Origin of the sequence: Rhodoferax ferrireducens, from assembly GCF_003347515.1 — a bacterium.
In the GTDB taxonomy this organism is placed as follows: domain Bacteria; phylum Pseudomonadota; class Gammaproteobacteria; order Burkholderiales; family Burkholderiaceae_C; genus Rhodoferax.
The window spans coordinates 1-55,220 of record NZ_QEII01000193.1 but is presented as its reverse complement, the minus strand read 5'-3'; the positions used below and the strand labels follow the sequence as shown (position 1 = coordinate 55,220).

At 56.4% G+C, this 55,220-nt stretch carries 58 protein-coding genes and 4 pseudogenes (1 of these 62 running past the window's edge); 29 read left to right on the top strand and 33 right to left on the bottom strand.

Translation table 11 applies throughout. The features are described from left to right. Positions 1–131, top strand: partial view of a hypothetical protein gene (locus tag C5P05_RS34290; RefSeq protein WP_232834312.1) — the 3' portion only. It extends 16 nt beyond the left edge of the window; the window shows 131 of its 147 coding nt (coding positions 17–147); its start codon lies off the left edge, out of view; the stop codon is at positions 129–131. Positions 132–389: 258 nt separating this feature from the next. Here the strand turns inward: C5P05_RS34290 and C5P05_RS33510 are convergent, their stop codons facing one another. From C5P05_RS33510 to C5P05_RS02410, 5 genes and pseudogenes are all read right to left on the bottom strand, one after another. Continuing rightward, positions 390–995, bottom strand: a complete 606-nt coding sequence (locus C5P05_RS33510; RefSeq protein WP_157979191.1) for an IS630 family transposase — start codon at positions 993–995, stop codon at positions 390–392. Further along, complete coding sequence (locus C5P05_RS33505) at positions 995–1,438, bottom strand: helix-turn-helix domain-containing protein (RefSeq protein ID WP_157979190.1); 444 nt, start codon at positions 1,436–1,438, stop codon at positions 995–997. The genes C5P05_RS33510 and C5P05_RS33505 overlap by 1 nt, the downstream gene beginning before the upstream one ends. A gap of 51 nt (positions 1,439–1,489) precedes the next feature. After that, a complete protein-coding gene (locus tag C5P05_RS35225; RefSeq protein WP_114968295.1) occupies positions 1,490–1,882 on the bottom strand; it encodes a helix-turn-helix transcriptional regulator in 393 nt (130 codons plus the stop codon). Between the two features lie 125 nt (positions 1,883–2,007). Continuing rightward, positions 2,008–2,454, bottom strand: a pseudogene (locus C5P05_RS35220) (cupin domain-containing protein); the annotation flags it as partial. A gap of 348 nt (positions 2,455–2,802) precedes the next feature. Then, entirely contained in the window at positions 2,803–3,795 is a 993-nt protein-coding gene (locus tag C5P05_RS02410; protein ID WP_332871323.1) for a LysR family transcriptional regulator, read from the bottom strand. On the opposite strand from C5P05_RS02410, the gene C5P05_RS02405 reads away from it, so the two are divergent. The 5 genes from C5P05_RS02405 to C5P05_RS02385 all read left to right on the top strand — a co-directional run bounded on the left by C5P05_RS02405 (position 3,713) and on the right by C5P05_RS02385 (position 7,453). Continuing rightward, positions 3,713–4,273, top strand: coding sequence for a DoxX family protein (locus tag C5P05_RS02405; RefSeq protein WP_332871322.1), 561 nt, complete (start codon positions 3,713–3,715; stop codon positions 4,271–4,273). The two genes, C5P05_RS02410 and C5P05_RS02405, sit on opposite strands and share 83 nt — an antisense overlap. A 135-nt stretch (positions 4,274–4,408) precedes the next feature. Further along, positions 4,409–5,287: an SDR family oxidoreductase gene (locus C5P05_RS02400; RefSeq protein ID WP_114968292.1), complete on the top strand. Its 879-nt coding sequence runs from the start codon at positions 4,409–4,411 to the stop codon at positions 5,285–5,287. A gap of 72 nt (positions 5,288–5,359) precedes the next feature. Further along, positions 5,360–6,031 (top strand): hydrolase, encoded by a 672-nt coding sequence (locus C5P05_RS02395; protein WP_114968302.1) that lies wholly within the window; start codon positions 5,360–5,362, stop codon positions 6,029–6,031. 59 nt (positions 6,032–6,090) lie between these two features. Then, positions 6,091–6,447, top strand: a complete 357-nt coding sequence (locus C5P05_RS02390) for a c-type cytochrome (RefSeq protein WP_114968291.1) — start codon at positions 6,091–6,093, stop codon at positions 6,445–6,447. 55 nt (positions 6,448–6,502) lie between these two features. Then, entirely contained in the window at positions 6,503–7,453 is a 951-nt protein-coding gene (locus C5P05_RS02385) for a glutathione S-transferase family protein (RefSeq protein ID WP_114968290.1), read from the top strand. A gap of 107 nt (positions 7,454–7,560) precedes the next feature. Here C5P05_RS02385 and C5P05_RS02380 read toward each other — a convergent pair whose 3' ends face one another. From C5P05_RS02380 to C5P05_RS02290, 19 genes and pseudogenes are all read right to left on the bottom strand, one after another. Next, positions 7,561–8,160, bottom strand: coding sequence for a hemerythrin domain-containing protein (locus C5P05_RS02380; protein WP_114968289.1), 600 nt, complete (start codon positions 8,158–8,160; stop codon positions 7,561–7,563). A gap of 20 nt (positions 8,161–8,180) precedes the next feature. Next, positions 8,181–8,543, bottom strand: a complete 363-nt coding sequence (locus C5P05_RS02375; RefSeq protein WP_114968288.1) for a Rieske (2Fe-2S) protein — start codon at positions 8,541–8,543, stop codon at positions 8,181–8,183. Positions 8,544–8,656: 113 nt separating this feature from the next. Beyond that, a complete protein-coding gene (locus tag C5P05_RS02370; RefSeq protein WP_114968287.1) occupies positions 8,657–9,646 on the bottom strand; it encodes a hydroxyquinol 1,2-dioxygenase in 990 nt (329 codons plus the stop codon). Positions 9,647–9,689: 43 nt separating this feature from the next. Next, complete coding sequence (locus C5P05_RS02365; protein WP_114968286.1) at positions 9,690–10,190, bottom strand: hydroxyquinol 1,2-dioxygenase; 501 nt, start codon at positions 10,188–10,190, stop codon at positions 9,690–9,692. A 139-nt stretch (positions 10,191–10,329) separates the two neighbouring features. Beyond that, positions 10,330–10,455: pseudogene (locus tag C5P05_RS34285) on the bottom strand (3-oxoadipyl-CoA thiolase); the annotation flags it as partial. A gap of 32 nt (positions 10,456–10,487) precedes the next feature. After that, on the bottom strand, positions 10,488–11,144 hold the full coding sequence (locus C5P05_RS02355; protein WP_114968284.1) for a 3-oxoacid CoA-transferase subunit B: 657 nt from the start codon (positions 11,142–11,144) through the stop codon (positions 10,488–10,490). A gap of 16 nt (positions 11,145–11,160) precedes the next feature. Further along, positions 11,161–11,877, bottom strand: coding sequence for a 3-oxoacid CoA-transferase subunit A (locus tag C5P05_RS02350; protein WP_114968283.1), 717 nt, complete (start codon positions 11,875–11,877; stop codon positions 11,161–11,163). Continuing rightward, the gene (locus C5P05_RS02345) at positions 11,874–12,212 is read right to left on the bottom strand and encodes a YciI family protein (RefSeq protein WP_114968282.1); all 339 of its coding nucleotides are present in this window, start codon (positions 12,210–12,212) and stop codon (positions 11,874–11,876) included. The genes C5P05_RS02350 and C5P05_RS02345 overlap by 4 nt, the downstream gene beginning before the upstream one ends. Positions 12,213–12,232: 20 nt before the next feature. Further along, positions 12,233–13,093, bottom strand: coding sequence for an intradiol ring-cleavage dioxygenase (locus C5P05_RS02340; RefSeq protein ID WP_114968281.1), 861 nt, complete (start codon positions 13,091–13,093; stop codon positions 12,233–12,235). Positions 13,094–13,194: 101 nt separating this feature from the next. Further along, positions 13,195–14,448 carry a methyl-accepting chemotaxis protein gene (locus C5P05_RS02335; RefSeq protein ID WP_114968280.1) on the bottom strand — a complete coding sequence of 418 codons (1,254 nt, stop codon included), beginning with the start codon at positions 14,446–14,448 and terminating at the stop codon, positions 13,195–13,197. A 3-nt stretch (positions 14,449–14,451) separates the two neighbouring features. After that, entirely contained in the window at positions 14,452–15,453 is a 1,002-nt protein-coding gene (locus C5P05_RS02330; RefSeq protein WP_114968279.1) for a branched-chain amino acid ABC transporter permease, read from the bottom strand. Between the two features lie 8 nt (positions 15,454–15,461). Then, a complete protein-coding gene (locus C5P05_RS02325) occupies positions 15,462–16,322 on the bottom strand; it encodes a branched-chain amino acid ABC transporter permease (RefSeq protein WP_114968278.1) in 861 nt (286 codons plus the stop codon). A gap of 8 nt (positions 16,323–16,330) precedes the next feature. Next, the gene (locus tag C5P05_RS02320) at positions 16,331–17,032 is read right to left on the bottom strand and encodes an ABC transporter ATP-binding protein (protein ID WP_114968277.1); all 702 of its coding nucleotides are present in this window, start codon (positions 17,030–17,032) and stop codon (positions 16,331–16,333) included. A gap of 1 nt (position 17,033) precedes the next feature. Next, positions 17,034–17,753 carry an ABC transporter ATP-binding protein gene (locus C5P05_RS02315; RefSeq protein ID WP_114968276.1) on the bottom strand — a complete coding sequence of 240 codons (720 nt, stop codon included), beginning with the start codon at positions 17,751–17,753 and terminating at the stop codon, positions 17,034–17,036. A 20-nt stretch (positions 17,754–17,773) separates the two neighbouring features. Further along, positions 17,774–18,667: a SphA family protein gene (locus C5P05_RS02310; protein ID WP_114968275.1), complete on the bottom strand. Its 894-nt coding sequence runs from the start codon at positions 18,665–18,667 to the stop codon at positions 17,774–17,776. 72 nt (positions 18,668–18,739) lie between these two features. Then, positions 18,740–19,993 (bottom strand): ABC transporter substrate-binding protein, encoded by a 1,254-nt coding sequence (locus C5P05_RS02305; protein ID WP_114968274.1) that lies wholly within the window; start codon positions 19,991–19,993, stop codon positions 18,740–18,742. Between the two features lie 31 nt (positions 19,994–20,024). Continuing rightward, a complete protein-coding gene (locus C5P05_RS02300; protein ID WP_114968273.1) occupies positions 20,025–21,092 on the bottom strand; it encodes a maleylacetate reductase in 1,068 nt (355 codons plus the stop codon). Positions 21,093–21,102: 10 nt separating this feature from the next. Further along, positions 21,103–22,566, bottom strand: coding sequence for an aldehyde dehydrogenase family protein (locus tag C5P05_RS02295; RefSeq protein WP_114968301.1), 1,464 nt, complete (start codon positions 22,564–22,566; stop codon positions 21,103–21,105). A gap of 230 nt (positions 22,567–22,796) precedes the next feature. Then, positions 22,797–23,747 carry a LysR family transcriptional regulator gene (locus tag C5P05_RS02290; protein ID WP_114968272.1) on the bottom strand — a complete coding sequence of 317 codons (951 nt, stop codon included), beginning with the start codon at positions 23,745–23,747 and terminating at the stop codon, positions 22,797–22,799. 336 nt (positions 23,748–24,083) lie between these two features. On the opposite strand from C5P05_RS02290, the pseudogene C5P05_RS02280 reads away from it, so the two are divergent. The 3 genes and pseudogenes from C5P05_RS02280 to C5P05_RS35215 all read left to right on the top strand — a co-directional run. Beyond that, positions 24,084–24,611, top strand: a pseudogene (locus tag C5P05_RS02280) (IS5 family transposase); the annotation flags it as partial. Positions 24,612–24,750: 139 nt separating this feature from the next. After that, complete coding sequence (locus tag C5P05_RS33975; RefSeq protein WP_198674591.1) at positions 24,751–25,038, top strand: hypothetical protein; 288 nt, start codon at positions 24,751–24,753, stop codon at positions 25,036–25,038. A gap of 15 nt (positions 25,039–25,053) precedes the next feature. Beyond that, positions 25,054–25,502: pseudogene (locus C5P05_RS35215) on the top strand (DUF3363 domain-containing protein); the annotation flags it as partial. Positions 25,503–25,960: 458 nt separating this feature from the next. Here C5P05_RS35215 and C5P05_RS02270 read toward each other — a convergent pair. Both C5P05_RS02270 and C5P05_RS02265 read right to left on the bottom strand, forming a co-directional pair. Next, positions 25,961–26,530: an antibiotic biosynthesis monooxygenase gene (locus C5P05_RS02270; RefSeq protein ID WP_157979189.1), complete on the bottom strand. Its 570-nt coding sequence runs from the start codon at positions 26,528–26,530 to the stop codon at positions 25,961–25,963. A 158-nt stretch (positions 26,531–26,688) separates the two neighbouring features. Further along, on the bottom strand, positions 26,689–27,645 hold the full coding sequence (locus C5P05_RS02265; RefSeq protein ID WP_114968269.1) for a LysR family transcriptional regulator: 957 nt from the start codon (positions 27,643–27,645) through the stop codon (positions 26,689–26,691). Positions 27,646–27,762: 117 nt separating this feature from the next. On the opposite strand from C5P05_RS02265, the gene C5P05_RS02260 reads away from it, so the two are divergent. The 18 genes from C5P05_RS02260 (at position 27,763) to C5P05_RS02175 (ending at position 45,650) form a co-directional block, all read left to right on the top strand. Beyond that, positions 27,763–28,749, top strand: coding sequence for a 2Fe-2S iron-sulfur cluster-binding protein (locus tag C5P05_RS02260; RefSeq protein WP_114968268.1), 987 nt, complete (start codon positions 27,763–27,765; stop codon positions 28,747–28,749). 46 nt (positions 28,750–28,795) lie between these two features. After that, on the top strand, positions 28,796–30,058 hold the full coding sequence (locus C5P05_RS02255) for an aromatic ring-hydroxylating dioxygenase subunit alpha (RefSeq protein WP_114968267.1): 1,263 nt from the start codon (positions 28,796–28,798) through the stop codon (positions 30,056–30,058). A gap of 2 nt (positions 30,059–30,060) precedes the next feature. Beyond that, positions 30,061–30,546 (top strand): dalicylate 5-hydroxylase small oxygenase NagH, encoded by a 486-nt coding sequence (gene nagH, locus C5P05_RS02250; protein WP_114968266.1) that lies wholly within the window; start codon positions 30,061–30,063, stop codon positions 30,544–30,546. 9 nt (positions 30,547–30,555) lie between these two features. Next, positions 30,556–30,870, top strand: coding sequence for a non-heme iron oxygenase ferredoxin subunit (locus C5P05_RS02245; RefSeq protein WP_114968265.1), 315 nt, complete (start codon positions 30,556–30,558; stop codon positions 30,868–30,870). A 69-nt stretch (positions 30,871–30,939) separates the two neighbouring features. Then, positions 30,940–32,112, top strand: coding sequence for an ABC transporter substrate-binding protein (locus C5P05_RS02240; RefSeq protein ID WP_114968264.1), 1,173 nt, complete (start codon positions 30,940–30,942; stop codon positions 32,110–32,112). Then, the gene (locus C5P05_RS02235; protein ID WP_114968263.1) at positions 32,112–33,038 is read left to right on the top strand and encodes a branched-chain amino acid ABC transporter permease; all 927 of its coding nucleotides are present in this window, start codon (positions 32,112–32,114) and stop codon (positions 33,036–33,038) included. Before C5P05_RS02240 ends, C5P05_RS02235 begins: the two co-directional genes overlap by 1 nt. Continuing rightward, positions 33,035–33,991: a branched-chain amino acid ABC transporter permease gene (locus C5P05_RS02230; protein WP_114968262.1), complete on the top strand. Its 957-nt coding sequence runs from the start codon at positions 33,035–33,037 to the stop codon at positions 33,989–33,991. Before C5P05_RS02235 ends, C5P05_RS02230 begins: the two co-directional genes overlap by 4 nt. Continuing rightward, positions 33,988–34,740: an ABC transporter ATP-binding protein gene (locus C5P05_RS02225; protein ID WP_114968261.1), complete on the top strand. Its 753-nt coding sequence runs from the start codon at positions 33,988–33,990 to the stop codon at positions 34,738–34,740. Before C5P05_RS02230 ends, C5P05_RS02225 begins: the two co-directional genes overlap by 4 nt. After that, positions 34,737–35,456, top strand: coding sequence for an ABC transporter ATP-binding protein (locus C5P05_RS02220; RefSeq protein WP_114968260.1), 720 nt, complete (start codon positions 34,737–34,739; stop codon positions 35,454–35,456). The genes C5P05_RS02225 and C5P05_RS02220 overlap by 4 nt, the downstream gene beginning before the upstream one ends. A gap of 36 nt (positions 35,457–35,492) precedes the next feature. After that, entirely contained in the window at positions 35,493–36,083 is a 591-nt protein-coding gene (locus tag C5P05_RS02215) for a hemerythrin domain-containing protein (RefSeq protein WP_114968259.1), read from the top strand. A 19-nt stretch (positions 36,084–36,102) separates the two neighbouring features. Then, positions 36,103–37,158: a cupin domain-containing protein gene (locus tag C5P05_RS02210; RefSeq protein WP_114968258.1), complete on the top strand. Its 1,056-nt coding sequence runs from the start codon at positions 36,103–36,105 to the stop codon at positions 37,156–37,158. A gap of 64 nt (positions 37,159–37,222) precedes the next feature. Continuing rightward, entirely contained in the window at positions 37,223–37,930 is a 708-nt protein-coding gene (locus C5P05_RS02205) for a fumarylacetoacetate hydrolase family protein (RefSeq protein WP_114968257.1), read from the top strand. Positions 37,931–37,939: 9 nt separating this feature from the next. Next, positions 37,940–38,578, top strand: a complete 639-nt coding sequence (maiA, locus tag C5P05_RS02200; protein WP_114968256.1) for a maleylacetoacetate isomerase — start codon at positions 37,940–37,942, stop codon at positions 38,576–38,578. 37 nt (positions 38,579–38,615) lie between these two features. Further along, positions 38,616–39,815 carry a helix-turn-helix domain-containing protein gene (locus tag C5P05_RS02195; RefSeq protein WP_157979188.1) on the top strand — a complete coding sequence of 400 codons (1,200 nt, stop codon included), beginning with the start codon at positions 38,616–38,618 and terminating at the stop codon, positions 39,813–39,815. A gap of 204 nt (positions 39,816–40,019) precedes the next feature. Beyond that, positions 40,020–41,768: a GMC family oxidoreductase gene (locus tag C5P05_RS02190; protein ID WP_232834310.1), complete on the top strand. Its 1,749-nt coding sequence runs from the start codon at positions 40,020–40,022 to the stop codon at positions 41,766–41,768. A 52-nt stretch (positions 41,769–41,820) separates the two neighbouring features. Beyond that, positions 41,821–43,272 carry an aldehyde dehydrogenase gene (locus tag C5P05_RS02185; RefSeq protein ID WP_114968253.1) on the top strand — a complete coding sequence of 484 codons (1,452 nt, stop codon included), beginning with the start codon at positions 41,821–41,823 and terminating at the stop codon, positions 43,270–43,272. Between the two features lie 126 nt (positions 43,273–43,398). Next, positions 43,399–44,301 carry a SphA family protein gene (locus tag C5P05_RS02180; protein ID WP_114968252.1) on the top strand — a complete coding sequence of 301 codons (903 nt, stop codon included), beginning with the start codon at positions 43,399–43,401 and terminating at the stop codon, positions 44,299–44,301. 155 nt (positions 44,302–44,456) lie between these two features. Beyond that, the gene (locus C5P05_RS02175; RefSeq protein WP_114968251.1) at positions 44,457–45,650 is read left to right on the top strand and encodes a methyl-accepting chemotaxis protein; all 1,194 of its coding nucleotides are present in this window, start codon (positions 44,457–44,459) and stop codon (positions 45,648–45,650) included. 288 nt (positions 45,651–45,938) lie between these two features. Here C5P05_RS02175 and C5P05_RS02170 read toward each other — a convergent pair whose 3' ends face one another. Next, positions 45,939–47,036 carry an LLM class flavin-dependent oxidoreductase gene (locus C5P05_RS02170; protein ID WP_114968250.1) on the bottom strand — a complete coding sequence of 366 codons (1,098 nt, stop codon included), beginning with the start codon at positions 47,034–47,036 and terminating at the stop codon, positions 45,939–45,941. 103 nt (positions 47,037–47,139) lie between these two features. Further along, positions 47,140–47,700, bottom strand: coding sequence for a flavin reductase family protein (locus tag C5P05_RS02165; RefSeq protein ID WP_157979187.1), 561 nt, complete (start codon positions 47,698–47,700; stop codon positions 47,140–47,142). 352 nt (positions 47,701–48,052) lie between these two features. On the opposite strand from C5P05_RS02165, the gene C5P05_RS02160 reads away from it, so the two are divergent. Then, positions 48,053–50,014: a sigma-54-dependent Fis family transcriptional regulator gene (locus C5P05_RS02160; protein WP_114968248.1), complete on the top strand. Its 1,962-nt coding sequence runs from the start codon at positions 48,053–48,055 to the stop codon at positions 50,012–50,014. Positions 50,015–50,041: 27 nt separating this feature from the next. Here the strand turns inward: C5P05_RS02160 and C5P05_RS02155 are convergent, their stop codons facing one another. Further along, positions 50,042–51,481: an NAD-dependent succinate-semialdehyde dehydrogenase gene (locus C5P05_RS02155; protein WP_114968247.1), complete on the bottom strand. Its 1,440-nt coding sequence runs from the start codon at positions 51,479–51,481 to the stop codon at positions 50,042–50,044. 291 nt (positions 51,482–51,772) lie between these two features. Between C5P05_RS02155 and C5P05_RS02150 the strand changes: the two genes are divergently transcribed. Beyond that, positions 51,773–52,993 carry a bifunctional 3,4-dihydroxy-2-butanone-4-phosphate synthase/GTP cyclohydrolase II gene (locus tag C5P05_RS02150; protein ID WP_114968246.1) on the top strand — a complete coding sequence of 407 codons (1,221 nt, stop codon included), beginning with the start codon at positions 51,773–51,775 and terminating at the stop codon, positions 52,991–52,993. A gap of 247 nt (positions 52,994–53,240) precedes the next feature. Here the strand turns inward: C5P05_RS02150 and C5P05_RS02145 are convergent, their stop codons facing one another. From C5P05_RS02145 to C5P05_RS02135, 4 genes are all read right to left on the bottom strand, one after another. Further along, complete coding sequence (locus C5P05_RS02145) at positions 53,241–53,936, bottom strand: DUF1214 domain-containing protein (RefSeq protein WP_114968245.1); 696 nt, start codon at positions 53,934–53,936, stop codon at positions 53,241–53,243. A gap of 72 nt (positions 53,937–54,008) precedes the next feature. Continuing rightward, positions 54,009–54,245, bottom strand: coding sequence for a hypothetical protein (locus C5P05_RS33500; RefSeq protein ID WP_157979186.1), 237 nt, complete (start codon positions 54,243–54,245; stop codon positions 54,009–54,011). A 46-nt stretch (positions 54,246–54,291) separates the two neighbouring features. Further along, on the bottom strand, positions 54,292–54,672 hold the full coding sequence (panD, locus tag C5P05_RS02140; RefSeq protein ID WP_114968244.1) for an aspartate 1-decarboxylase: 381 nt from the start codon (positions 54,670–54,672) through the stop codon (positions 54,292–54,294). 204 nt (positions 54,673–54,876) lie between these two features. Beyond that, the coding region (locus C5P05_RS02135) for an electron transfer flavoprotein subunit alpha/FixB family protein (protein ID WP_198674589.1) at positions 54,877–55,220 on the bottom strand (344 nt) is incomplete at its 5' end.

Sequence of the window (55,220 nt, the reverse complement as noted above, 5' to 3'; positions counted from 1 at the left end):
TAGGCCCGGTACGCGCCAAGCTCATCAAAAAAGGAATGATTTACAGCCCGGCACACGGAGATATGGCGTTTACTGTGCCACTTTTTGATGAATTCATGATCCGCGCGATTCCCGATTTTACACCCGGCTGATGGTGCAAGGCGTATGGATTTGCGTATCGCCGCACCTTCAGCAACTGCCCGGTTCGTCTTATCGGCGACAAGCAGAAGGCGGTCAAGACCACCGCGTTTGAGCTGCGGCGCAAGCCGACGTCGTCTGGCCTCAGGCGGCACGGCACCATGTGTGCAACCGGGCCGCCCGCCGGGCGCCAAAACCAAGTAAGTTAACACGCAAGTTTTAAAACATAATTACGACCATAGTTTATGGTCGGCGTCTTGTCGGGTAAAGTTTCACTCGATGGTCCACTTTTCCTCGTTGCGGGTTTGCTGCCAGGCAGCAACCTCGGACTCCAGCAATTCGAGATCGGCAATGCGCCGATCCAGGCATTGGCGACTCAGAATGCCAATCTCCATTTCCGCCATCTTCAGCCAGCTCGCGTGCTTTGGGGTGTAGTGAAACTCCACGCGACGCAGGATCTTGGCGGCCGCACGACTGCCCAGCACATCGTCAAAGCACTTTCTGAAGTGCGTGTCCAGGTTATCGAGCACCAAGTGAATTCGTCTTGCCTTGGCATACACGCTAGTGAGCAGTCCTTTGATGAAGGCGACGAAGTCAACCTTTTCTCGACGCTCGGTGACGGATACGATTCGCTGTCCCGCCTTGGGCTCGACAGCCACGAACAGATTGGTGGTGCCGTTGCGTACGTACTCGTAGTCATGCTTGCTTGGGCTGTTCGCCGCCATGGCCAATGGAGGTCGGCTATGGGCGATAAGTTGCAGGCCTTTCTCGTAGACGCATATGACCGGCTCGGTTTTGGATATTGGCCGCGCGCATAGTTCGAGCAGGGCATACATTCGGGCACGGTACTCCTCGGTCAGCGCCCCAATGCACCACATTACCCGGCGCCAGGGCTTGAGGTCGTTTTTTTGAGCATGCGGCGCACGGTTTCCCGGCTCACGGATTGCATGCCAGGCTCTTGACGAGCGGCGCGTTCGAGCTCGACCATGGTCCAGCGCTGGCGTCCCTTGGGCGGTGCTGAGCAGGCCAAGGCGATCACACGCGCCTCGGCGTTGCTGTCGTACTGGCGCGGGCGTCCTGAGCGCTGCACATCGAACACTGCCAACTCCACCCCGCCTTGCAAGTAGGCGGCGCGAGCACGCCACACGGAAGTGCGGCCAATGCCAAGCACTGCCTTGATCTGCGATTCTGGAATGTTGCGGTCCAGGCATGACAGCACATGGGCGCGATTGACCTCGCGCGCCTGATGCACCCCTTTGCTGCGAATTGCTTCGATAGTCGAGCGATCTTCCTCGCTCAAGTTCAGTTCTGTCTGACGCATGACTACTCCAAGGTATGCCGATAGCGACATTTGGAGTATATTCATGTTTCGTTAATTGCGTGCCGTTGTACTAGCACCGTGCGAGAGGTCGTGAGACTCGTCCGCGTATCGATGGAGCAGGCGCATCGCATTGGATTCATCGACGTCGGCGTAGCTCGGTACGGGTGTGTCTGAACACACCCAACGTGTTTGGTGCCAGGCGCTGGGGGTGTTGCCGAACGCCCGCTTGAAGGCAAGGTTGAGGGACTTCACGTTAGGGAACCCACAGTCCAACGCAATGTCGGTGATGGACTGAGGTTTTGGCCCGGACAGCAGGTCCAGCGAGCGGCGCAGGCGTACGTGCCCGATGAAGCTATCGAAGCTCGCCCCAGTCTCGGACTTGAACAGACGCGACAGGTAGCCGCTGGACAGGCCATGTGCCTGCGCGACGGTAGAGATCGACATAGGCTCGCTGGCATGGCGTCGGATGTACTCGGCAACGCGGGCCAGACGCGGATCGAGCAAGCGCGCGCCTCGTCGACGAGCACGCTGGGCACCTTGCGCAGCAGCATCGCGACGAGTCGCAGGACCAAGGACTCGACCTCCAACTCCCACGCCGAGCGTTTCACACGCGACTCGATCATGATGCGGGCGACCAAGCCGCGCAACTGCCGACGTACCGCGCTCTTCTCGGCATCGGCGCGCAGCTCGCCCAAGTCGAATCGCCGGCGCGAGAAATGCGCGTCATGCCGCGTGATCGCAGGGTCGATGTGTAGCGCAAGCACCGCGTTGGCTTCGCCCAGGTCGTGAGTGGCGTGCGGCTGGTTGCCATGAATGATCGCCAGGTCTCCCGCCTCCAACCGCTGCTCGCCCGCATCGGTGTAGAGCATGACGCGGCCGCAAAGCACCAGCAGCACCTCGAAAGCGGCATGCAGGTGAAAGTCGGCCGTCTGCACGGAGTGGAGGAACGCGTGCACGGGAAGTTGAGTCGGGAAGATGACCCGCTCGACGTAGCAAGCGGCACCGAGTGTGTTCATTCGACGTCAGCGCTCCTTGTCGACAACTGCCTGCGCATTCCGCCTATTGCGGACGCCCATTCTAAGCTGATCGCGGACCCCGTGGGTGGGGTGCCAGGGTGACGGGGGGTCATCGTGCAATTGCCCGCCGTCAGCTCGCAACGCTGTTCGCGATGAGCGTGGAACGGGCTGTGCCGGAGTGAAGAATCACTCCCATCAGCATGGAAGACATGCCTCCGTCAACGGACAATTCGGCGCCGTTAACGTAAGCCGCGCGAAGGGGCTGGCGAGAAACAACGCCACAACAGCCATGTCTGCGGCTGAGGCGGTTGAATTACTATCCGTCAAACGATATTTTGAGCGCGGTAGTTATGCCCCCTCTAACTTTTCGGCCAGCGTTTGTTGCAGCATGTCAATGAATGCACGCGTCTTGGTCGGCATAAGTCGACGCCCCGGAAACACGGCCCAGGCGGTGTCCGATGGCATGCACCAGTCCGACAATACACGCTGAAGTTCGCCAGAGCGAACATGCGCCGTGGCAAATAGATCGGGAACTGAGACTATGCCGGAGCCGGCGCAAGCCTGTCGAATTAACAAGCCCGGTGAGTTGGCAGAAAACCGCCCCGGTGGTATGCCCTCCCAATGCAACTCCCCATTCACCAGACTCCACTGCTCAACCTCGCCGTTGCGGCCTAGCCGGTGCACCGCCTGGTGCTGCTGCAGATCGGTTGGTGAAGCGAGTTCACCGTGCTCGGCAAGGTACGAAGGGGCGGCATAAAGACCATTTTTCATATCAGCAAGACGGCGTGCCGCAAGCAAGGCGTCGTCTGGCAACTTGCCGATTCGCAAAGCGACATCGAAACCTTCCGCCAGCAGGTCAACGCGTCGCGATGACAGATCGAGCTCCAGCGACACCGCCGGATACATGGCAACAAACGCGGCCAGCATGTCATGCAGGATCAGCTCAGCGATCTCACTGGGCATGGATACACGCAGACGCCCAGTTGGTTGAGCCTGGCGATGCTCGGTCAAAGCCGTTACCGCATCAACGTCAGCCGCAATTTGACGAGCGTGTTCAAGCAACTTCACGCCAAATTCAGTGAACGTCAAACGCCGTGTGGTGCGCAACATCAGCCGCTCCCCCAGACATTCCTCGAGCAGTGTGATGCGACGCGAGACGGTGGATTTGGGTAAGCCCATCCGGTCCGCCGCGCGACTGAAGCTGCCCAACTCGGCTACGCGGGCAAATATCAATAGATCGTTGGGATTCAATTGTTCCATGGGTGGGTTGATGTTATCCATTTCATGGCCTTCCGAAACGCTCGGAAGGTCAATAAAGTTCATCACATCGATGAGAGGCAATCAATTCAGTGCTTCTTGGAGACAGGCAACTTGGTTGAACCCTATTTACTTTGGACAAATTGAAATGAATGAATCCTACAAATCCTATGTTTCCGTTCTCGGACGCCTGCTGTTGGCCCTGATGTTTATCTTGTCTGGCTTTGGAAAGCTCACTGATATTCAAGGTACGGCTGGCTTTATCGCCAGTGGTGGATTGCCAGCCCCTGCTGTTTTGGCGGTAGTTGTCGGTTTGTTCGAGTTGCTAGGGGGTCTGACACTGGTCGTAGGCTTTCAAGTGCGATGGGCAGGACTGGCGCTGGCTCTGTTCACAGTGGCCGCCAGCGTGGTGTTCCATGCGTACTGGGGCGCTCCGGCGGAGCAGAAGTTTGTGACCCAGTTGCTGTTTATGAAAAACATGTCGGTGGCAGGTGGCATGTTGCTGGTGTCGGCGTTAGGTGCGGGGCCCTTGAGCGTGGATGCACGTCTGCAATCCCGCTAATCGCCGTTCGTGGCAACAAGCAGTTCTGGACTCGATCGTTTTCAGCCAAGGAGAGCCAATAACCAAACCTACTTTTTTAATCACCTGACAGGCATACACAACCCAACCCCTGCATTTATTACCCACGAGCATTCCATGACCAAACCAACCTTACTCATCATTGGCGCTGCCGGCAACAACGGCACCGCCACCCTCGATGCCCTGACGCGCAAACACAAGGACCACTTCACTATTCGCGCCGGCGTGCGTTCCGAAGCCAAAGCCAGCGATCTGCGGAACAAGTTCCCAGGCATCGAAACCGCCATCCTGGACCTCGACCAGCCGGCCACTCTGGCGGCTGCTTTCAAGGGAGTAGACAAACTGTTCCTGATCATCGGCAATGTGGAAAATCGTGAAGAGCAAGCCAAAAATGCCATTGACGCCGCCGTTGCCGCCGGCTCCGTCAAACATGTGCTGTTCTACTCCGTGTTCGGCGCCGAATACGAGTCCATCCTGTTTGGTCGCCAGTTCCGCTCCGGCGAAAAATACCTGGAAGCGTCGGGCCTTAAGTGGACGCACCTGCGTACCATCTTTTTCCAGGAAAACATGCCCGGCTGGGCTGACGGCATCAAACAAGGCGCCTTCTACTTCGGCATCCGCGAAGGTCGTTTTGCCCCCCTGAACGTGGGCGACATCGGCGAGATCGCGGCCAACATTCTGTGCAGTGACGGTCATGAAGGCAAGGCCTACGCCATCACTGGGCCGCAGTTGCTGTCTGGCCAGGATTTCGCCCGCACATTCACGGATGTTACCGGCAAGCCCGTTCAATACGTTTCGCCGGATGAAGCTACAACGCTTGGCTCCTTGCTTGGAGCTGGCTGGCCTGAATGGCAGGCCAAAGGCATGCTGGAGCTGTTCGACGTCTTTGCCACGAACCAGGCGGCTGTCGTTTCACCAGAGGGAGAACGCTTGCTGGGACGTCCACTGACCACGCTGCGCACCTACCTTGACGCCAACAAGGCGGCTTTCGTTTAACCCCCAACTTCAATATAGAGGATTCTTATCATGAACATCAAAGACATTGCCAAAGTAGCCCTGCCATTTCTGATGGCCCTCTCCGCACTGGCGCCGACCCACGCCGCTGAACCGTCGGCCAAGCTCCTGACGCCCCAAAATCACAGTCTGATCCTGATCGACCACCAGCCGCAGATGGCATTTGCGACCCGTTCGATCGACATTGCGGAGTTGCGCAACAATGTTACCGGTCTGGCCAAAGCGGCGAACGTCTTCAAGGTCCCGACGATCCTGACCACGGTGGCGGCCAAGTCCTTCAGCGGCCCGATCTTTCCCGAACTGCAGGCTGTTTTGCCGGATCAGAAACCGATTGACCGTACCACCATGAACACCTGGGAAGATCAGCGGGTAGTCGATCAAGTGAAGAAGTTCGGGCGCAAGAAAGTCGTCATGGCCGCTTTGTGGACCGAGGTCTGTCTCGTGGAGCCGGTTCTCTCGGCCATCGATGACGGCTACGATGCGTACATCGTGACCGACGCCTCTGGCGGTGTCAGCAAGGAGGCTCACGACATGGCGGTTCAGCGCATGGTCCAGGCCGGCGCTCATCCCATCACCTGGTTGCAATACATGCTGGAACTGCAACGTGACTGGGCACGCGGCGCGACCTATGCGCCGGTCATGAAGATTGCCACCGAACACGCGGGTGGCTACGGACTGGGAATTGTCTACGCCACGGACATGTTCCACGCCAAAGAAGGCAAGTAAGGCACGGAACTGAAAAGCCGGCCCCTGCGGGGTGCCGGCTTTTTCCAATAAGGATCATCATGACCCGTACACGTTTTGCCGCCATGGCCATGTTCGGCTTGCTGCCTTTTTTTTGTCATGCGGACGCGCTGGCGGTGGACGCAGGACAGACGCTTTACCAGTCGGTGTGCCGCGCCTGCCACGGGCCGGAGAATGTCATGGTCAGCGCGCCAAAAGCTGGCGACACGGCTGACTGGGGCCAACGCCTGTCCAGGGGATCCCGGGGGCTTGAAACGCTGGCGGACAATGCCGTCAACGGCTTTGGCGCCATGCCCGCCAAAGGAGGGCGCAGTGAGCTTTCCCGTGATCAGATCCTGCTGGCGATTAAGTTCATGATGCAGCCTCGCCCATCCGGTGACCCGTCCGCCCCGCGGTAGACACTTTGTATTCAGTTGCAGTGCGACGGACTCCTACAACGATAAAGGAATAACGATGAGCGGCTATCTGGAAAACGGCCAATGGCACGAAGGCTGGTACGACACCCGGCCGTCCCAGGGTGAGTTCGTCCGCACCGAGTCGGCCTTTCGCCACTGGGTCACGGCCGACGGGTCCAGTGGCTACGCGGCCGAGCCGGGCCGTTATCACCTTTACGTGTCCCTGGCCTGTCCGTGGGCGCACCGGACCCTGATCGTGCGGGCCTTGAAAAAGCTCGAACAGACCGTGTCGGTGTCGGTCGTGGAGCCGGTGATGTCGGCGCAGGGCTGGGCCTTCAGCGCGGCGCTGCCGGACCACGTCAACGGCTGTTCCCATCTGCATCAGCTTTACAGCGCCAGCAGGCCGGACTATGTCGGGCGCGTGTCGGTGCCGGTGTTGTGGGACAAGCAAACCCGCACCATCGTCAACAACGAGTCGGCCGACATCGTGCGCATGCTGAACCAGGCCTTCAATGCCTTCGGCGCCGCACGGCTTGACCTGTATCCGCCCGCGCTGCGCGGCGAGATCGACCGCGTCAACACTTTTGTTTACGACAACATCAACAACGGGGTCTATCGCTGCGGCTTTGCCTCCAGCCAGCTTGCTTACGAGCAGGCGTTCCAGCGCCTGTTCGACGCCCTGGACCGGGTCGAGGCGATGCTGGCGCAAGCCCCGTATCTGGTGGGGCCGGCGGCCACGGAAGCGGACTGGCGCCTGTTCACCACCCTGGCCCGTTTCGACGCGGTCTACCACGGCCATTTCAAGTGCAACCGCAACCGGATCGAAGACTTCCCGCAGCTCTCAGGCTACTTGCGCCAGCTCTATTGGGTGCCGGGCGTTGCCGCGACGCTCAACATCGACCACATCAAGCGCCATTACTACATAAGCCATCCGCACATCAACCCGTCAGGCATTGTGCCGCTCGGACCTCGGCTGGGTTTCTGCGCGACGGCCAGCCAGTCCAGATAGACATGCCCCGCCAACGCTTCAAACCGTAGTCCAGCGCTTTGGCGGTGGCCGAGCCGCTCTTAATCGTTTGGCGCGGTAAGCAATTTTTCGGTCCTGAATCAGGTTTCTCACTCAGTTCCGCCCAATCCAATAGGCGCAGGGGCGAGATAGACGATTCGCTTGAACAAGGCGTCGAATTCGTTCCCGGTATCGGGGCCGTACATGGGGTCATGATTTGCGGCAAAGCCCGCAGCCGCTGAATCCCAGTCACTGTCGCTCAGAACACGTTCAGCCAAAGGCAAAATCAATGTTTCCTCACGCATCATGTGGCTCCAGTAAAAGGTGGCGTAGTCATCCACTGTTTTACTGAAGTTGGCGATGGAGTCTGGCGTCCTGGCCGCCAGTTGGCCGAGCGCCAATGAAAGCATTGCAGCGCGGGCATCGCCTGCCGCATGTTCGGCTTCCAGCGCATCCAATACCTCTTTTGCTTCTTGTGTCTTTGCGCGCAAGGGGGCAAAAATGAACTTATCTTCGGCTGGATGATGAAGTTGTTCAGGAAACTGAAGTAGATAGTGCGCTATGGCACCCAGCAAAGTCTGACTAGGTGCTTTCCCCCGTTGCATCTGGTTTGACAAGAATTGCAACGCATGCACCACCGCTGCAAGTGATCGGTGCTCGTCCTTTATGAAATTCAGGGCCTTGCTTTTTGAACTTTCACTCGATCCCATTGCATTTCTCCAAGTCAATGTCAGCCATCAAAAACAATCTGACTTCCAATCAGCCGCGTTGGCAAAGCTGTGAGTCCAGTGCCTGAACACGGTCCATCAACACATTCACCGTCTTCAAATTTAAAAAACGCCGTGTGATGGGCACACATGATCAATCCATCAAGCGTCACAAACGTTTGCGGGTGGTAATTCAGAGGGAGTGAAAAGTGTGGGCAGTTGTTCAAGTAGCACCAAAACTCTTCGCCCTGGCGCAACAGCAAAATGCGAAAATTCTCTTTTCCTTCGCCGAAAGTGACTTCAAAGCCACCCTCATCTGGAATGTCGGTAAGACTACAAAGAATAGAACCTCTCCTCGGACAGTCCGGATGCTCACGCCAACTCATGCAAATTTCCCTTCAAATTTCCGGCAACAACATCTTTCGATTTCATCGGGCCCTGGTCTTCCTAATCGAGGGCGCCACGAGTCACGCGTATGGCTACTCGTGGCACCGACTCATCAGAAGCTTACCGGTGTGGGCGGAAGTTCACCCGATTCGTGCATCCGAACGATCTCCGGATTTCCGTTTTCCCAGACCAGCAGCATGGAGCGCTTCTTGGAAAAGCCCTGGTGGCCAATGTCCGCAGGCATGGCAGATAAGTCGCCTGCCTTCATCAGAACGCGGGCGCGGGGGCGACCCGTTTCCTTGTCCGTAATATTCCACATGATTTCATCAGAGAATTGCATGAACCATTCCACACGATCGTTCCCGTGGATGATGGGCAGTATGTATTCTTCCGTGGTGGGGCAGAACAGACTGTTTTTGCAAACAGAGGTAACGGAAGGGTTCCATGTCACATCAGAACGTGACAAGTAGGAAAACAAACTAAAGGCATGCAATTCGTCTTCGAAACCTGGTTCAGCTTTGATTTCAGGCTGATCTTGTGACACGTCGGCAAAGGCGCGGTTAATGGAATAGCCATTTTCTTCAGCGCGCAAAGGTGAGTCACCTTTGAGGCCAGGCATTCTCTTGGTCGCAACGCGAAAGCGGTCGATAGCCTTCAAATTGCTTCCGTTCTTTTCGCCGAACGCTGCGTCACCTGTTTCCATGGGGGCTGCAAAAGGATCAAAGCCCTCGTTCACCCAGTCCGCCATCATTTCTTTGATGAGCTTCATAGCGCGTGGTGTTTCAAAGACTTCCACATAGGACCGCCCAGCATTGTGATAGTGCTCGTTGAAGCGGCCACCGAAGAACTCGACCTTGCCATAGAGATTGCGGGTTCCGAACACGGGGTCAAAGTTCACAACGCCGTAGAAGAAACCCCAGGCGATATCGCGCATCAATGCGCGCAGAAACGCATCTGCGCTCATGGTGTGTGACTGGCGTCCGGTTTTCACGGGCCACGAAATCGTCACGAAATATTCGTCACGAATGAACGAAAAGCCACCCAGCTCAAAGGTACGATAACCGGCAACGGTGGTGGGAAATTTATCAACTGCTGAATTCATTCTGTTCTCCTGGTTTAATTGATTGAATGCCTCTTTTGAAGCATCAGCTAAGGCAGATGTCAGCCCATTTTTGAACGGTCAAATCACCCACAATGGTTTGCTGAATGAAGACGGAAGGCTTTGCACTCGTAAAACGGTATGCGGCGCCCTTTGGCAGCAAAGCCTGGTGACCTCGCCCCAGCCGGATCGTTCCCATGCGCTTGCCCTTGGGTTCGCCTTGAACGGCCACAGTGCCCTCTTTGGAAGCGGGCGCAACAGCTTCTGGCGCATCAAGCTTGACGTATTCAACCGTGACTTCGCCGTCCATCACGATACAGAACTCATCGTGTGACGCGGCCATCCAGCCGGACGTACCTTCAGCACGAACAGCTTCGATCACATACTCGAGGTTCTTGGCAACAGCCACTTTTTCGTATGGCTTGGATCCGTTTGCAACTTCAAAAACGTTTGAAAAAACATAATTTTTTGGGTTGTCATTGATGATTTCGATGTGTCCTTTTTCGTAATCCTTCAAGGACCCGAAACGGGTTATAAATTCAGTCATGCATGTCTCCTTGTGGTGGTTAAATAATAGTTACAAAGTCTCTGCTTGTGTGTCCGGAATGGACTGTATACGGAGGGTGAGAGTGAGAGAAGTCGATAGCGCTCGACTGATGTGTTCGTAAATATCGAATAATCCGGTCGGCAATACCTTGGCCTACGTCAATGAACATGATGCAAAGTGCGTATCTGCCAACCGTCTGATGGATGCGATTTATTGCAGTCGTAGCAAGTCGGGCTCCGCTTGCGCCAGATGGTGTGCGAATCGCACTACACGTCAACGCTTCAGACATTTGTTTCCTTATCTTTGAACTGTGGTGGGCAGGACTGGCAAGCCCAAGAGACGCTCCAGTTCCTTCAGTTCCAGACCCTCTATCAATTCGATGAGCTGCAGGCCTTGGGGTGTGCAAGCCAGTGTTGCCAGAGAGGAGTAAATTCGCTTCACGCAGGCGATTCCCGTGAGCGGGTAGTTGCACTGCTTGACCAGCTTGCTTTCCCCCTTCTTGGTCAGAAGATCCATCATTACCCAGGTCTGTTTGGCGCCTATGGCCAGATCCATGGCTCCGCCAACGGCAGGTATTGAGCCCGCCTCACCTGTGCTCCAGTTAGCCAAATCACCGGTGGCTGAGACCTGAAAGGCACCTAGGACGCAGATATCCAGATGGCCCCCACGCATCATCGCGAAGCTGTCGGCATGGTGGAAGTAACTTCCTCCGGCCAGCAAGGTGACGGGTTGCTTACCTGCATTGATGAGGTCAAAGTCTTCGTTTGCGCTACTGGGAGCTGGCCCCATGCCCAAGATTCCGTTTTCGCTGTGAAGTATTACTTCACGACCGGCAGGAATGTGATTGGCGACCATGGTTGGCATGCCAATGCCCAGATTGACGTAAGCACCATCGTGGATGTCCGAGGCAACGCGCTTTGCCAATTCGTCTTTGCTTCGTTTTGTATAGCTCATGGTGTATCCCACTGACTTAGGCAGCCGCTTTGAAACCGCCAGCCTGTGTGGCAACGCGGGAAATTTTCACGATGTGGCTCACGTGGATTCCTGGCGTGACCACACTTTCGGGATCCAGATCACCGAGTTCGCCGACCTCATGCACGCTAGCGATAGTCTTGGCTGCTGCAGTGGCCATAACCGGACCGAAATTGCGGGCGGCCTTTCGGAAAGTCAGGTTTCCCCAGCGATCACCGCGCTCGGCTTTAATCAACGCGACATCGCCGTAGATGGGGTACTCCAGGACATAGGATTTCCCGTTGATGACTCTGGTTTCCTTGGCACTGCCATCCGCATGAAGGGCCAGCTCAGTGCCAAAACCGGTTGGCGTGTAGAAGGCACCAATACCAGCGCCAGCCGCCCTGAGGCGTTCTGCCAAATTGCCTTGCGGGACCAATTCGAGTTCGAGACGGCCGCTGCGATACAGGTCGTCAAAGACATAGGAGTCGGCTTGTCTGGGAAAGCTGCAGATCACCTTGCGCACGCGACCCGTTTTAAGCAGCGCTGCCAAGCCAGTATCGCCATTGCCGGCATTGTTGTTGACGACAGTGAGGTCGCTTGCGCCTTGCGCAATTAGCCCATCAATGAGTTCATTTGGAATTCCAGCAGTTCCAAACCCGCCGATCAACACGGTTGACCCGTCCTTGATCCCCGACATGGCTTGCTCAATGCTGTCTGCTATCTTGTTAATCATGTTTTCTCCAAGTTCTCGCTTTGTGGTTGGCCCAAACTCCACTGCCAACGCTTGATCTCAATCTGTTCAAACATCTCGCTTTGACAATAGGGGTCATCGTTCATAAATTCCTGTACTGCCTGCATGCTTTGGGCTTCAACCACCAGAAGCGTTCCTGCCATGGCGCCTGCTGCATCGAGCAAGGGACCACCCAGTCGCACCACAACTTTGTGTGTGCCCGGATTTCGAAGCCAGGCGCGATGTTCTGGACGCAACCTGGCGCGGACCTCTTTCATACCAATGCGATCCTGCGCAAAGACTGCGAAATACTGTGGGCCTGTCAATTGATCAGCCATGTGAATCAGCCTGATGCCATCTATACAGGCTGCAATACAAAGTCAAAGTTCAACGTGTGAAATGGCACCGACTGCTGACTGCCATCTGGCGCGAGCCCTGGCGCATGCTGCTCAAACTGCCTAATCAAGGAAGAGCGGACGCCAAAGACAACGTCGCTGTCCATGTAGGGGTCGCCATCGCGAAACACATGCGTAATCAGGCGTTCAAATCCGGGAGCTACCACCATGAAGTGGATATGCGCCGGTCGCCAGGGATGACGCCCGGTTGCCACCAACATTTTCCCGACTGGACCGTCCGTGGGCACAGGATATGCAACCGGGAGAACAGTCTTGAAATTGAGATTGCCCTGTGCGTCCGTTCTGAGAACGGCGCGTGCCTGGTGATGCGCCAAGTCCGGGCGTTGCACGTCGTACAGACCTTCTTCATCCGCTTGCCACACGTCCACGTCGGCTCCCGCAACGGGCTTGCCATCTGGAGTAAGCACTTTGGCGGTCACGAAAAGAGGCTCTCCCGCCGCACCCGCACTGATATCCGCGCCGAGTGCGACATGGGGTGCGCCCGCCACGTGAAATGGTCCAAAAACAGTGGATTCGGTGACGCCCTCGGGCTTTGCGTTATTCATCGCAACCGTCAGCATGGACAAGCCCAGCGTGTCGGACAGCAAAATGAACTCCTGCCGTTTGTCGTCGCACATCTGACCAGTCGCGGTCAGGAACTCAATACCCGCCATCCACTCTGACTCTGTCAACTTCACTTCTCGCGCAAAGTCGTGCAAGTGGATGACCAGAGTACCCAATATCTCCTTTAGTCGTGGATTTTTGCAGCTCTCTAGGCGCTGCAGAACAGCCGTGGTTATGGAATTTTCATCAATGTATTTCATGTTCATAGTCCTATCTATTGCGCTTTGACAATTCCCAATCAATCTCTATTGGAACTGCGGCGAACTTAAGCCAATTAGTTGATTTATCTAGCCAACACGCGTTATCCCGACCACTCGTTTAGCAACTGCCGAATTTCCTGGTATTTGGGCCTGTTTCTTCGTGCGGTGAACTCAATAGCCTCGGTAGTCTTGCCTTGCTCGGCGAGAGCCAATGCCTGCTCACGAAGCTCAATGTATTCCTGCCACGTATGACCAAACTCGGCTTTCAGTTCTGACGAATTACCTTCAGCCAGGATCAATCCTAGAGTCTCATCTATACGTCGAATCCGCTCCCGCGCAGCCGCAACACCGGCTGAATTTGCGTTCAACGCCAGCACCGTCTCGCCGCGGGCAATTTCGGTCAGATTCATCATGCGTTGATTGAGCTGCGTGCCCTGATGATCATTAATACGCTGAACATGTCGCTTAAGCAAAATGGCGGCCTCAAGTACAGATCTAGCCGACTCCCTCGCTTGAGATGCAGTATCAGTAACTTGCCGGCTCCCATCGGCAAGCCGTAGCACCCGCTGATCCAAGCTTTGCGTAGATTCCGAAACCGCATCAATTTGGTTAACGATCACCGCTACCTCTGACTCAACTATCCCGGCTTGTGACCTAGCATCCATTGATTTTCCAGCCACGCCTTTAGCAAGGCTTTCACTGACAGATACCTCCTGCATTGCATGATTGATCAACACTCCTGCTCGTCGCACGTCACTTACCGTTGCACCGAGTAGCTTCTGTATTGTCAAAGTAGCGTCATTAGTTTGCACGGCAAGATGCTTCACGGCGTCGGCAACGACGGCAAATCCACGACCGCTTTTTCCGGCCCGCGCCGACTCTATCTTTGCATTGATTGCCAGGAGGGTTGTCTGACGTGCAATACTGTCTATTGATTGAACAATCTGTTCGATCTTTGCGGAGCGAGAAGAAAGGTCAGTCAACAATGACTGGGCCTCTCCAATAGATCTACTCACACCTTGAATATGGTGTTCCATTTGTCCGGCGTCGCGCTCCACTTGAACGCTGAATTCACATGCCAGATCTGATGCAGTTCGAGTTTCTTGAGATGCATTTAGCACATTCCCCATTGCAGTACGTAGACTACCCATTTGTTGCGCAGCCACGTCAGAGTCATTTGATTGTGCAGATGCAATTCGCTCAAAGTCTGCTTGAAGAAACGCCAATCTGGAGGAACTGTCCAAGCAGGTTCCGATGGCAGTGCTAGCTTGAATTTTGTCAAAACCAACTTCTGAGTCACTCAACCCAGGGAAGCGCTGGAGTGCCTGTTTCCATGTTGACGTCAGTGTTCCCATGGGTCAATCCTCCAAGGTATTAAGGATTCTTTGAACAGGAAACAGCGTCCATCCCCAGCGTGTCTGGGCAAAGCCCCATAGCCCTTGTTTAAAGAAAATGGTCACGACGATCGCCATCATCCCAAGTCCTAACAAGTACCATGTGCCATAGTCACTCAGGAATTTGTTCAACGCCCAGAAGATCAGCGCGCCAATCAAGGGGCCTTCAATTCGGCCGAGGCCGCCAATCACCACCATGAAGATGGCAAAGGCAGTCCAGTTCACACTGAAAGCTGCATCAGGGCTAATGCGCAAGTTTCCGACAAAGTACAAGGCACCAGCCAGGCCAGCGCCAAAGGCCGCCACTGCGTACACCGCCAACTTCATCTTTTGAACCGGAATTCCCTGTGATTCGGCAGCTACCTCGTTGTCTCTGATTGCCAGCAGGGCCAAGCCGCGCTTGCTGCGCAAGAACAGATAGACCAAGGCAATGGATGCCACAACACATGCCAGGGCCATCCAATAGGTGACACTTTCCCGGGTCGCCTTTTCAATGCCGCGCAGGGCGGTCAAGGTGGTTCCCGAACCTCCACCCACCACGGACATATTGGCAAAGCTCAAACGGAACACCTCTGAAATCACCCAGGTTCCGATGGCAAAGTAACCACCCTGCAGACGAAAAGCCACATAGGACACAGGCAGGGCAACCAATCCCGCGACCACAGCACCCAGTGGGATCGCAATGAATGGGTTGAAGCCGGCATAATTTCCCAGAATCAGCATGACGTAACCACCGATGCCAAAGAATGCCTGCTGCCCAATGCTCACCATGCCGCCGTAACCGGCCATCAGGTTCCACATCATGGCGAAGATAAAGTAACAGGCGATTTCCACAAATTCACGCATCCAGCTTGACTCCCCCCAGAAGGGCAGACTTATGGCAACGCATACCAGCGCTACACCAACGATCAGTGCAGCCGTGCTGTAACGACCGCCACGTTCAACTTGAAATTGGATGTTTTCCATGGTGTCGTTTAACCTCTTGTTTTGGGAAAAAGACCCTGGGGACGCATAACCAGTACGGCCAGAAAAATCAGGTGGCCGAACCAAATCCCCCATCCTGGATCCACTCTGAAGCCGATTTGCTGAGCAATTCCCAAGATCATTGCGCCGACAAATGTTCCCCAGAATGATCCCATCCCACCAATGATCACTGCCTCAAAGGCAAACAGAAGCAGTAGGGGCCCATCCGCCGGGGATACCGTGGTTCTCATGCCCTGCAGAATTCCGGCTACAGCGATCAGGACGAAAGCGATTGCCGTTGCAAGCGCATACACCTTGCCGGAATTCAGCCCCATGAGCTCAGCAATCTCCCGGTCATCGGAAACTGCGCGGAAGGATCGACCGATAGCAGTGCGCGTGAAAAGCCACTGAAGGGCCGCCGTTGCAGCAATGGCGATGAGCAATATCAAAAAGGGCAAGACACCAACTGAGAAAGATTCCGTAATCGCCCAACCTTCGGATGACAGTCCCCCGGTTTCAATGGAGCGTGGATCTGCCGAGAATAATTCGAGCAACAGGTTCTGGATCACGATGGACAGACCAAACGTCACCACCAAAGATGGCAGCGGGTCCCGTCCCAGTGTTCCGTTAAGGACATAGCGCTGCAAGGCATAGCCAAATGCAAACGCCATCGGCAGGACCATCAAGGTAGTGCCCAGCGCTGAAAGTCCGAAGACGGAGATTCCGGCAATGGCAGCAAAGGAACCCAGGATAATGAAGTCCCCTTGTGCGGTGTTGGTCAGGCGCATAACACCAAACATCAGTGACTGACCCAGTGCAAACAGGGTATAGAGCGCCCCCAGCAACAGACCTTGAGCAATGGTTTCAAACATGGCTATTCTCAAACTCCAAAGTAAGCTTGCGAGATCTGTTCGCGGCTTAGTTCATCGGAACGACCCTGCAAGGAGACCTTGCCCTCTTGCAGACAATAGATGCGCTGAGACACCTGCTGTGCCATGGACACGTCTTGTTCGACGATGACCACGGTCATGCCTTCTGAAGTGATGCTGGGCATTGACTTGTAAATCTCGCGAATCATGATGGGTGCCAACCCCAGTGACAGTTCGTCACAGAGCAGGATTTCAGGATTGGTCATAAGTGCCCTGCCCAAAGCCACCATTTGCTGCTGGCCACCAGACAAGGCCGTTCCAAGACTCAGACGTTTTTCATTGAGAATTGGGAAAAGCTCATACAAGCGTTTGAGGTTCCAGGGGCCGGGGCGCTTCACGGTTGCCCCCATTAACAGGTTTTCCTCCACCGTCAAGCTAGGAAACAGGCGTCGACCTTCTGGAACGAGGGCCAAACCGCGCCTGACTATTTCACCTGGCGGCAATCCGCCTATGTGTTCACCCTGGAAACGGATCGCGTCGCGCGGTGCTTTGACCAGACCCATCAGTGTCTTCAGAAATGTGGACTTTCCTGCGCCATTTGCGCCGATGATGGCGACCATCTCACCTTTTGCCAATTCGAAGTCGATGCCAAACAATGCCTGAGCATCACCGTAAAAGGCTTGCAAATTGTGCGCTGAGAGCAATGTGGTCATATCAAGCTTCCATGCCCATGTAGACGCGACGGACTTCGGGGTCATTCATGACGGAATGCGGCTCACCTTCGGCAAGCTTTTGCCCAAAGTTGATGACGAACAGCCGGTCAGCAATCGACAGCAGTGCGTGTACGACGTGTTCAATCCAGATCATCGTGACACCCTGTGCCTTGATGCGTTTGAGTTCATCAACCAGCTCATGAGCCTCATGTTCAGTGAGTCCACCGGCAATTTCGTCAAGCAACAACAGCTTGGGACGCGTGGCAAGCGCACGCGCCAGCTCCAGGCGCTTGCGATTCAGCAAAGTCAGACTCCCGGCAGGTTTGTTTGCAAAGACCTTCAAACCCGTTTGCAGCAGGACTTCATGTGCTGTATGCCAGGCCTGCTTTTCGGATTGCTGACCGCCGAAGCACGCGGCGGTAACAAGGTTCTCGAAGACGCTCATGTTTCCAAACGGCTGCGGCACCTGGTAGCTTCGGCCGATACCAGCGTGGCAGCGTTGGTGCGGAAGTAGACGGGTGACATCCTTGCCCTCGTACTCAACCCGCCCCTGATCACATCGTGCATCGCCTGATATCAGGTTGAACAGCGTCGTCTTGCCTGCGCCGTTAGGGCCCAAAATTCCAAGGGTTTCCCCTTCAGTCACCGATAACGAGATGTCGTCGGTCACCTTCAGGGCCCCATAGGCCTTGCTAACTGAGTGAAGTGCAAGCAGTGACATAAGGGTAGCGGGCTATTCGCTTAGAGCGGAATGACGGCCTTGAGCCAAAAGGCCTGACCTTCAGCCCGGTTGGCGACGTTTGACTCTTGCTGGAATTTGGCGGTCAAGAACCAACCTTTGCCACTGTCGTAACGGATCGATGGACCAATCGCGAACGCGCGGCCCTTGTTGTTGGCCACGGTAGCACCGTTCTGCTCGTCGTCCGTGGTCTGCTGGTAGATGTATCCGCCGACACCAACAACCCAGCCATTTCCCAGCCCCCATCCGAGGGCATAGTCAGCGATGAATTCCTGGCCATCCTTGTATCCCGTAGCGTCGTTCTTCATCTGAATCGTGTACATCAACTTCAAATCTGCATTCATGCCATTGGGATCAATGTAAGAAACGCCGTAGACCGGTTGGAAAGCCCAGTGGTTCTTACCAATATTTGCCAGGTCGCCCTTGGTGTATGCGCCTGTAGGAGCAATGATGTCCAATGCAACAACCGTGTGCAGATTGTGGCTGTGATGAAATCCGACTACAGGTCCAAACACAATATCACCAATCCCGCTTTTGGACTGGCCAAGACCAGGTGCAACATTCACGTCCAGATTCACAACAGGCAAAATTGCGTGGTAGCCGAGCGATCCACCCATGACGGTGTCTTTGGTGACGTACACAAGTCGGCTTGCCACTGCGTTTGCGGTAACCTTAAACGTTGGCGGCGTTACGGTGTTGCCGCTGTCATCCTTGACTTTTGTTGCCGTGTAGTTCTGATAGAACACCATGCCATACGTCCCAGGTGGCGGGAGTGCGCAACAGGTATAGTTTTCCGTTCCGACGGGATAAACAGATGTGCCGCCTTCGGTCGCGTTTGCAACCATGGCGGTGCCAGCCAAAAGCGCAAATGTAGCGCCTGCAATTTTGTTTTTCATGACATTTAATTACTTGAGTTGATTTAGAAGGTCCGACAAGCAATTCGGACTTTCGCGAGATATTTCCAGGGCTTAGAGCAGTTTCAATGCACCACCAGTGGGGATGTTTTTCGCGGTTTCGTTGTTGACGATGACCAATTCAACCTTGTTCTTGGTGCCCTTGACCCACTGACCCAACACCAAAGGCGTCTTGCTCACGTTCTTGAACGGCCCTTGACCGCCCCACTTGACTGGACCCACCACCGAGTCAATGGCGGTGGCTGCTATGGCATCGCGAACATCATTGGCCTTCAGCGACTTGGTTCGCGTCAACGCGTTTGATGCGACTTCAAATAGCGCGTGAGCAAATCCAATGGGCTGCGTCCATTGTTTCTTGGTACCCACTTCATAGGCCTCTGCCAGTGCCTTGGCACTTTGCTTGGTCAGGGAGGAGGTGAAGGGGTGAGACGGTGTCCACCAGACTTCCGTGCTCAGGCCGTATCCCAGGTCGCCCAGTGCTTCGATCGCGCCCGGGAACAACAATGCCTTGCCCAAGGTAATCACCTTTGGCTTGAAACCTTGTTGTTTGGCCTGTGTCAGGAATGTCTTTGCGTCAGGTGGAATGACCACGCCGGTAACTACTTCAACGCCATCCTTCTTGAAGGCAGAAATTTGCGCTGAAAAATCCTGCGTACCGTTCTGGAAACGACCAGGATCGTTCAAAGTGAAACCCATGCTTGCCAAGGGTTTGGGGAAGCCAAGTTCCTTATCTCCCCAAGCATTGCCGTCCCCATCGTTCGGGAACAGTCCACCGACTTTCTTGTTGGTGGCAACGCTTTTCCAACCGTTTGAGTAGTTGGCTATCACGTCTTCCAGGCCCCAGAACAGGTGATAGGTGTAGTTGAAACCCGTTGCCGGATTGCCCTTGCGGCCGAAGAACCACGGTTGCCATGGCACAACGCTGGAGATACACGGCACTTCATTGAGCTCGCATGCATCGCTCACAGGGTTCGCGGTCTCGGGCGTTCCTGCGGTCAGGATGAGGGCAACCTTGTCCTTCAGGATCAAGTCGTTGGCCACTTCACCCGCGCGGTTGGGATTGGACTGGCTGTCTTTCAGAATGATCTGAACAACGTGCTTTTTTCCACCAATCGTGATGCCATCCTTAAAGGCGGTCTTCATCTGATCGATGACCCATTTATCAGCCTCGCCGAAGGGCGCGAGAGGCCCGGTTTGTGGTGAAACGTAACCAATTTTTACGGTGTCCGCGGCCCACGCCATGGGAGCAGCGCCTGCCGCTGCAATGGCCGCAGCCATCTGGGTAAACTGTCTACGATTGATTGTCATTTTTGTCTCCTTATTAATTGCTTGTCAAAACCTAGTCCGGCCTAACGCCTTCGAATGCCCGTTGCAGCAGGTCGCGAATTTCTCCGCGTTGCTCTCGTCCAAAGGGACGCGGATTCCAATACGGGTTGGCAACGGCAATGTCTGCTGCCTTGTCGAGATCCTCTTCCTTCATCCCGATATCACGCAGCGCAACAGGTGCGCCATTGCGTGCAGCCAAGTCAAACAGTCCTTGTGCTGCGCTCTGGGTATTGAGCGCCCTTGCGATGCGCTTCATGGCCTCCGGTGCAGCTTTTTCGTTGAATGCCATCGCCTGTGGCAAGACCACGGTGTGGACTTCTGCGTGCGGCAGATTGAAGCTGCCACCCAAGGTATGACAGAGCTTGTGGTGCAGGGCCATTCCCACATTGCCAAGTACGGCTCCGCATAACCAAGCACCGTAAAGTGCATCGCTTCGGGCTTCCATATCGTGAGCGTCTTTTTGTATGGCGGGAATTGCGCGCGCAATAGCAGCAATGCCTTCTTCCGCCATTAGGTCCATGACAGGATTTCTGTCTTGCGCGTAAAGGCCTTCCGCCGCATGTGCGATGGCATTCAAGCCACTGGTGACACTCATGCCGACCGGTAATGTCACGCTGAGTTCGGGGTCATAGATGACGGTACGCGGCAAAACTCGCGGATCTCGTCCCGTCTTCTTCATCCCTGCTTCGGTGATTCCAAATATCGGCGTCATTTCACTGCCGGCATAAGTGGTTGGGATGGCCAGAATGGGAAGTCCAGAATCCAGCGCGATCGCCTTGCCAAGCCCTGTGGTTGACCCGCCGCCTACCGCAACAGCGCAGTCCGCACCCAGTTCGCGTGCCACTTCGCGTGCTTCACGCGCTGTTTCAATGGGCACATGCATGACCGCCCTGGGAAAGATTCCCGCAGCGCGATTACCCAGCATGTCCGCGATTGCCTGGGCTTGTTTTGCTTGCTCCGGCGTGGACAAGATAAGTGCACGGGTCGCGCCGAGCGCTTCAATTTCGCGCGGTAGGTGCTTCAATGCACCCACACCGAACACCACGCGTGAGGGCTGTCCGTTGAATATGAATTCATGCATGGCCAGGCTTTCAACGCTTGTAATGGGGGGGGATCTGGGCGTCGATGTTTACCCAGACACTCTTTACCTGGGTGTACTCGCGCATTGCATCAAAGCCCATTTCACGGCCATATCCACTTTGGCCAACTCCACCAAATGGGGATCCTGGGTTTACGCGCTTGTAGCAATTGATCCAAACCATTCCAGCATAGATGTCGCGCGCAAATGAGTGGGCGCGATGCACATTGCTGGTCCACAAACCACTACCCAGTCCATAGTCGGTGCCATTTGCAATCTGCATGGCTTCGGCGTCGTCTTTGAAGGTAAGAACTGTGACGAATGGGCCGAAAACTTCTTCTTGAGCCACCCGGTCTTTGAAGCTCTTCGCACGAACAATGGTGGGTTCCACATAGCAGCCACCGCTCAGCGCACCGCCTGGGGCTTTCCCGCCAGTCAGGATTTCGCCACCCTGCTGCCTGGCAACTTCGACATAGCTCAACACGCGGTCACGGTGTTGCAGGCTTGTCAAAGGCCCCATCTCAGTCGCGTCGTCCATTGGGTTGCCCAAACGAATGGATTGGGCTAGCGGTACAAACTTGTCGAGGAAAGCATCGGCAATCTTTTCGTGCAACACCAAGCGTGAGCCCGCGATGCAGGCTTGCCCCTGGTTATGAAAAATCGCCCATGCACTTCCATTGATTGCAGCCTGTAGGTTGGCGTCCTCAAACACGATATTCGGTCCCTTGCCGCCCAGTTCAAGCTGAACCTTCTTGAGGTTGCCGGCGCTTGCCTGAACAATGCGCTTCCCCGTTGCAGTGCTACCAGTGAATGCGACCTTTGCAATGCCGGGGTGCTCCGCGATATATTGACCAGCAACGCTCCCCAGTCCGGGAACCAGATTGACCACACCGGGAGGAATGCCTGCTTCAGCCATGAGCTCGGCAATCTTGAGGGAACTCAATGGAGTGATCTCTGCTGGCTTCATCACGATGCAATTCCCAGCCGCCAGCGCAGGTGCCATCTTCCAACTCGTAAACATCAGGGGAAAGTTCCAAGGCACCACCTGACCAACAACACCCACCGGCTCACGCAAGGTGTAATTCAAAAATCCGGCCTCAACAGGAATGGTTTCCCCCTGGAATTTGTCAGCCATCCCGCCAAAGTAGCGATAGCAGCCGGCTGTTCGGGGCACGTCCAGAAAGCGGGAGTCCTTCAGCGGATGACCTGTGTCCAGCGACTCCAGCCGCGCCAGCTCTTCTGCATTGGCCTCGATCAGGTCAGCTAGCTTCAACAGCAGGCGACCGCGCTCTGCTGCAGGCAAGCGGCTCCATTTGGGAAATGCCCTCTGAGCGGCAGCCACGGCAAGATCGATATCAGCCTTGCCAGCCATCGCCACATGGGTGATAACCGAGTTGTCGTGCGGGTTCAATGTGGCCAGGGTCTCGCCAGAGAGCGCATCAACAAACTTTCCATCAATGAAAAGTTGATTGCGAATGGGGGTGCGTAACCCTGCTGTTTTTTGAATGTCCGATAAGTCCATGGTGTCCCCTGCGATGAATCGCGTGAGTTGGTTTCTGCGATGGACTGGACTTTAAAAGCGTGGACCGTTTTGCGGTAGCCCTTAAAAGAGGACTGCATTGTTCTGTTATGCCGAACAATGTCTAGGGTTTACCCTGTTGTCATTGTGGAAGTCGGCAATATTTGTGTATCCCGGAAGCCGCTATCTCAGGCTTCGATCAGCGTTTTGCTCAACACGCCTTGTTCAATGAGCGCCTGGTCCCACGGGGGCTCTCCCCCAGCGAAACTGGAACTTAGTGCTTCAATAAAAAGGCGAAGCTTATATGCGCCCCGCAGCGTCCGCGGATAGACGACACTTAACCAAAAAGTGGAGAGCTGATAGTCACATAGAACCAACTTCAACCGACCATCCAAAACACCGTTTGCAGCAACCAGGGTGGGGACACAAACGATACCGGCATTCTCCAGCGCATACTCATTCAATAAATGCACACTGTTCGTAAGCATCGCTGCTTTCAACTCTAGAGTGGTTTTGTCCCCATCGCGGTAAAAAGTCCACTTATCTCGTGAGGGGTACTTCGAGTAGAGCCCAAGGCGGTGCCCGAAAAGATCATTTGGATGCCGTGGAATCCCATGTTTTTTGAGATAGCTCGGCGTGGCACAAAACACTCGGCGCACCGGAAACAGGCGGCGAGATACCAGTTCTTCTGAAGTGGTCGGGAAAATTTGAAGAACGCAATCCATCCCTTCTTTTACGGGGTCGATCATCGCATCGCTGACCGAAACATCGAGAGTGATTTCTGGATAGCGTTCCTGAAAATCACGCAGAACCTGCGCCAAATGCCCCAAGACAAAACCCGGCAAAGCATGCAATCGAAGATTTCCCGCGGGAGCACCTTTAACATCTCGCATCTGGTCGACAATGTCGTTTGCCCGTCCCACCAACTCGGTGCAATCGGCTAGAAAAGCTTGCCCAGTTTCACTCAAACGGACAACACGTGTACTGCGGTGAAATAGTGGTGCGCCAAGGTAGTCTTCGAGTTGCTGTATGCGCGTAGTGACCACAGATCTTGCCACCCGAAGCTGTCTTGCAGCTTCTGCAAAGCTCTGTGTCTGAGCTACTCGCACAAATGTTTCAATGTTTTGAAGACGGTCCATTTGGCAAATATCCTGTAATTAAATCCATCGGGATTCTGCTCCTGTTTGTGGCTCGCCAACTCAAAGGTGTCTGCTCTTGTGCGGACATTGCCTCCTAAGCTTCTGTCAATTCGAGGCTGAAACACCCGTCAGCTAGGTACCCGGCAAGCTAATCTACCGGCCCTTGCATTTGACTAAAGGTTGTTTGCTGGGATGTAGCTGATGGTTGACCGCCCGGCGCGTGGTCATCGAGTCCCGCTATGTGGTGCTGAAGAAGGCGGGCGGCAAATCTGTTTCAACGAACTTGCGCTGCATGGAACGTGATGGCGTGACGCGTGACTCGCGACGGGCAACGCGGCCACCATCATCAGCGCGCCCAGCTCCACCAAGAATACAGACAGGGCGCGTGACCCCGAGATGCATCAAACCCGCAAGGGCCAGCAGTATTTCGGTATGAAACTGCACATCGGCGTGGACAGCCAAAGTGGCCTGGCGCACAGCGCCGTGGTCACCGCCGCCAACGTGCATGACAAACACCCATTGCCCGATCTGCTGCATGGCAATGAGCAGCACGTGTACGGCGACTCAGCCTACGCCAGCCAGAAGGATCTGATCCACAGCAAGGCAGCCAAGGCCAAAGACTTCACCAACCAGCGCAGTCGACGCAATGGAATCATCAATGAAGAAACCCGCGGCAAGAACCGCAACAAGTCCCGCATTCGGGCGCGGGTGGAGCATGTGTTCAGCGTAGTCAAGCGCTTGTGGGGATTTGGCTAGGTGCGCTACCGCGGGCTGAAAAAGAATGCCACGCGGGCCTTCACTGCGCTGGCGCTGGCCAACATCTACCTCAGCCGAGAAAGGCTGATGGCACAGGTGCGTCCATGAGGACGCAATACGGGCCGAAAGGCCCTGACAACTGGCCCCTGGGGCCACAAAACGGGGTACTTGACGCTCCATTTTCAAGAAATCGCACTGTCATCAGCGGCGGCTGGCGTTTTGACGGTACTTTTTCAGCGTAGCCTTAGTGATTGCGCCGGACTACATGGTCCACGGCATGCGCATGCGCGCCAGCGAGCTGGCGACCGAATGGCTGGGACCACGCACCGAACTGGAGATCCGGCAGCACCTGCTGCGGGAGGTTGAGCAGGAACGGCTGACGAGCCTGGATCGGGCGCTGCTGCGCCAGGCCACCGTGGATATCGTGGACTTGACCCAGCAGCCCAATGATCGACAGCGCCAGAACTACCTTCGTGCCCGGCTGCAGCGGCTGGAGGCGATGGAGCTGGCCGGGCGCATCGACGGGAATCATTGACGGTTAACGCCGGACTTCTTGTCGGGCGCCCAGGCACATGACGCACAACGGGCCGCAGGCGTCATTGTGGAATTGCGTTCACACCTGTTTATCGAACAGCAAGTGCGCGTCCAGGGCGCAACATGGTTGGACCACCAAATGGTGGGCGATGCCAAGGATCTGTCACCTTTGGGCTTCGGCGTTCAGGTGCGTGGAGCGTTGCAGGACCGGATCAGCTTTCTCGTCGACCAGGGTTTGGCAGAGAGGCGCGGTTCATGTGCGGTTTTAGCGCACAACCTGCTATCCACCTTGCGGGACCGAGAACTGGCTGAGGCGGGCAAAGTGATTCAACAACAGACCGGGCTGAGCTATCGCCCGCTACGGGATGGCGCACGCATAAATGGCGTTTACCGCGCTCTGTCCAGCTTGCCAGCGGGCGCTTTGCGATGTTGGATGACGGTATGGGGTTCAGCCTTGTGCCATAGCGGCCAGCCGTGGAGCGGCGTTTGGGGTGCTCAGTTTCCGCCGTAGTTCAGGGCGCATTTGTTACCTGGGGCGTGGCTAGGGAGCGCGAGTTATCTCTATAGATGCGGCTCTTTCACTGGCTGTCAGCGCATGTCATTGGGGATGCATGTGAGAAATGGCAGCTTTTTAGTGCCTCAGAACAGTTGCAGGCTCAAATCGAGTAAAAGCCTCTTTTGTCAATGCAACCTAAGCAGCACGTGCAAGAACTGGGGACATCTAACGGTAAAAAATTTGCACTACAAGGCATTCATGTTTGGCCGAAGTGCTAGTCGTCAAAGGTGGTTTCTGGAATTCCAATCCTTGTCCAATCAGCGGGTGTTTGTGGGACAAGGATTTGTGCTCAATCCGGTCATTGAGCACGCAATTTTTAGCGCCACAAGGAAGTAATTCTATGCTCACTTCCTTCAAGGACAGGTGCCTACTCATTTGAGACGGAGTAGAGCCATGGCTTGAACATCCGAGTCAATTGCGGTGCTACAACCCAAGTCATCAATCCAACAACAAGCACAGTCAATAGCATGATACGTGTCAGTAGCGGCCAGGATGCGAGCAAATCGCCAAGTAGCAAAAATAGCATGTAAACAGTAGGGAAGATGCCTAGCCAGGTAACAACGGCAACCTTCCATCGCGGTGGGGGGACTTGCTTAGGTCCCGTTGGCTGGAACCAAAGCGCCAAACCTGAAACTTGCCTGACTAAAGCTTGGCCCTCGATAAATGGAGCTGCTGCTGCCAACCCGAGGGCCCGTGCCGGTGAGTTTTGCCAAATTTTGAGGTTGGAATCACTCTCAAATGCCAAGACGATGTGATACAGGCTGTCGTAAACACCCTGTTCATCGCCAGGGCGAACCAATTGAGCACCCAGATGTCCCTTAAACGTTGCCGCAACGGCAATAATTTGATCCATCACACGCTCAAACTCTGCCTCACAACCTTGCTTGACCTGTCGACTAATTAAAACGGTTACTGCGTGCTCGGAGGTGGATGTCATGGTGATCAAAGAATGGTTGCAACAGCTCTAGGGGTGCCATTTCAATGCGCACTTTCGGACTGGAGCTATTCTGTTGGCGTTCTACTTCGATGTAAACGCATTGCAAGTGATAAGCGCAATCAGGGTGGTGAATATCGGATGGGTGCATGCGTTTTCAGTCATCTTGAACTTGATGTGCTCCGTGCAGCCCGCGGCGGTGATTGCTTGCCATCGCTATCGGCGAAAAGCTCTACAAAGAGTTGTCGAATCCACATGTTGGCAGGATCCCTGTTGAACTTGGCATGCCAAAAAAGATTGATGGCAATGTCTGGCAGGCGTGCCGGATGCGGTGATGTGACCAGTCCAAACGGTGCCTCGCAGCGCTCGGCAAACCGTTCCGGTAGCGTGGCGATGAGATCGGTGGTCTGCAGTACGTGACCCACCGCAATGAAATGCGGAAGCATCAGTCGCATCTTGCGTTTGATGCCTGCACGCTCGAGCAGGCCATCCACCTCACCGTGCCCCGTGTTCGCTGCCACGACGCCCACATGGTCCAGCTCCGTAAATTGCTTGAGCGTCAAAGGTGATTTGGCCAAGGGGTGCCCCTTACGAAAGACGCACACATACTTGTGGCGAAACAGGCGGCGCTGAAAGAAGCCGGCCTGCAAATTGGGCAATAGGCCCAGCGCCAAATCGACTGTGCCGGACTCCATGTCTTCCCTCAGGTTTCCGGCGCTAGGTCGCACCGTGCTTACACGTATATTCGGGGCTACCTTGGACAAGGCAACCATCAGAGGCGGCATGAAGTACATCTCGCCAATATCGGTCATCGCCAGCTGGAAATTGCGTGTGCTGGTTTGCGGGTCAAACGAGTCGCGTGTGGTGAACGCCGTCTGAAGCGCGTTCAGTGCATAAATCACCGGCTCCGCCAAATGCAAGGCATAGGGCGTGGGCTCCATCCCGCGTGAGGTCCGTAAAAACAGGTCGTCTTTCAGCACGGCGCGCAATCGCTTGAGGGCGTTGCTGACGGCCGGCTGCGTCAGACCCAGCTTATCTGCAGACGTCGAAACGCTGCGATCCAAGAGAAGCTGGTTGAAGACAACCAGAAGATTAAGGTCAATTTCGCGAAGATCCATACAACACCTCAATATTCACAGCGGTGATTTTACCTATTGCATTCGCTTTATGGACTTATATCGCGCAAGTCTCCAAAATCGCTGCAAACAGGAGACAAAGGCATCTGCCTTCACAACATGGAACTCGTCGTAGAACCTCTCAACGTGCGGCTGAACGTGGAAAGCGGAAGCAATCTGCTGGACGTGCTCAGGGCCAACCAATTGCCCATTTCCTACAGCTGCATGTCGGGGCGCTGCGGCACCTGCCGCTGCCGTGTGCTGTCCGGTCAGGTACGCAACAGCGGCCCTGAGGCCGGCAGACCACATGCTGGCAAGGACGACTATGTGCTGGCGTGCCAGTCGGTGCTGACCGACAACTGCGTGATCGAATTGCCAGAGGTGGACGAGGTCGTGGTGCATGCCGCACGCATTGTGAAGGGCACGGTGACGGCCATCGAAGAGGCAACCCATGACATCCGGCGCATCCGTGTCAAGCTGGCCAAACCCATTGAATTCAGCGCCGGGCAATATGCAACCCTGCAATTCACGCCTGAACATATCCGGCCTTACTCGATGGCCGGCTTGAGTGACGACGCTGAAATGGAGTTTCAGATTCGTCGGGTGCCGGATGGCCGGGTCACCGCATTCATCTTTGATGAATTGCAGGTTGGGGCTGCCATTCGCATCAGCGGCCCGTTGGGTACCGCCTACCTGCGGCAAAAGCACGTCGGCCCGATGCTCTGCGTGGGTGGTGGCACCGGTCTGGCTCCTGTGCTGTCCATCGTGCGTGGCGCTTTGACGGCCGGCATGAAAAACGCTATTCACCTGTACTTTGGTGTACGCAGTGCGGAGGACGTTTACGACGCCGAACGCCTGAAGGCATTGGCCGCCGCGCATCCGAATGTAACCGTCCACGTCGTCGTCGCCACTGGCGCTGCCGGTGCAGGTCAACGCAGTGGCCTGGTCACTGACGCCATTGAAAAAGACCTTGGCGCCTTGGCAGGCTGGCGAGCCTACCTGTGTGGCGCCCCAGCCATGGTAGATGCCCTCAACCTGCTCGTTACCCGCTTGGGCGTTGAGCCCGGGCATGTCCATGCGGACGCCTTTTATCCCAGCGGCGTCTGAAGGGCGCTGCATTCACTGACATCTAACCAACTCAAGGAGACAAGCAATGAGTGAAACAAAGACCGTATTCCCAGAAAACCCAACCTGGCCGGGGGAGGGGACGAGCAGGATACCCTTCTGGGCCTATACCCGCGAGGATTTGTACAAGAAGGAACTGGACCGCCTGTTTTATTCCGGTCACTGGTGCTATGTCGGCCTGGAAGCTGAAATTCCAAATGCAGGAGACTACAGGCGTTCGGTGATTGGTGAGCGTTCCGTCGTCATGGTGCGTGATCCGGACGGCGGCGTCAATGTGGTTGAAAACGTCTGCGCCCACCGGGGTATGCGTTTTTGTCGTGAACGCAACGGCCATGCCAAGGACTTCTTCTGCCCCTACCATCAATGGAACTACAGCCTCAAGGGAGACCTGCAGGGCGTTCCGTTCATTCGCGGTGTCAAGCAAGAGGGAAAAGTCAACGGCGGCATGCCCAAGGATTTCAAGGTGGCAGACCATGGGTTGACCAAGCTCAAGGTGGCCGTGCGCGGTGGCGTGGTGTTCGCCTCTTTCGACCATGACGTGGAACCCTTTGAAGAATTCCTGGGCCCCACCATTTTGAAATACTTTGATCGTGTCTTTGACGGTCGAAAACTGCAGATCCTGGGTTACCGCCGCCAACGCATTCCAGGCAACTGGAAGCTGATGCAGGAGAACATCAAGGACCCCTACCACCCCGGTTTGCTGCACACCTGGTTCTCCACCTTTGGATTGTGGCGCGCGGATAACAAGTCCGAATTGAAGATGGATGAGAAGTTCCGTCATGCCGCCATGATTTCCACCCGCGGACAGGGCGGTAAGAACGCAGACGTGGTGTCCGGTGTGGACAGTTTCAAGGACCAAATGAAGGTCAATGATCCGCGTCTACTGGACATCGTTCCGGAGCCATGGTGGGGTGGTCCCACGGCGGTCATGACAACGATCTTTCCGAGCGTCATTATTCAGCAGCAGGTCAATAGCGTGTCCACCCGTCACATCCAGCCAAACGGGCACGGCTCCTTTGATTTCGTATGGACGCACTTTGGATTTGAGGAAGATACGCCAGAGATGAAGGAACGCCGCCTGATCCAGGCCAATCTGTTCGGACCTGCAGGCTTCGTGTCAGCTGACGACGGCGAGGTCATCGAATGGTCACAACAGGGCTTCGAGCAAAAGCCCGCGCACCGCACCGTCGTCGAAATGGGCGGCTACGACGTCGGTGATGCCGACCACATGGTCACGGAGACCTTGATTCGTGGCATGTACAACTACTGGCGCAAGGTGATGGGGGAATAATCATGATCGATTTCAAGACTTACTTCGAGCTGCTCAATCTCTACAGCGACTATGCCATGGTCTGTGATTCGGCTGAGTGGGAAAAATGGCCCGAATTTTTTGTGGAAGAAGGCACTTACCGTCTTCAGCCGCGCGAGAACTTCGACCAGGGCCTGCCGCTTTGCCTGTTGGCATTGGAGAGCAAGAACATGATTCGCGACCGGGTGTATGGCGTCAAGGAGACGATGTACCACGATCCCTACTACCAGCGTCACATCGTGGGGACCCCCCGTGTGGTGTCAGTGGAGCGGGACATCTATGGCGAGCGCATCACATCGGAAGCCAACTACACCGTGATCCGCACCAAGTTTGACGGTGACTCGACGGTATTCAATGTCGGGTATTACCGCGATGTCATCGTGAGAACGCCTGAAGGATTGAAGTTTCAGTCGCGTCTTTGCGTCTACGACAGCGAAATGATCGCCAATTCCATCATCTATCCCATTTAAGGGCAAACCATGGCTGAAAACTGGACGGATGCAGCAGCCCTTGCGGATATTCCCGAGGGTGATGTGATTGGGGTGCAGGTGGCGGGCAAGGAGATTGCCTTGTACGAAGTGGAGGGCGAGGTCTTTGCCACAGACAACTTCTGCACCCATGGCCATGCGCGCCTGAGTGACGGCTTTCTTGAAGGTCGAGAAATCGAGTGTCCCCTACACCAGGGGAAGTTTGATGTGTGCTCCGGCCAGGCTCTGTGTGCCCCGTTGACCGAGAACATCAAGATTTATGCGGTGCGTATCGAGAGCATGCGCGTGATGCTGAATCTCGACTGAACAGACCGACTGAATTGATGGATGAGTGCGCCTCCCGAGGGAGGCGCCAATACCAATGAGGAGACAACTATGAAATTACAAACAATCGTTAAGACCATTGCATGCAGTACGGCCGCTCTGTGCCTGTCCGCTGCCAATGCGGAGGTCAAAATTGGCTTTACAGGTCCTCTGTCCGGGCCGGTCGCTGCGGTCGGCCAGGACCAGTACGACGGTTTCATGCTGGGCATCGAGGCCTTGGGCAAAAAGCTGGGCGGTGAGGTGGTCACGGTCTTGCGCGAAGATGACCAGCTTAAGCCTGAGTTGGGCAACCAGATTGCGCGCAAGTTGATTGACCGTGACAAGGTGGACGCCATTGTGGGACTGGGATTTTCCAATGTGCTGATGGCCAGTCTGCCGCGCATCGTGGAGTCTGGAACAGTCGCCATTGCAACCAATGCAGGTCCGTCCCCACTGGCCGGTGCCGGTTGCCTCTCCAATGTATTCTCCATGTCCTGGCAAAACGACGGTACCGCAGAGGCGATGGGCAAGTTCGCACAGGACAGCGGCTACAAGCGTGTCTATCTGATGGCACCCAATTACCAGGCTGGCAAAGACTACGTCGTCGGTTTCAAGCGTTATTTCAAGGGCCAGGTGCTTGACGAGGTGTACACCCAGGTCAACCAGCCGGACTATTCTGCCGAGATCGCACAACTGCAGGCTGCCGGCCCAGATGCCGTGTTCGTGTTCTATCCAGGTGGCATGGGCGTGAACTTCGTCAAGCAGTTCAGCCAGGCCGGCCTGATGAAGAAGATCCCGTTGCTGTCCGCCTTCACCGTGGATGGCACCACCCTGCCGTCTTTGCGCGACGCCGCTGTCGGAACCATTTCGGGTGCCATGTGGGATGTGGCGCTGAAGACACCAGGGAATCCCGAGTTCGTCGCCAGCTTCACCAAAAAGTACGGTCGCGTCCCCAGTCATTACGCTGCGGTAGGGTATGACACCGCCAAGCTGCTGGACATTGCCGTGCGTAAGGTCAAGGGAAACACGTCCGACAAGGCGGCATTCGCAGCTGCAGTCAAGTCTGCCGGTGCCGAGTTGAAGTCTATCCGGGGTCCCTTCCGGTTCAACACCAACAACATGCCGGTGCAGCACTACTACGCCTTCCAGACTGTCAAGGAAGGCGGTGCGGTCACCGTCAAACAGTTGGGCACGCCCCTGTCTGATCACCAGGATTCTTACGTAGCGCTGTGCAAGGCTAAGTGATGTCAGCCTCCTTGCTCATCGCGCAATTGCTCAACGGCCTGCAGTACGGCGTCATGCTGTTTCTGCTGGCTGCGGGCTTGACCCTGGTGTTTGGCATCATGAGCTTCGTCAATCTGGCCCATGGTTCGCTGTACATGCTGGGCGCCTATGCAGCGGCCGTGGTGGGCGGGCACACTGACTCCTTTGCCCTGGGTGTGCTGGCGGCGGTGGTCACAGGTGTGGTGGTGGGGCTGGCGCTGGAATGGGTCGCGGTATCCAGGCTGTACCGGCGTGACCACCTCGACCATGTCTTGGCAACCTTTGGCCTGGTGCTCTTCTTCAATGAAGTGGTGCGCATGGTCTGGGGCCCCCAGCCGGTGTTTGTCACGCTGCCCGAGTCGCTTTCCGGTACGGTCGATTTCCTGGGTTTCAGCTACCCCAGCTATCGGTTCCTGATTATTGTGGTGGGCTTGCTGGTGGCCGCTGGCAGTCAGTGGTTGATCCACAAGACCCGCGTGGGGATGCTGATACGCGCCGGTTCGGTCAACCCACAGATGGTGGGTGCGTTGGGCGTCAACATCGGGCTGCTCAACGCCATGCTGTTCGCACTGGGCTCCGCCCTGGCTGCCCTGGCCGGAGCCATGGCCGGTCCGATCCTGTCGGTGCAGAGCGGTATGGGTGAGCCTGTCCTCATCACGACGCTGGTGGTGATCGTGATTGGCGGCATTGGCTCCGTACATGGCGCGCTGTATGCCGGAATCATTGTGGGTCTGGTCGACACGCTGGGGCGAACCTTTCTGCCCATGCTCATCCGCGCCTTTGCCGATCGGGAGATCGCCAATGCCGCCGGTCCTGCCCTTGCATCCATGCTGATTTACCTGCTGATGGCGGTGATTCTGGCATGGCGCCCGCAAGGCCTGTTTCCCGCATACAAGGCCAAATCATGAAAAACTTGCTACGACCGGCGCTGCTCATACCGGTGCTCTTGCTGCTGGCATTGGCCGTGCTGCCACCGATTGCTGCGGGACTGGATGACAACTTCTGGGTTGCATTCTTCGCCCGCGTCCTGGTGTACGCCATTGCAGCCAGCGCCTTGAACATTGCGCTGGGGTTCGGTGGCCTGGTCAGCCTGGGTCATGCCCTCTTTATCGGCATTGGTATGTACAGCGTATCGCTGCCTGCCTACTATGGTGTGTCTTCCGGCTGGGTCCATTTGGGAGCCTGCGTGCTGGTGTGTGCGGTGGTCGGGGGCTTTACCGGGCTGATCAGCCTGCGCACCTCGGGCATTGCCTTCATCATGATCACGCTGGCATTCGCGCAAATGGGCTACTTTGTCATTGTCAGCCTCAAGCAATACGGCGGTGACGATGGCATGGGGATTGCCGCTGCCAGTGATTTCTTTGGCTTGCAATTGAAAACGCCATTGGCGGTCTACTACTGTGCCTGGGGTTTGCTGGTGGCATTGACTTACTGGGTCATGCGTCTGCGGGCCTCACCCTTTGGCATGGCCTTGCGCGCGGGGCGCCAGAATTCCCGGCGGGTCATGTCCGTGGGATTGGCGTTGCAGCGCTACCAGCTTGCCGCCTACACGCTATCGGCCGTGCTGTGCGGTGTGGCGGGCATGTTGCTGGCCAATCTGAATGCCTATGCATCGCCCAGCAGCATGGCCTGGACGGTATCGGGTGAGCTCATCGTCATGGTCGTGTTGGGCGGGCTGGGCAGCGTCTTCGGGCCCTTCCTGGGTGCCCTGGCGTTTCTGGGCACGGAAGAAGTGCTAAAGGCCGCCACTGAGCATTGGATGGCCGTGTTTGGGTTGGCCATTCTGGCTGTCGCCATGCTGGGTAAAACCGGCTTGGCAGGCTGGTTGCAGAATCGCTTCGCCAAGGACGGCACCGCATGAAAACACTGTTGCAAACAGACGCGCTGACCAAGCGCTATGGCGCGATTCTGGTCACGGACAAGGTGTCGCTGGACGTGCGTGAAGGCGAGTTACACGCCATCATCGGCCCGAATGGGGCAGGCAAGACCACGCTGATCAACCAGCTGTCGGGAGAGCTGCGCTCGGACAGCGGTCGAATCCGCTTTGGCGATGGCGACGTGACGGCCTTGGGCATCAATGCCCGTGCCCGGTTGGGCCTGGTGCGCTCCTACCAGATCACCTCGGTATTCGACGAATTCACGGTCTTGGAAAACGCCACGCTGGCCGCCCTGGGTGCCCGTACCCATGCGTTCCGCTTCTGGCAATCCCTGCTCGGGGATCGCGAGGCCCTGGCCGCAGCGCAGGAAGGCATAGAGGCGTCGGGCCTCAGTGCGCGCAGCCAGGTGCTGGCATCGGAGCTGGGCTATGGTGAGCGCCGCCAGCTGGAGCTGGCCATGGCGCTGGCCGCGCGGCCGAAGTTTCTGCTGCTCGATGAGCCCATGGCGGGCATGAGCGTGCAGGAGTCGGCGGCCGTGGTGGCGCTGCTCAAGACGCTGAAACGCAAGTACACGATTCTGCTGGTCGAGCACGACATGAACGCCGTGTTCGCCCTGGCCGACCGCATCAGCGTGCTGGTGTACGGCCGCCTGATGGTGACCGGCACGCCGGAGGAAATTCGTGGTAATGAGGAAGTGCGTGCCATTTACCTCGGTGAAGAGGAGATCGCATGAGCACGAAGCCTTTATTGAAGGTGACGGGTTTGAAGGCGGGTTACGGCGCCGCCCAGGTGCTGTTTGGTGTGGACCTGTCGGTGGCCGAGGGTGAGGTTATTACCCTGTTGGGGCGCAACGGCATGGGCCGCTCCACCACCATCAAATGCCTGTTTGGTTTGCTGGACCCCAAGGCCGGTGAAATTGAATTTGGCTGCAAACGCACCGAGGGTCTGCCGTCCCACCAGATCGCCAAGCTGGGTCTGGGTCTGGTGCCAGAGGGGCGGCAGATTTTTCCAAACCTGACGGTGGAGGAGAACCTGATTGCCACAGCGCGCAGCAATGCCGCCAACGGCCTGAAGCACTGGAGTCTGGAGCGGGTGTACGGCTTCTTCCCGCGCTTGCGGGAGCGGCGCAGCAACATGGGCTCGCAGCTATCGGGCGGTGAACAGCAGATGCTTGCTATCGGTCGCGCCTTGATGACCAACCCGCGGCTTGTGGTGCTGGATGAAGCAACCGAAGGCCTGGCTCCGCTGATTCGCACGGAAATCTGGCGTGCACTGGGGGAACTGAAGGAGGAGGGGTTGTCCTTGATTGTGATCGATAAAAACCTGGGGCCCTTGCTGGCGTTGGCAGACCGCCATTTCGTGTTGGAAAAAGGCGTGGTCGTCTGGTCCGGTACTTCCAGCGCATTGCGGGCCGAACCACGCATCGTGCACGAGTACCTGGGTGTTTGAAACAAGCAAACCCTGCGGCCGCGCAGAGAGGAAGACATGAGCGACTCCAAGTCCAAAGCCATCAGCATCATTCGCGCGGAACATCGCGCCTTGGGCGCGGTGATCAACAACATCAAGGCCCTGCTGCAGGAGGTGCAGGCAGAGCGCATGGCCATGGACTTCCGGCTCTTTTGGGCCATGGTCTATTACATCGATGCCTTCCCTGACCGCCTGCACCACCCCAAAGAAGACGACTGGCTGTTTGCCCGCCTGAAACAACGCACACCGTTGGCCGACGGCCTGATCGCCACCCTGCAGAGCCAGCACCAGGCCGAGCCAGTGGCGTTGGCCGGGTTGCGGCGCGATCTGGGCAACTTTGAAGCCGGTGTGCCCGGAAGTATGGAAGCACTGCAGGCCACTGTTGCCAGCTACGCAGACTTCACCTGGCGGCATTTGCGTGCGGAGGAAAACGAACTGCTGCCGCTGGCAGAAGCCCACCTGCTGGCATCGGACTGGGACGCCATTGCACACGCCTTTGCGCAAAATGCCGATCCTCTGGTGGGTTCGGCAGACAACAAACTTTTTGACGCACTGTTTCACGACATCGTCAATCGCACGCCTGCGCCCCTGGGTTTAGGCGCAGCTTGACATATATAGGAGAAAAAACATGGAAGACAACAACCGATTTGACACCCTGGGGCGTCTGGAAGACTTGCCGCAGACCTACCGCGACCAACTCACCAAGCGCAACCTGGTTCCCCTGTGGCCCAGCCTGCGCGGCGTGTTGCCGCCGAATATCCCGACACGCAAGACGCAGACCACGCATTGGCCCTATAGCGAGATTCGTGAGCTGTTGATTCAGGCTGGTGAATTGACGCCCATTGAGAAGGCCGAGCGCCGCGTGCTGGTGCTGGCCAATCCGGGCCACGGCCTGACCAATATGCAGGCGAGTGCTGCCATGTACCTGGGCATGCAACTGCTGTTGCCCGGCGAACTGGCGCCGGTGCACCGCCACACGCCCAATGCCGTGCGCATGGTGGTGGAAGGCGAAGGTGCCTGGACCCTGGTGGGCGGCGAAAAATGCCCCATGCAGCGCGGTGACTTGATCCTCACACCCACCGGCCTGTGGCATGAGCACGGCCATGACGGCAAAGACCCGGTGATCTGGCTCGATGTGCTGGACCTGCCCTTGGTCTACTACACCGAGACCTCCTACCACCTGGAAGGCCCCAGCCAGAGCGTCACCGAAGGCCAGGGCTTCAAGTCCTATGCCCGTGGCGGCGTGGTGCCTACCAAGGTGTTTCAGCGCTCGGACAAGGCTTACCCCATGTTGCGCTACCCCTGGGTCGATGCCAAAGCGGCACTGCTCTCGCTGGCCGAAGAGCAGACCGGAGCGGACGCGGTGCAGGTCACCTATGTCAACCCCGAGACCGGCGCGGATGTCGAAAACATTCTGGGCTTTTATGCCTTGATGTTGCGCCCCGGCGAGACCTTGCGTCTGCCGGTTCGCTCGCCCGCCCAGGTGTTCCACCAGATCGAAGGCCAGACCGATGTGCGGGTGGAAGAAACCGCGTTCACCATGGTCGAGGCCGACACCTGCTGCGCGCCCGGCTATACCGCAGTGACGCTGAAAAACCGGTCCGCCACTGCGCCCGCCTTCCTGTTTGTGGCGGATGAAGCGCCACTGCATCGCAAGCTGGGTGTGTACGAGAACCGGGGCTGAGTCCCGCTAGGCATTCCTGCATCCAACCCAACAGAACCCCTTTCAACCTTTCCGGAAAAAAACCATGACCATCACACAATACCTGTTCAGCCCACCCGCCCCGATGACGGCGTCCATCCGTGGCATGGTTTCGCGCTTCCCCATCAACCGCCTGTTCTTTGTCGGTCGCAACTACCACGCCCACGCGGTGGAAATGGGCCGTCCGGTGGACAAGTCGGTGGAGCGCCCATTTTATTTCACCAAGGCGCCGCAGACCCTGACAGCCTCGGGCACAACGGTGGCCTATCCACCCGAGACCAGCAACTACCACTTCGAGATGGAGATGGTTGTCGCGATTGGCAAGGCAGGCTTTCGCGTGAAGGCGGAAGATGCCCACACGCTGATCTACGGCTACGCAGCCGGCCTGGACATGACCCGGCGGGACTTGCAGTTGGTGGCACGCGACAAGGGCCGCCCCTGGGACTTGGGCAAGGACGTGGAGCAATCGTCCGTCTGCTCGGAAATCGTGCCCATGGAAGGCGTGATCATTGACAGCGGCGCCATCGCCCTGGAAGTCAATGGCCAGACCAAGCAGTCGTCCGATGTGGACAAACTGATCTGGAATGTGCGTGAACTGATTGCCGACCTCTCGCTGTTCTACCACCTGCAACCCGGCGACCTGATTTACACCGGCACGCCCGAAGGCGTGGGCCCGGTCGTTTCCGGCGACAAGATCACCGGTCACGTGGCCGGTGTGGCCGAAGTGGCGCTGACGGTTGGCGCGCCCGAGTAAGCCGGCGCCATGAAGCTCTACAACTTTTTTCGCAGCGGCACATCCCACCGGCTGCGCATTGCGCTCAACCTCAAGGGCCTGGATACGCAGTATGTGCCGGTGGATCTGCGCAAGAACGAACACCAGGGCGCGGCCTTCAAAGCCCTGAATCCGCAGGGCCTGGTGCCGGCGCTGGTGGATGGCGACCAGGTGTTGACGCAGTCCGTGGCCATCATCGAATGGCTGGAAGAGCGCTACCCCACGCCCGCGCTTCTGCCCACCGATGTGAACGCCAGAGCCCGTGTGCGGGCGCTGGCGGCGGTGGTCGGTTGCGACATCCATCCCGTAAACAACAAGCGCATTCTGGACACGCTACGCGCCAGCTTTGGCGCGGATGATGCCGCCATCAATCAGTGGTGCGGAACCTGGATTGCCGCTGGCTTTGATGCTTATGAAACCCTGTTGGCGGCAGATACCCGGCGCGCCGGCTTCAGCTTTGGCAGCACACCGACCATTGCCGATGTGTATCTGATTCCACAAATTGACAGCGTACGCCGCTTCAAGGTGGATCTGGGGCGCTGGCCTTTGATCATGGAAGTGGATGCAAGCTGCGCAGCCCTGGAGGCATTCCAACGGGCAGCGCCCATGGCGCAACCTGACGCATCGTAAATGTCTTAGCATTTGTTTTTTTCCTGAAGGACCGCTTATGCAATCCCTCTTCTTCTCTACCCAGGCGGATCGGGTTGCACTGGCGCGCCAGCGGTATTTTGAAGAAGGTGAGCTGCCCTCAGGTGTCGTCAGCGAGGCGGTGTTTCAGTCCTGGACCCGATGTTTAAGACAAAAGCAGGATCCGCGCGGACAGCTGGAGTTCCAGCCGGTGTCGGCCAGCCGGGCGCAGCTGGCTTTGCAGAAGAACCGATTGCTGCGCGATGCCTGGCTGGCAGAAGCCAGCGAGCTCGACGCGGTGTTGGGCGCCACGAATTGCGGCGCCATGCTGACCGACCCCAGCGGCGTATTGATTGGGGCCACCTGTTCCCGGCGCGTCCATGAAAAGATCACGCCGGTGGCCCATCGCATAGGCGTCAACTTCGCAGAAGAGGTCGTAGGCACAACGGCGCCCGGCATTGTGGCGCGCACCGGCAAACAGGCCTGCGTTCAGGGGGCGGAGCACTTCTTCGAGAGTGTCAACTTCATGCATTGCGCCGCGGCCCCTATCCGCGATATTCATGGCAATCTGGCCGGTGTTCTGGATATGTCCAGCGAAGGAATTGCCTTTAACTTTGATGCGGCATCGGTGGTTGGCCTTTACGCGTCTTCGATCGCGAACCGTTTGCTGGTCTCTCAATCCAGTGAGCATCTGATCGTGCGCTTCCAGATTTCTCCGGCCATGCTGGATACCCCCATGGCCGGACTGATGGGCGTGGACATGCAGGGTCGCATTGTCTGGCGTAACGCTGCGGCCTCCAGGCTATTGGGTATCGCCCCGGATGGTGAGCAGAGTGGGCTCAGCAAGGTGGACGAGATTTTGCAAAGCAGCTTTTCGGAACTGGCCTCAAGCCGTGGCGGCGCCCATTCCTTGTTGCGCTTGCCAAACGGATTGCAGGTGCATGTGCGTTGCGAACTGCAGGCACGCGACGGACATCGCCAACTTCTCGCTGTTGGTAAGCCATCGCAAGAGACCCCCATGGTGGACATCAGCCCAGTCGTTGCGCTACCCATTGCGAGTGCGCCGGTGGCAGATGCGGCACCGCCTGCAGTCGAATCACCTGAGCCCGCCAGTCTGCGCGACGCGGATGCGGACTTGATCGCCAAAACTCTGAAAGAGTGCGGCGGCAACGTCTCCGCAGCTGCCCGGAAGCTGCGGGTGTCCCGGGGATTGATCTACCGCAGGATCCAAAGCGCGTAGACACCCTGTATCCATGGTCTGCTGGCCTGGTCTGGGCGCTCTTTAGCGCCGCAGTTGTTCCTATATGGAACAACCAGACCCTAGGGAAATCCCGATATGTTTGAGACGGCGGCAAGTTTTTAAAGTTGGTATTCGGCGGCGCAGTTTGCGCGAATGGCATGTGCCGCTGGAGACAACTTTTTAACTACTACCAATTCAAACCGCATGACTATGAATATCGATTCAAAAAACCCGAATGCACCCTCGGATGGCTTGCTGGAGCAGCTTGAACGCGGCCTGATTGCCGGTCGCATGAGTCGCCGCGGTTTTATGCGCACAGCCGCTGCAGCCGGTTTCTCCACAGTGGGACTGAGCGCCCTGGCGGACGAACTGGATGCCATTCGGGCCAACCAGAATGAACGCAGCGCCAAGCTGCAAGCTGCCTACGATTATGTGGTCGTTGGCACCGGCTCGGCGGCCTGCGCGCTGGTGGGCAGACTGGCAACCCGCAAGGACGCCTCCATCCTCATGATTGAGGCCGGCGACTGGGATGTGGCATCTTCGGTGATGGACCCGAGCGTCTGGTTCACGAATTTGGGATCAGAACGTGACTGGAAGGACGTTGCCTTGGCCGCACCCAGCACCAACAACCGCGCCATTCCCGAACACATGGGACGCGTGGTGGGTGGCGGCAGCAGCATCAATGCAACGATCTGGGCCCGCCCCTTCAAGGCCGACCTGGAGTTCTGGGCAGATGCCAGCGGCGACCGTGCCTGGGGCTACGAGTCCGGGCTCGAAATTTACCGGCGCATGGAGAACTGGCAGGGTGCACCGGACGCCCGTTACCGTGGCAAGAACGGCCCCGTCTGGTGCCAGCCGGCCAATAACCCGCACCCCGTGGCACCTGCCATGCTGGAGGCCTGCCGTTCCCTGGGCTATCCGGTCTTCGCCGACCAAAACGGCGTGCGCGAAGAGGGCGGTATCGGTTTCGCGCTGATGAACCAGATCATCCGCGACGGCCGCCGTCAAAGCATGGCCCGCTCCTACTTGTACCCGATTCTTTCGCGACCCAACGTCACCGTGCTGGTGAACACCCATGTGGACCGCTTGACCTTTGCGGGTACCAAGGTCACGGGCGTTCAGATCGCCACCGCCGGCGGACCCAAAACCATCAGCGCCAACACCGAGGTGATTGTGAGTGCTGGCGGTATCTACACACCCAAGCTGCTGATGCTCAGCGGCATTGGCGACGAAGCGCAGCTGCGTCAGCACGGTATCAAGACGCTGGTGAATGCCAAGGAAGTCGGGCGTAACTTCCAGGATCACATCCTGCATGGCGGCTGCATCTGGGAGCCCAAGGAGCATATTCCGCATCGCAACAGTGCGGCCAATGCAGCGGGATTTCTCAAAAGCCAGGTATCGCTTGCATCGCCCGACGTTAACCTGGTGCAGATCGAGCTACCCTATGCCAGCGATGTGGTTGGCAAGGAGTATTCACCTCCTGGCTCCAGCTGGGCGCTGTGCGCGGGTCTGGTGGCGCCCAAGAGCCGTGGCGAAATCCGCCTGAGTTCCGCCAATCCGTCGGATCGCCCCGTGGTCGATGCGCGCTTCATGAGCCATCCGGACGATGTCAAGGCGCTGGCTTTTGGTATCGAGGTGTGCCGCGAGATTGGCAATTCGGCGGCCATGAAGGACTTCGTCAAGCGCGAGGTGGCGCCCGGCAAGAAATTGACCGGCAAGGCCATGGAAGATTTTGTGCGCAATGGCGCTACCACCTACTTCCATCAGTCCGGCACCTGCCGCATGGGAAAAGACGCAGAGGCCGTGGTGGACTCCAAGCTGCGCGTGAACGGCGTGCAGGGACTGCGTATTGCCGACAGCTCCATCATGCCGCGCATTGCCGGTGTGGCAACCATGGCCACTTGCGCCCTGATTGGTGAACGCATGGCCGACATCCTGACCGAACGCGCCTGAAGCCGTATAGACCAACGTAACAAACCTGAATCATTAACCCAAGGAATACAGCATGGAATCCCAACTCATTATTGACAACCAATCCGTCGCCGCCAAATCCGGCGCCACCTTCACCCGCAACCACCCCCACACCGGAGAAGTGGTGACCAGTGCCGCCGCTGGCGGCGTGGAGGATGCCTTGGCTGCGGTCAACTCAGCCCAGACCGCATTCCAGAACTGGCGCAACAGCGCGCCCTCCGAGCGCCGCCGCCTGCTGCTCAAGGCCGCTGATGTGCTGGAGGCCAAGACGCCGTTGTTCATCGAAGCCATGGGTGCCGAAGTGGGAGCCTCCGGACTGTGGGCCGGCTTTAACGTGCACCTGGCCGCCAACCTGTTCCGCGAAGCCGCCGGCATGGTGACCCAAATCCAGGGTGAGACCATTCCCACCGACAAGCCCGGAACACTTTCCATGACGGTGCGCCAGCCTGTGGGCGTGGTGCTGAGCATCGTGCCATGGAATGGCCCTGTGGTGCTGGCCGCCCGTGCCATTGCCTACCCTATTGCCTGCGGCAACACCGTGGTGTTCCGTGCCTCGGAAGCCAGCCCCAAGACCCACACGCTGGTGGCCGATGCCCTGGTGGAAGCCGGCTTCCCTCCAGGTGTGCTCAATGTGGTGACCAACGCACCCAAGGACGCACCGGAAGTGATCGATGTGCTGATCGCGCACAAGGCGGTGCGCCGCATCAACTTCACCGGCTCCACCCGCGTGGGCCGCATCATTGCGCAAAAGGCTGCAGCCCAGTTGAAGCGCTGTCTGCTGGAGCTGGGCGGCAAGTCGCCACAGGTGGTGCTGGACGATGCCAACATCGACGAAGCAGTCAAAGCAGCGGTGTTTGGCTCGTTTCTGTACCAGGGCCAGATCTGCATGTCCACCGAACGCCTGGTGGTGGACGAGGTGGTTGCTGATGAGTTTGTAGCCAAGTTTGCGGCCCGAGCCAAGGAACTGGTCATGGGCGACCCGCGCGTCAATCCAGCCTGCGTGATTGGCCCCATGGTGGCCAGCGAATCGGGCGCTCGCCTGAACGCCATGATTGACGATGCCCTGGCCAAGGGCGCCATCTTGGCGTGCGGCGGCAAGGCCGACGGCGCCATCATGCCGGCAACCATCGTGGACCATGTCAAACCCGGCATGACAATCTATGGCGATGAAACCTTCGGGCCCATCACCACCGTGGTGCGCGTCAAGGGCGTGGAAGAGGCCGTGACCGTGGCCAATGACAGCGACTATGGCCTGTCAGCGGCCGTCTTCGGGCGCGATGTGACCCGGGCACTGGACGTGGCCATGCGCATCGAATCGGGCTCTGTGCACGTCAACGGCTCCACCGTGCAGAACGAGGCCCAGGCCCCGTACGGTGGCACCAAAAACAGCGGCTATGGCAAGTTTGATGGCCGTGCTGTGATCGACGAGTTCACCGAACTCAAATGGATCACCATCGAGCCATCGGTTCAGCACTATCCGGTCTAAATGAATGGTGGTGGTGGGGCGCTCGCGTCCCACCGTCCCATGCAATCTGTCAGCACATCGGCTGGCATTGACTCATCGTCTCGCGTCGGGCGAGGGGTTCCCCTTTTAAAAATAAACAGTAGACAAATGAATACTTGCAACAATCTGAAATTGACAACGCTGGCCGCTGCGATCTTGCTGGCGACTTTGGGCGATGCCGCACAGGCGACCGAGGGCGGCGGCGGCGTCTATCCCAACGGCAATGAAAACTACCTGGCCGGCGCATTGCCACCCCCCGGAACCTACTTTCTGACGTACGCATCCCACTATGAAGCATCAACTCTGCGAGACAACAGCGGAAACAAAATCCCCCTGAACTTTAATGTTCAGGCTGATGCCTTGGCTTTGCGAGTGGTTCGTGTCACCGATCAAAAGATGTGGGGTGGGCAACTGTTGTTCCATGCGGTTGCCCCCCTGGTCAACCTCAAGGTTCAGGTCGGGGGGACCAACGGCAGTACCTCGGGCCTGGCTGACGTGGTTTTCGGCACTGGATTGGGCTACCACGTATCAGACAAGCTGCACTATGTATGGGCCGTGGACGTCTCGGCACCAACAGGCAGCTATGACAGCAATAAGTTGGCCAACCTCAGCCGGAACTATTGGAACATCGAGCCCGTATTTGCTTTAACCTATGTTCAGCCAACTGGCATTAATGCGGATTTGAAGGTCATGTATGACTTCAACGGCATCAACAGCGCTACCAACTACCGTTCTGGTCAGGAGCTCCACGCCGATTATTCGGTGGGGTGGGCACTGGGCAACGGATGGACGGTGGGTGTTGGCGGCTTCATCTACAAGCAAACTACGGATGACCAACAAAATGGTGCAACCGTTGCGAATAACAAAGGCCGGGCATATGCAATCGGCCCGTCCGTCAAATATGACAGCGGAAAGGGTTGGTTTTTGACGGCAAAGCTGGAGCAGGAATCGGGGGTAGTGAATCGAGCGGAAGGGTCAAGCTTTAAAATAAAAGCGCTCTTGCCGTTCTGATCTTTGCATGTCTTCGCACCAATTCAACGCTACTATCCGTTGAAGCGGTGCGTATTCCAAAATGGAGAAAAGCATGGCGTTCATACTAAAAAAGTTTGATGCAATGAAGGTTCGTCTAGGGAGTTATTTGTTCTTATGAATTGGCTTGCTTCGATATGATAAACCTGCCTTGGACCATCAAATTCAAGATCATCGGGTCGCATCTTGTCCTGACTGCGTGCATCATTGTCCTTTGTCTCTATGGAAATCTTGTCATCCATTCGTTGAATGGCTCCCTTGGATCACATATTGATTTGACGACGACGCACACGCCGGTCTTGTCTTCGGTAGGTGCATTTTTCTGGACGTCAGTTTCGCTAGTCATTGTGGTAGCGTTGGTTTCTACATTTACCTGCCGGCATCTTATTGAGGTGGTTTGTGGAGGACTAAAAAGACAGACCAAGAAATTTGATGAACTTGCGGTGAACTTGGATTTTTCCACTCGCACCGTCAGTCCCAGACGAGATGAGTTTGGTGCTGCCGCTTCTGCTTTTGATAGATTGTTAGTCCATGTCGAACAATGCATTTCTAAAGTGCTCGTCTCGACCATTTCGGTAGCATCAGCTACTCATGAAATTGCAGATGGAAATATGGATCTTTCTAGCAGAACAGAGAGCCAGGCAATGTCCCTGGAGAAAACCTCTGCCCGGACTCAAGAGTTGACCCAGTTGGTTCGTGAAAACAGCGACCAGGCGGTGCAGGTAAGTACGCTTGCTGAAAGTGCGTCCGCGCTGACTGTAAAAGGAAGTGCATCCGTCACTTTCTTGTCAGACACGATGAATAAAATTTATCAGGGAACCATTGAGATCGCCGAGATAACTTCAATTATTGATGGCATAGCATTTCAGACCAATATATTGGCTCTGAATGCAGCTATTGAAGCAGCACGAGCAGGTGAGTCCGGTCGAGGTTTCGCTGTTGTAGCTACCGAGGTACGGAATCTAGCCCATCGTTCTTCCAATTCTGCGAAAAAAATCAAGACACTTCTCGATGCGTCTGCATCTATGGTGACGAGCGGCATGGTTCAAATTGAAGAAGTTAGATCAACTGTTGGTGAAGTCAGAAGTTCCATTGCCGATTTGTCAATCGTTGCAAAGAACATGTCCACTGGTTCGATAGAGCAGCGTGTACGAATTGAGCTGATCAATCAAGCAATTATTGAAATGGACCACACAACGCAACAGAATACCGCTCTTGTTGAGGAGGTCGCTGCTGCAGCGAGAACTCTCCAGGAGCAAGTTGACTCTCTTCAAAATGTGGTTTCTTTTTTCAAGATCAAGCCTCAAAGGGTGCTCGCTTTAGCTCTTTAGCCCGACTTTGAGCGCCTGATATAGACCAGCGGATCAGACTACATCAGCCGGCCGACGCGTTGCCCGGCCGGTGACAAGGAAACCAAGTCCGCGCTAATTCAGTCGAGCATAGTAGTCTCGAATCTGCGGTGCGATGGGGGTCCGATCATAGGAGCAGCGGCAACGACACCTGCCACAGACAACGATGCAGCAATCAAAACAGGCTTGAAGAACTTGTTGTTAATACCCATGATCAATCTCCTCTGGCGGCGAATCATCGCCACCTGTTTGAATAAAAATTGTGGAGAGTTATCGACCGAGCGCCTTACGGATGGAAGGCATGACCTCGCGTGCAAGCAAGCTCATGGACTCCCACTCGCGGGCACGGTTAGCGCCATGGCCGTCCATCGACGCCATCAACAACGTGCCAAAGGGTCCGGTCCGTTCACGGAACGCAATCAGCTTCTCGGTGACGGTTTTTGGTGAACCATGAATCACCATGCTCTTGATCAGCTGCTCCACAGTGACCTGTTCATCCGGTTGCTTCGGATCGTCTTTCATCACAGCCGTGTAGTTCACCGCCAGCAAAACTTTCCACAAGTAATCGAAGTAGTAGTAGTTACTGCCATTGGGATCCATCATGCGATCCAAGGCCTCCTCATCGCTGCGCGCAACCACAACATTTCGAGCCACACGCCAGTTTTCACCGCTCGCGGCTCGACCTGCGGCCTCACACCCTTCTTGCAATTTCTTCCAGTGGCTGGCAATCACATATTCAGGACAGAAGTTCGCACTCATCGGACCCCAGCCTCGCATCGCCGCAGTTTTGACACTGTCAGAGAATGGCGACATTGCCGTCATCATGATCGGAGGGTGTGGCTTTTGATAAGGCTTGGGAATGTAGCCCACTCCCAACTCCGGAATCACGGTATCTTTGAGCTTGATTTTCCAATGCTTGCCTTCGATGTTGTAAGGCGGATCTTGACTCCACATTTGCAGAATGGTGTCAATCGATTCCATCATGCGCTCGTTGCGATACGCGCCGTCCATAACGTCAAACAACTCCATGTCGCTGGCCAACCCGCCTGGGCCAATGCCAAACATCAACCGCCCACGGCTGAGATGGTCGAACTGCGCCACTTCTGCAGCCACCACTGCCGGATGGTGGTTAGGCAGTGCAATCACGCCGGTGCCGAATCGGATGTTCTTGGTGCGGTGGATGAGCGACGCAAGGAACATCATGGGTGAGGAAATTGGCTCTGTCGTACATGACATGTGCTCACCGATCCACACCTCATCAAACCCCACTTGATCGGCGTGGATGATTCGATCCGAGTCCTCCTCGTATGTCTCCGCTGTAGAGCGGGTTGGCGGATGCAGTGGCATGCCAAATAGTCCAAGTTTCATGAAAGTTCTCCTCTTTAGTTGAAAATGCGCATCGATTGCGCGGGTTGGGATTCCTACGGGTAGCGGCGATGCCGCTTACATGGCCATTAATGCAGAGGAATACTCACTGCAGTGATAACGATGCCTGTTGACCAGCCAACCAGACCAACGGCCCTGATGTCAACTGACCCGCCATTGACGTTGGCGCGCAATGAACTTGCAGAACATGCCCAATGAACAGGCTGTGGGTGCCGTAATCCGTGACCAGGTCAACTGCACATTCAACGGACGCGGGCGCATCCGGCAACCAAGGCAAGCGCCCGCTGTCGGTTGTCCACGCATCGCTCCATTCGTCAGATTGAAAGCGCTGGTGACGAAGTGCCGAGGTGGAGAACGGCTTTAGCTGATCGCTCTGCATATCGGAGAGGAGGTTGATACAAAACCTTTTTGTGCGCAGCAGTACGGGGTGTATGCCCGCGTTGCGATTGACGGCGATCAACATGGATGGTGGATCCATGGACACGGAGATCACCGAAGAAGCCACCATGCCGTGGGGTGCCCCATCGGCATCACGGCTGGTGATAATCATGACCGACGCTGCAAGGCGCCGCATGGCGTCGCGGAAGTCACTGCTGACCTGTTGAGGAAGATGTGGCGTCAGTTGAGCTGGGCTGTCTAATAACATGTGCTTGTCTCCTGGTGCATGTCCAGAACATTGCTGGACCATGTGACCCAGATACACGCTAAAGTCGTGCCAATTTATTTTCCTTTTAAAATCAACAACTTGCATAAGTTTATGTGTCGCATGACGTGAATCGTGCGACACTCATCTGTCTCACCCCTCGTCGCCTGCGACACCTCGTGCGACACCTCCCACGGCTTTGCTTCCGGTTGACGTCGAGTCACCCCCCAGGTTTGAAAGGCTGGTTTCAGGCGGCGATGTATTGCGGGCATAAGGGAAAGACCCGATTGCGCAGGAGTCATGTCAAGCACTAAAGTCAACAATTCGTCTTTACTGCCTATCCGTCGTCAATACCATGCAACCCTGCACACCACCTGATGGCAACATCTCCAGGAGAGACTTCAAAAGCGTTTTTGGCCAACGCAGTGCCGAGCCCAATGAGGAAGTCCGATCCTCTTGGCTTCGCAGCCTTGACGAACACAAGCTCGACCCTGATCGAGTGAGCGATCCCGATGTGCTCACCTACACGGAACTTGTTGAGCGCCGGGCGTCAGTTGAAGAGTTGAGCGCGCTATGTCTTCCTGAGATTGACCGGCTACTGCACCGCGTGATGGAGCATGCCGAGGTGGTCATGCTCTCGGATGCCCAAGGTGTGGTCATCCAATATCGGAGCTCGGCACCTTCGATCGACACATATTCTGGATTGCGAGTATTACCAGGTTCAATATGGACTGAAGACCGGCAAGGTACCACGGGAGTGGGTCTTTGCCTGCGAGAGCAACGCGCGCTCTCAGTGGTTCAGGACGAGCACTTCTCGTCCAAGCTGGCATCCTTAAGCTGTACCGTGGCGCCGATCTTTGGAAGCCAAGGCAGACTCATCGGTGTGCTCAACGTCACCTCGATGCAAAACTCAGGGCGCGCGGTCCAGTCGATGATTCGTGAACTGGTGGCGAGTTCAGCACGGCGAATCGAGAATTTTTACTTTGAGCGGCTCCATGCCAATTACCGTGTACTTCGTTTGTCGAAGTACGACGATTTTCTTGATGTGGCTGCTGAAGCGCGAGTTGCCATTGACGGGTGCGGTCGCATCATTGATGCTACACCGTTCGCAAGAAAGCTCTTGATTCGCGCCGATGGCAGCGGATTCGCGGATGACATCATGGGGAAGAAGTTTTCCTCGGTTGCGGGAGTGGCTGACCTTGAGCGCTCGCTTGAAGGTGATCGATCCACTATCAAGAACAGTGAGGGCTGTCTTCATTTCAAGTTGCACGAATCAGCGGAGTGGCGTTCTTTAGGCACCTATTCCAACCATGATTCTGCGTCGCCATCGCGTAACAAGTCCTGCAATTTGCCGAAGGTTCAGCCTGGACCTTCACTGAACGACATTTTGGGCACCGATCCGCAGACTCAAGAGCGACTCAAGTTTGCCGTGCGTCTTCATGCGCGAAGCCTGCCACTCCTGTTGCAGGGAGAAAGTGGCGTTGGCAAGACACAACTTGCCAGATCACTGCATCAGTCGGGGCCTCACAGCGGTGGAAACTTTGTCGCGATCAATTGTGCAGCGATCCCAAATGATCTCATTGAGAGCGAGTTTTTCGGCTATCGACCGGGCGCATTTACTGGCGCAGCGAAGCAGGGCTCTCCAGGACGCCTTATTGCAGCCAATGGGGGGACTCTCTTTCTTGATGAAATCGGCGATATGCCACTGCCTCTTCAGGCTAGATTGCTGCAAGTTTTGTCCGAGGGTGAATTCGTTCCTGTGGGTGGTGTCGAGACTGTTAAAGTCAGCTTTGCCTTGATTACAGCCAGCCTACGTGACCTCCCCTCCTTGGTTCGCGATGGAAAGTTTCGGGAGGACCTATTTTTCCGGATTAACGGTGCAAGCTTGCTCTTGCCACCATTGCGCGAAAGAAAAGATCGGGCTCGACTGATCGAAGAGGCATTTTGGGTGGCGGCATCTCAGGCGGGTCAACACGTTTGCGAACTGACTACAGATGTCATGGATGTACTCATGAGCCACTGCTGGCCAGGGAACATGCGAGAACTGCAACATGTCGCCAAGTTTTCTGTAGCCGTCAGTGAGTCATCCATCGTTGATCTGGCCTGCTTGCCCTATACGCTTGGAAATCGAAACGTCATTACAGAATTGAAAGGAGAGAAACCAAAGGATTGCCTCAGCGTGCATGCCACCCTGGCTGCGCTGACAAGCGAAAACTGGAACGTTTCCATGACGGCCAAGAGCCTTGGCATTTCGAGGGCAACGCTTCATCGTAGGATCGTTGAATTTGATCTCAAGCGGCCAAAGCATCACGCTTGACGTTCCCCTTTCGCGCAATGATCCGTGTTAGTCGTTCTGGACAGCGACGGAACGGACGTTCAGGTAGGCCTCCAGGGCCTCGGGCCCGCCCTCAGTGCCATACCCGGAATCCTTGATACCGCCAAAGGGAATTTCGGCCGAAGTCACCGCCGAGGTGTTAATCCAGAGCATCCCTGCTTCAAGCTTTCTGGAAAGAATATCTGCCGTTTTAAGTGAGCGTGTGTAGGCGTACCCAGCCAACCCGTAGGAGAGCCGGTTGGCTTCAATAAGCGCTTCATCAAGTGTGTCATATGAGCGAATCGGTGCGATCGGCCCAAAGGGTTCTTCGTTGAACACCCTCGCATTCAAAGGCACATCCGTCAACACTGTTGGGCTCCAAAAATTGCCGTTTGATCCGATGCGACTCCCTCCGGACAGTAAAGTCGCGCCGCGTGAAACGGCGTCGCTCGTGAGTTCGGCCATGGCCTTGACCCGCCGCTCGTTGGCTAATGGTCCCATCTGTGAACCTTCATGCAACCCATCTCCTACGATTAATTGCTCGGTTTGCCTGACAAACTCGGCTGAAAACTCTTTGGCGATGCTGCGATGCACCAAGAACCTGGTGGGACAGATGCAGATCTGACCTGCATTGCGATATTTCCCCATGACCGACGTCTTGACAGCGCGCTCTACGTCGGCATCCTCACACACAATCACGGGGGCGTGCCCACCGAGTTCCATGGTCACCCGTTTCATGTACTGTCCGGCCAGTGACGCCAATTGCTTTCCGACGGGTGTGGAGCCGGTGAAGGTTATCTTGCGAATAACAGGATGCCTGATCAGATAGTCGGATATTTGCACTGGGTTGCCAAATACCAGTCCAAGAACCCCTGGCGGAAGCCCGGCGTCAGCAAAGGCCTTGATCAATGCCGCAGGGCTGGCGGGGGTTTCTTCTGGTGCCTTGACTATCATGGAACATCCGGCAGCGAGTCCAGCACCTAGTTTGCGGACCAATTGGTTGATCGGAAAGTTCCATGGCGTGAAGGCAGCCACTGGGCCAATGGGATCTCGCACCACCATCTGCCGCAGGGTGACACTTGAACGAGCAGGTACCAATCGCCCATAGATGCGCATACCCTCCTCGGAGAACCATTCAATGATCTCGGCTGCGGCCGATACTTCTGCGGTTGATTCGCGTAGGGGCTTACCTTGCTCCATCGTCATGCATGTCGCGATGTCGTGGGAGCGTTCTCTGATCAGCGTTGCAGCCTTGCGCATCAGCTTCCCTCTTTCACTGGGCGTCATGTTTTTCCAGATCTCAAACCCGTTTTGCGCTGCTGCAATCGCTTCGTCCAAATCTTCAAGGCAAGCATGCGCCACCCTTCCGATTTCCTGTCCATTAGCCGGATTGACTACTGGTAACGACTTACCATCTTTGCTTTCACGCCAGATGTTATTGACAAAGAGAAGTGTGTCTCCATAACTCATGGGGTTCCTTTCGTATGAGTGTGTGATTGAGCGGTTCGCCTCTTCCACCTACATGCGAACAACGTGCCAGGTCCCTTGAACCGGAAAAATAGCGCTATACGGGTAACTTTGTTGAATACTTGTGTCGCAAGAAACATGGCTGCGACACTTTTCTGTCGCATGTGACGCTTTTTGAGTCCGCGTGCGTTCCTAAGTCGTTGATTTTGAAGGCCGCCATACGGCGGCACGCATCTGGCTAGTCTTGACAACTGCAGAACCCATTTACTGCAAATACAAACCTAGGAGACATGTATGCCCTTCAACACCATTGAGGATGCCCTGGCTGCGCTTGCCAGGGGACAAATGATCGTCGTTGTCGACGACGAGAATCGGGAAAACGAGGGTGACCTGATCATTGCTGCCGAACACGCCTCCACAGAAGCCGTCGCGTTCATGGTGAGGCACACCAGCGGCGTGCTGTGTGTGGCCCTCCAAGGTGGTCGGCTGGATGAGCTTGAATTGCCGCTGATGCTGGAGCGGAACTCGGACTCCATGAAAACGGCCTACACCGTGACCGTCGATTATCGACACGGCACCACCACGGGAATATCGGCTGCGGATCGCTCATCGACGATTCGTGCATTGGTTGATCCTCAGGTTTCGGCATCGGATTTCAACCGACCGGGCCATGTCTTCCCACTGCGCGCGACTGAAGGTGGCGTGCTTGTGCGCCGAGGACACACTGAGGCGACGGTCGACTTGACTCATCTTGCGGGTTTGCGTCCGGGCGGTGTGTTGGCCGAGATTGTCAATGATGACGGCTCAATGGCACGACGCAAGGATTTGGAAGTGTTCGCCAAGACGCATGGGTTGCAGATCATCACGATCGAAGATTTGGTGAGTTTTCGAGTCAGGCAAGCACAGGTTTTTAAGGAGTCAGAAGCACGTATTCCAACTCGTCACGGGGTGTTCACTGCGCTGGTCTACAAGTCGCCGACTGATTCACATGAACACATCGCCATGGTCATGGGCAAGGTGCAAGGACAGAAGGATGTTCTGGTTCGGGTTCACTCAGAATGCTTGACTGGTGATACATTCGGCTCCCTCAGATGTGATTGTCGACATCAGTTGGAGGCGTCGCTGGAGGCTGTAGGACGTGAAGGAAGAGGGGTCGTTATCTATTTGCGCGGGCATGAAGGCCGAGGAATCGGCCTTACGCACAAGCTGCGCGCTTACGCATTGCAGGATGAAGGGCTTGACACCGTTGATGCCAATCTCAGATTGGGGCTGCAAGTGGATGCCCGCGACTACACAGTTGGCGCCAAGATACTTCAAGATCTTGGCATCACAAGCATGCGCTTGTTGACCAACAACCCTGCGAAGTATCGCTGCATCGCTGAATTCGGACTGCGAATATCGGAAAAGGTGGCGCTTCATACTCCACCGACCAAGGAGAACCTTGCCTATCTGGTGACCAAGCAAAAAAGAATGGGGCACACATTACAGGAGTCACTGAGTCAAGCACTTATTTAACGACAGCGCGCAGCAGATTCGTTGCAGTCGAGTGCCGAATCACGTGGGGACGGACTCGTTTCGAGCCAATCACAGGTGTCACCTACGCCAGGATGAGGTAGCATGCATTTCGCCTGTCGCATTGTGTCTCAGTACGTGAATAGGGTGTCGCATTGAGACAGTTGATCCTTCTCCGAGGCGCTCGAATAGTGAGGTTGAAGCGTGCGTTTATCTGCGAGTTCATTCGGTAATGAACCGAGCAGCGGTGTCAGGTGCGGACGATCTTCGGCATAACCGCGCTGCCTTCACTCACTGCCGCCGTCGGCAGGTAGGCGCGCAGCGAGATCTGGAATGCGCCGGATGCGGGAGTGGGCAACCAGTTGGCGCTAAGCATTGCGTCGGTGGGTTCGTCGTGCTGGAGCGCGATGTCGAGCGAGTCGTCGGCGTTGTGCATCAGGCCGGCCGTGCGGCTGCCGGCCGAGTAGCGGTTGATAGCGTTCGCGGTGAAGAAGCGCTGCCTGCCGGCCGTGGGTTCATATATCGAGAGCGACCAGAAGGATTCGGTGGGAATGCCGCCGGGCGGCAGGCGCAGCAGGTAGCGCTTCCGGCCATCGAGCTGCGGCATGGCATCATCGTGGAAACGCACGAAGTACATCGCCTCCGAGGGCTCCAGCGCGCCGAGCCCGCCGAGCGCGACCGATGCACGCAGCCGGTAGTTGGCGCCGAAGTTGCCCATCTCCAGCGCCGAGGCATGCCAGCCCTGCACCTCGCGCCGTCCGGTGCGGGAAACAGCGCGCAGGTTGGCGTGCGCCTGCGTGATGTATCCGGTCCACGCCGTGCGTGTGGCCTCGTCGAGGTCGTGCCAGGCATCGATAGCGCCCGGCCGCAGGCCGATTCGAGCCCAGGATTGTTGGCGCCGACGCGCTTCTGACCCACCTGCCGACGTTGCACTGACCCAAGACATTACCTCGCAATCCCAACGCGGGCAACGATTTGCATAACCAATGCATGGGTCAACGAAAGCCCTGCACCTGGGTCAATTCTTAGGTGGCCGCAACATTCTGTGGCTTGAATCCGAAATTAGCGCCATCGTGGATGCCATATTGGCAATTACAACGCCAAGCTTGGTCGTGATTTCAGTGACGACTTGCACCTGCTCTAAGTAAGTTGCTTTTTGATGCTCCATTGCGGCGGCTGTCTGCGCCAGATATGCAAACGTTTGTTCTGTCTGGTTCGAAGAGTTTTCATAGTCACAGGAAATATGGCGCGTCAACACAGTCTTTCACAACTCCGCGTAGTTCGGCCCACCACTACCCTCATCATAGACGCTGTGTTGGAACCTGATGGCACACTTCAGTCTGTCGGTTCTTGTCATCGACAAATACCAGTATTGGCGAATGCTCGGCCACCTGAACTTCATGTACCTGGCCGAAAGCAGCAATGATGATCAGGTCACCCATGGCGGCGCGCCGGGCGGCCGAGCCGTTGACTGAGATCATGCCGGAGCCGCGTTCGCCCTCAATGGCGTAGGTGACGAAGCGCTCGCCGTTGTTGATGTTCCATATATGAACCTGTTCGTTTGCCATCAAATTGGCCGCGTCAAGCAGGTCTTCATCGATCACACAAGAACCCTCATAGTGCAGCTCGCAATGGGTTACTCGGACGCGGTGGATTTTTGATTTGAGAAAATTTCGAAACATGTTGTGTCGGTTTTATTGTTCAACGCCCCAGCCCGGCTGGCCAGCGGAGGAACGACTAAGGAAGCGCAAGCGTCCCTCCCCCAAGTGTGGGCAGGGTATTCCAGACGGGATATATTTTGGTCGCCGTGCCGGAGGCGAAACTCCTGAAGGCATTGTCGAAGCAGGGCCATGGACGGGTTTCTTCAAGCGATGGGATTGAACGAACTACAGCGCGGCCACCAGTTCCGGAACGGCCACAAACAGATCCGCTTCCAGCCCATAGTCGGCCACCGAGAAGATCGGCGCTTCCGGGTCCTTGTTGATCGCCACGATGACCTTGGAGTCCTTCATGCCGGCCAGATGCTGGATCGCACCCGAGATGCCGCAGGCGATGTACAGCTGGGGTGCCACGATCTTGCCGGTCTGGCCGACTTGCCAGTCGTTCGGCGCGTAGCCCGCGTCCACGGCGGCGCGCGAAGCCCCCATGGCGGCGCCGAGCTTGTCGGCCAGCGGCGTCATGATTTCCATGAACTTGTCGTGTGAACCCAGGGCCCGGCCACCGGAGACGA

Bases quoted from the DNA above. Each gene is read 5' to 3' on its own strand.
- C5P05_RS02335 (WP_114968280.1), bottom strand. From the start codon at position 14,448: ATGGGAACACTGACGTCAACATGGAAACAGGCACTCCAGCGCTTCCCT.
- C5P05_RS02395 (WP_114968302.1), top strand. From the start codon at position 5,360: ATGGCCCTCTCCGCACTGGCGCCGACCCACGCCGCTGAACCGTCGGCC.
- C5P05_RS02180 (WP_114968252.1), top strand. From the start codon at position 43,399: ATGAATACTTGCAACAATCTGAAATTGACAACGCTGGCCGCTGCGATC.
- C5P05_RS02190 (WP_232834310.1), top strand. From the start codon at position 40,020: ATGACTATGAATATCGATTCAAAAAACCCGAATGCACCCTCGGATGGC.
- C5P05_RS02345 (WP_114968282.1), bottom strand. From the start codon at position 12,212: ATGGCTGATCAATTGACAGGCCCACAGTATTTCGCAGTCTTTGCGCAG.
- C5P05_RS02385 (WP_114968290.1), top strand. From the start codon at position 6,503: ATGAGCGGCTATCTGGAAAACGGCCAATGGCACGAAGGCTGGTACGAC.
- C5P05_RS02225 (WP_114968261.1), top strand. From the start codon at position 33,988: ATGAAAACACTGTTGCAAACAGACGCGCTGACCAAGCGCTATGGCGCG.
- C5P05_RS02160 (WP_114968248.1), top strand. From the start codon at position 48,053: ATGCAACCCTGCACACCACCTGATGGCAACATCTCCAGGAGAGACTTC.
- C5P05_RS02365 (WP_114968286.1), bottom strand. From the start codon at position 10,190: ATGACTGAATTTATAACCCGTTTCGGGTCCTTGAAGGATTACGAAAAA.
- C5P05_RS35225 (WP_114968295.1), bottom strand. From the start codon at position 1,882: ATGTCGATCTCTACCGTCGCGCAGGCACATGGCCTGTCCAGCGGCTAC.
- C5P05_RS02315 (WP_114968276.1), bottom strand. From the start codon at position 17,753: ATGTCACTGCTTGCACTTCACTCAGTTAGCAAGGCCTATGGGGCCCTG.
- C5P05_RS02350 (WP_114968283.1), bottom strand. From the start codon at position 11,877: ATGATTAACAAGATAGCAGACAGCATTGAGCAAGCCATGTCGGGGATC.
- C5P05_RS02150 (WP_114968246.1), top strand. From the start codon at position 51,773: ATGCCCTTCAACACCATTGAGGATGCCCTGGCTGCGCTTGCCAGGGGA.
- C5P05_RS02375 (WP_114968288.1), bottom strand. From the start codon at position 8,543: ATGAGTTGGCGTGAGCATCCGGACTGTCCGAGGAGAGGTTCTATTCTT.
- C5P05_RS02300 (WP_114968273.1), bottom strand. From the start codon at position 21,092: ATGCATGAATTCATATTCAACGGACAGCCCTCACGCGTGGTGTTCGGT.
- C5P05_RS02245 (WP_114968265.1), top strand. From the start codon at position 30,556: ATGGCTGAAAACTGGACGGATGCAGCAGCCCTTGCGGATATTCCCGAG.
- C5P05_RS02195 (WP_157979188.1), top strand. From the start codon at position 38,616: ATGCAATCCCTCTTCTTCTCTACCCAGGCGGATCGGGTTGCACTGGCG.
- C5P05_RS02230 (WP_114968262.1), top strand. From the start codon at position 33,035: ATGAAAAACTTGCTACGACCGGCGCTGCTCATACCGGTGCTCTTGCTG.
- C5P05_RS02155 (WP_114968247.1), bottom strand. From the start codon at position 51,481: ATGAGTTATGGAGACACACTTCTCTTTGTCAATAACATCTGGCGTGAA.
- C5P05_RS02265 (WP_114968269.1), bottom strand. From the start codon at position 27,645: ATGGATCTTCGCGAAATTGACCTTAATCTTCTGGTTGTCTTCAACCAG.
- C5P05_RS02320 (WP_114968277.1), bottom strand. From the start codon at position 17,032: ATGACCACATTGCTCTCAGCGCACAATTTGCAAGCCTTTTACGGTGAT.
- C5P05_RS02355 (WP_114968284.1), bottom strand. From the start codon at position 11,144: ATGAGCTATACAAAACGAAGCAAAGACGAATTGGCAAAGCGCGTTGCC.
- C5P05_RS02340 (WP_114968281.1), bottom strand. From the start codon at position 13,093: ATGAAATACATTGATGAAAATTCCATAACCACGGCTGTTCTGCAGCGC.
- C5P05_RS02235 (WP_114968263.1), top strand. From the start codon at position 32,112: ATGTCAGCCTCCTTGCTCATCGCGCAATTGCTCAACGGCCTGCAGTAC.
- C5P05_RS02370 (WP_114968287.1), bottom strand. From the start codon at position 9,646: ATGAATTCAGCAGTTGATAAATTTCCCACCACCGTTGCCGGTTATCGT.
- C5P05_RS02310 (WP_114968275.1), bottom strand. From the start codon at position 18,667: ATGAAAAACAAAATTGCAGGCGCTACATTTGCGCTTTTGGCTGGCACC.
- C5P05_RS02220 (WP_114968260.1), top strand. From the start codon at position 34,737: ATGAGCACGAAGCCTTTATTGAAGGTGACGGGTTTGAAGGCGGGTTAC.
- C5P05_RS33510 (WP_157979191.1), bottom strand. From the start codon at position 995: ATGTGGTGCATTGGGGCGCTGACCGAGGAGTACCGTGCCCGAATGTAT.
- C5P05_RS33505 (WP_157979190.1), bottom strand. From the start codon at position 1,438: ATGCGTCAGACAGAACTGAACTTGAGCGAGGAAGATCGCTCGACTATC.
- C5P05_RS02175 (WP_114968251.1), top strand. From the start codon at position 44,457: ATGATAAACCTGCCTTGGACCATCAAATTCAAGATCATCGGGTCGCAT.
- C5P05_RS02255 (WP_114968267.1), top strand. From the start codon at position 28,796: ATGAGTGAAACAAAGACCGTATTCCCAGAAAACCCAACCTGGCCGGGG.
- C5P05_RS02400 (WP_114968292.1), top strand. From the start codon at position 4,409: ATGACCAAACCAACCTTACTCATCATTGGCGCTGCCGGCAACAACGGC.
- C5P05_RS02165 (WP_157979187.1), bottom strand. From the start codon at position 47,700: ATGTTATTAGACAGCCCAGCTCAACTGACGCCACATCTTCCTCAACAG.
- C5P05_RS02290 (WP_114968272.1), bottom strand. From the start codon at position 23,747: ATGGACCGTCTTCAAAACATTGAAACATTTGTGCGAGTAGCTCAGACA.
- C5P05_RS02205 (WP_114968257.1), top strand. From the start codon at position 37,223: ATGACCATCACACAATACCTGTTCAGCCCACCCGCCCCGATGACGGCG.
- maiA (WP_114968256.1), top strand. From the start codon at position 37,940: ATGAAGCTCTACAACTTTTTTCGCAGCGGCACATCCCACCGGCTGCGC.
- panD (WP_114968244.1), bottom strand. From the start codon at position 54,672: ATGTTTCGAAATTTTCTCAAATCAAAAATCCACCGCGTCCGAGTAACC.
- nagH (WP_114968266.1), top strand. From the start codon at position 30,061: ATGATCGATTTCAAGACTTACTTCGAGCTGCTCAATCTCTACAGCGAC.
- C5P05_RS02240 (WP_114968264.1), top strand. From the start codon at position 30,940: ATGAAATTACAAACAATCGTTAAGACCATTGCATGCAGTACGGCCGCT.
- C5P05_RS02210 (WP_114968258.1), top strand. From the start codon at position 36,103: ATGGAAGACAACAACCGATTTGACACCCTGGGGCGTCTGGAAGACTTG.
- C5P05_RS02380 (WP_114968289.1), bottom strand. From the start codon at position 8,160: ATGGGATCGAGTGAAAGTTCAAAAAGCAAGGCCCTGAATTTCATAAAG.
- C5P05_RS02170 (WP_114968250.1), bottom strand. From the start codon at position 47,036: ATGAAACTTGGACTATTTGGCATGCCACTGCATCCGCCAACCCGCTCT.
- C5P05_RS02145 (WP_114968245.1), bottom strand. From the start codon at position 53,936: ATGTCTTGGGTCAGTGCAACGTCGGCAGGTGGGTCAGAAGCGCGTCGG.
- C5P05_RS02405 (WP_332871322.1), top strand. From the start codon at position 3,713: ATGGGTGGGTTGATGTTATCCATTTCATGGCCTTCCGAAACGCTCGGA.
- C5P05_RS02390 (WP_114968291.1), top strand. From the start codon at position 6,091: ATGACCCGTACACGTTTTGCCGCCATGGCCATGTTCGGCTTGCTGCCT.
- C5P05_RS02185 (WP_114968253.1), top strand. From the start codon at position 41,821: ATGGAATCCCAACTCATTATTGACAACCAATCCGTCGCCGCCAAATCC.
- C5P05_RS02330 (WP_114968279.1), bottom strand. From the start codon at position 15,453: ATGGAAAACATCCAATTTCAAGTTGAACGTGGCGGTCGTTACAGCACG.
- C5P05_RS02270 (WP_157979189.1), bottom strand. From the start codon at position 26,530: ATGACATCCACCTCCGAGCACGCAGTAACCGTTTTAATTAGTCGACAG.
- C5P05_RS02305 (WP_114968274.1), bottom strand. From the start codon at position 19,993: ATGACAATCAATCGTAGACAGTTTACCCAGATGGCTGCGGCCATTGCA.
- C5P05_RS02215 (WP_114968259.1), top strand. From the start codon at position 35,493: ATGAGCGACTCCAAGTCCAAAGCCATCAGCATCATTCGCGCGGAACAT.
- C5P05_RS02325 (WP_114968278.1), bottom strand. From the start codon at position 16,322: ATGTTTGAAACCATTGCTCAAGGTCTGTTGCTGGGGGCGCTCTATACC.
- C5P05_RS02260 (WP_114968268.1), top strand. From the start codon at position 27,763: ATGGAACTCGTCGTAGAACCTCTCAACGTGCGGCTGAACGTGGAAAGC.